Genomic DNA, 55,529 nt, shown 5'->3' on the forward strand with positions numbered 1-55,529 from the left:
AACGCTGAAGGATGACGATAAGCTGGAACAGGAACTGAAGCGCATCGCGCGTCAGACTGCCCAGTCCGAGATCGGCAAAAAGCCCGAAGTGACGGTTGTCGTCAGCCGTATGCGCTGATCGCGGAGGAGGGGGCGCTGCCCCCTCGTGTCCCTTCGGGTCACTTCACCCCCGAGGTATTTATCAAAAGATGAAGGAGGCACAGGCCTCTGAAACGGAAAACGCCCGGACCGCTCTGGTCCGGGCGTTTTTCGCAAGCGCGCCGGTCGGCACAGGGCCGCAGCCCTGATCAGGCGTGGCGCGGGCGGCTCAGCAGCAGGGCCGGGGCCTTGATCACGCGCTGAAGACCGGCACCGATGGCCAGCAACATGCTGCGGAAGGCTTCGGCGCGCATCTTGCGGGCCCGCAGTTCGATTTCTTTCAGGTCGTCGCTCAGAAGCGGTGCGGTTGTCATCAAGTCCATAACATCACCTTGGGGGTATCGTGTTGATACCGCCGATGTAGAGGATGTCGGGCCTGATGACATCGCATAGCTCGGCAATCCCGCTATGCCGCTGCTGCAATGCAGCACCAATTGGGGGCGCGTGTGGCCACAAAAAACCGCCCATGCCTGGGGCAGGGCGGTTTTCCGATAAAGCGATCCGATCAAGGGTCAGCTGGCGCGGCGCTCGTCGAAACTCAGCGCGATGAAGCTGGGCATATGGTCGCCCATGCCCACGACCTTGTCGTCGCGGCGATCATCCTTGCGGCCGCGCCCACGGGACTTGCCGGATTTCTGGCTGTCCTGCTTGTCTGCACGGTCGGATTTGTTTGCTGCCTTGGTGGTCGGCTGTTCAGCCGCCTGTTCGGGGGCGGGTGCAGGCGTCGGTGCGGCGGTCTGGGCCTCCGCAGCGGCCTCGCTGTTGCCACCACGGCTGCGGCTGCGACGGCTGGGTTTGGGCTTGTCGGTGGTCTCGGGCGCATCCGCTGCGTCCTTGGCGGCGGCTTTGCGCGGCGCCGGTTTGACCGGGTTGTCCAGCCGGTTGATCTGCTTCTGCACCAGACCTTCGACCGCATCCAGCGCCTTCTCGTCGCGCGGGGTGCAGATGGTGATCGCCTTGCCGTCGCGACCCGCTCGCCCGGTGCGGCCGATGCGGTGCACGTAGTCCTCGGCATGGCCGGGCACGTCGAAGTTGAACACATGGCTCACCGACGGAACATCCAGACCGCGTGCGGCCACGTCAGAGGCCACGAGGATCTTCAGCGCGCCATCGCGGAACCCGTCCAGTGTTTTTGTGCGCTGGCTCTGATCCAGATCGCCATGGATCGGCGCCGCGTCATAGCCGTATTTCTTCAGCGATTTGGCGACGATATCCACGTCGGTTTTGCGGTTGCAGAAGATGATGGCGTTTTTGACCGCCTCGCCTTCTTGATTGATCAGCTCGCGCAGAACGCGGCGTTTCTCGCTGCCTTCGCGATCCTTGCGGGAGGCTTTGAACATCACCACCGCCTGTTCGATCGTCTCGGAGGTGGTCGCTTGCCGCGCGATCTCCACCCGTTCGGGGCCGGAGAGGAACGTATTGGTGATGCGCTCGATCTCCGGTGCCATAGTGGCGGAGAAGAACAGCGTCTGGCGGGTGAAGGGCGTCAGCGAGAAGATGCGTTCGATATCGGGAATAAAGCCCATATCAAGCATCCGGTCGGCCTCATCCACCACCATGATCTCGATGCCGGTCAAGAGCAGCTTGCCGCGCTCGAAATGGTCCAGCAGGCGGCCCGGTGTGGCGATCAGCACGTCAACGCCACGGTCGATGGCTGCATCCTGTTCCTTGAAGGAGACGCCGCCGATCAGCAGGGCCTTCGTCAGTTTGACGTGTTTGGCGTAGGTGTCGAAGTTTTCCGCCACCTGTGCGGCCAATTCGCGCGTCGGGCAGAGCACCAGCGAGCGCGGCATGCGCGCCCGGGCGCGGCCACGGGCAAGGCGGGTGATCATCGGCAGGGTGAAAGAGGCAGTCTTGCCGGTGCCGGTCTGAGCGATCCCGAGGACATCGCGTCCTTCCAGGGCGGCGGGAATCGCGCCTGCCTGGATCGGGGTCGGGCTTTCATATCCTGCTTCCTCAATGGCTTTGAGGACCTTCGGATTAAGGTTCAGATCGGTGAATTTTGTCATATGCGTCCGTTTTTGCGGACACTGACCTGGCCCGCGCGTGTGTCTCTATGCCGGTATCAGTCGGACGCCTGAACAGACAGGAGTCCCCGGTTGAGGCGGCACATAGCAAAATTGCGTGATATGGTCAAATGATCGCGAATTTCCGCCGAGAATTCGCCGGAGGTTCTGGGCATTTGCAGTATTTTGGGAACAGTTCAGCGGAAGTCGGGGAAATGTTTCTGCCGCGCCTGCGTTGGGTCCAGCGGGCGGGTGCGCAACAGGCCCTCCGCCTGAAGCCGCCGGCGCAATTCGGGACCATCGGCGCAGACCTCGTCAAAAAAGGCGCGCAGCCCAGATTCGCCCTGTTCGGCCTCGAGCGCGGACAGCACCTCGTGCAGCGTGACACCGCCGGCCGCGCGCGGTTTCGCCGGGCGCAGATCTGATCGGTAGGAACCTTTTTGCAGGCGGTAGCGGTAGTGGTGCAGCCAATGATCCCAGTCGGTCGCATGCCGGTGGCACAGGTCGACCGCGTCCAGCTCCGTCTGGGCGGGATTCTCCGCCCCGCCGACAAAGACGTTGTGGATGCGCAGATCGACATCGTCGAGGCCGGTGCGCACGAACAGCTTGCCCTGCACGTGACTGATGAACCCGCCCCTCAGGTAGCTGCCGAACCGGGGATAGAGACGGGTGCCCGTCGCCTCGGCGTCCTTACCGGCAGGGAGGCGTGCCTTGTAGTGATCCGCACTGCCGGCCAGCAGTTCCAAGGGGCGCACGCGGGCGCAGAGCGTGCCGGGCGCGAGGTTTGCCAGGTGCGCCGAGATTGGCGTGTCCGACCAGAGGAATTCATCCACGTCGATGTGGATCAGCCAATCCAGGTCGCGGGCCTGACGGCGATAGGCGCGGGTGGCGTTAAGGCTCTGACGGACCTGATGTTTCTGTGGCACCCGGCCCCGGCGTTTTTGCCAATGGGCCTCGGTGGTCTCGATCACCCGGATACGCGGATGCGCCTTGAGATGCGGCAGGGCCGCGGGGCAGGGCGCATCCAGGTAGAGAAATAGCCGATGGGCCCCCTGTTCAAGGTGCCAGGCGGCAAAGTTCAGGATCGCGCGTGCCTCTGCCTTGAGCGTCGCGACGAGGCCCCATGTCCCCGGGGCTGCGGGATCTTGCATCTCAACACCTGCCTGCGTGATGGAAAACGGGCGCCCGGTGAAGGGCGCCCGCGGTCTCAGACCATCATTTCCTTGGTGGAGGAGAGTTTCAAGTCGGGATAATCCCGTTCCACCCTATCGATGTCCCACTGAAGACGCGTCAGGTAAACGATGTCGCCATCGTTATCATGGGCGATGTGCTGTTTGTTGGCGTTGGTGAATTTGTCCACCGCGGCCTTGTCGCCATGCACCCAGCGCGCCGAGGTGAACTGGCTGGCCTCAAAACGCACCGGCAGGCCGTATTCCATCTCGATCCGGCTGGCGAGCACTTCGAACTGCAACTGGCCGACGACGCCGACAATGAAGCCCGAGCCGATCGAGGGTTTGAACACCTTGGCGGCGCCTTCTTCGGCGAATTGCATCAGCGCCTTTTCCAAATGCTTGGCTTTCATCGGGTCGCCCGCCCGCACGCCTTGCAACAGTTCCGGCGCAAAGGACGGAATACCTGTGACGCGCAAGGCCTCGCCCTCGGTCAACGTGTCGCCGATGCGCAGCTGGCCGTGGTTGGGGATGCCGATGATGTCACCGCCCCACGCCTCTTCGGCAAGCTCGCGGTCGGAGGCGAGGAACAACACCGGGTTGGAAATCGCCATCGGTTTCTTGGTGCGCACATGGGTGAGTTTCATGCCGCGTTTGAAATGCCCCGAGGCCAGTCGCACAAAGGCGACGCGGTCGCGGTGCTTGGGGTCCATGTTGGCCTGCACCTTGAAGACAAAGCCCGCGACCTTCTTTTCCTCGGGGGCGATCTGGCGGGGCTCGGCGGACTGGACCTGCGGCAAGGGGCCGTAGGCGCCGATGCCGTCCATCAGCTCGCGCACGCCAAAGGAGTTGATCGCAGAGCCGAACCAGATCGGGGTCATATGCCCCTCAAGCACCGCTTGCGGGTCGAGTGCGGGCAGCAGCTCGCGCGCCATTTCGACCTCTTCGAGCAGCTTTTCCAAGAGGTGTTCGGGCACGTGTTCGGCCAGTTTGGGATCATCTAGCCCGTTGATGGAGATGCTCTCGGCAACCTTGTTGCGGTCGGCGCGGTCCATCAACTCCAACCGGTCACGCAAGAGGTCATAACAGCCGATGAAATCGCGCCCCACACCGATGGGCCAGCTGGCCGGGGTGACGTCGATGGCGAGATTTTCCTGAATCTCGTCAATGATTTCAAAGGTGTCGCGGCTTTCGCGGTCCATCTTGTTACAGAAGGTCAGGATCGGCAGATCGCGCAGGCGGCAAACCTCAAAGAGCTTCTGGGTCTGGCTCTCGACGCCCTTGGCGCCGTCGATCACCATGACGGCTGCATCTACGGCCGTGAGCGTGCGATAGGTGTCCTCGGAAAAATCCGAGTGGCCGGGGGTGTCGACAAGATTGTAGCGGAAATTGCCGTAATCAAAGGACATCGCTGAGGCCGAGACGGAGATGCCGCGGTCTTTTTCCATCTGCATGAAGTCAGAGCGCGTGCGCCGTGCTTCGCCCTTGGCGCGCACCTGTCCGGCCATCTGGATGGCGCCACCATAGAGGAGGAACTTCTCGGTCAGGGTGGTCTTGCCCGCATCCGGGTGCGAGATGATCGCAAAGGTGCGGCGCCGCGCGATTTCCGGCGGCAGATCGGGGCGGTTATGAGCGGTGTCCAACATGGGGCTGGCCTTAGCCAGAAAGCGGGTGCGAGGCAAGGAAAAGCGGTGTCTGTGCCATGATCGGAGGGGGCGCAGGACCGGGGGCGCTCCCGCCCATCCGTCGGTGCGCCCCATACGGGGCACCCCGCGTCCGGTTGGGCCGGGCGCCGGGCCATTCGGCCCGGCGAGGCTCACAGCCCCGCACCGGGGCTGTGAGCCATGCCCAACGCCGGACTGGGCGTCTTGTCGTCAGACGAGACACCAGACCGGAGGCGGGAGGAATTGCGACCCCCGTGAATTTTCGCGGAACAAAATCCTGCGGCGTCACGTTTCCTCTTCGAACGCGAAACAAAACGGAAAGGAATTTCCCATGCCGAAGGATCAAGCCGCCCCGTCCACCGAAGACATTGCAACCCAGATGGACGTGCTGCGCTCCGACATTTCCGCGCTCAGCAAATCCGTCTCCGACCTCGCCAAGGATCGCGCAGGCAAGGCGCGGGACGCCGCGCGGGACACTGCACGCGAACAGAGCCAGGCCGTGGCCGATGGCGCAGCCCAGATGACCCGTCAGGCCGAAGACGCGGTGCGCGCGCAGCCCCTGACCGCCACCGCAATTGCGGCCGGGCTGGGCTTTGCGCTGGGGTATCTGAGCAATCGCCGCTGATCCGATGCTGGGTCACATCAAATCCAAGGCCCGGCGTGGCGCGCGCCGGGTCCAGTTCTCCCTGCTGAGTGCGGGGTGTGCCGCGGTTGGTGCCGGGTTTGGCTCTGCCTCGCTCTATGTCGCATTGCTGCAGGCGGGGCAGGGGCACGCGATGGCCGCCTTTGTGCTGACCTGCATCTGGTTCGGCCTGTCAGGGGTGTTCCTGCTGCTGAAGGGGATGGTCGGTGACCGGACGTCTGACCGCGAGGATGCCCCGGTCGCAACCGCGCCGCCGGTGGCGCATCCCAATGGTCATGCGGCGACCGCGCCAGGGGTTGCCGATGCGTTTCTCGCTGGCATGAGCGAAGGTGCGGGCTTTGCCCGGATGCAGCAGCGGCGCGGTGACTGACCGCGGCCCGCTCGTCAGCGGGCCGGGGCCTGCGTGCCGCGAAAGGTGCCGACGTTGCGGGGGCTGAGTGTACGCGCAGCTCCGCTGCCCATGGGCGCAGATCAGCGCAGCGAGGCCCGCCGCAGCAGGTCCACCGCATCCGGCCGCTCTTCCAGAAGCGGCCGCTTGACGTCCAGCCCATGATCGGCCCGCGCGCCATGGCGTCGCGTGGTGCGCATGCGCCATTGCACGTCTGCCGGCAGGGTCGGCTGCGAGATCGGGTCCACGAGGAGCGACTCCGCCGCGATGCCCTCGGCATAGATGATGTAATGCCGGTCAAACAGGATCTGGAAATAGTCGACAAAGCCGCCATCCTGCACCACCACGGTATCGCCATTGACCAGATCACGGGCGCGCAGCAACAGTTCCAGCCGACCCGCCTGCAGGGCATCGGAGCGCTGATAGACCATCAGCCGATGATCCGGGCTGACCAGCAGGTCGCGCGCGTTGTTCAACGCTCCCTTGCGGATCAGGATCGGCGCCATTTCCCCCACCGCCCGCAGCGTTGTCTGGCCGATCCAGGTGATGGGCTGCGCGCCGCTGTCGCGCGTCAGGATGCGATCACCGGGGCGCAGATCCTCGATGGCGCGCTGCGCGCCGGTGGCCAGCGTGATGCGGGTGCCGCGCGCAAAGGCGACGCAGGACATTTGCGCCAGCCGGTGCTGCAGGCCCTGCCGCGTGCCGTTCACCAGACGATAGCCTGTAAACGGGACCATTGGGGCCTGTGGCAGCAGGTAGATCGCCGCGATCATGCCCTCCGGATCGGTTTCGACGATCAACAGCGCCTCCACCGCAGCGCCGAGCTCCGGCATCAGCGTCACGACGCCATCCAGGAACAAGGGCGCCCCCGGCGTGCCGAGCGCACTGTCGCGATGCACGGAAAACCCGCCATCCAGCTGCGCGCAAATGCCCAGCCGCGCCGGGCTGGCACTGCTGCGCAATTCATAGACATCATCCATCACCAGCTCGTCCAGGATGCTGATCGGATCGCCTGCGTTCACACCGAAACTGGCGCGGAACAGGTCCGCCGGATAGGCCGGCAGCGACTGGATGGAATGGGCGGTGCGGCTCACGTTGATCATGCGCGGTGGTCCAGGCTTTGGGTTTCAGGGGGCGCGGCGCCTCGAACAGGACACCCGATATTGCGCGGGTCTTGGTAAACACTAGGTTCACACTTGGGCGAGAACCGGGCGCTGGCGGGAAAAATTCTGGTCCGGGCGCTCTGTGCCGGCTGGTCAATCCCCTGCGCGGCTGGCAGGGTCTGGCAAACCACACGCATGGGGAGAAGTGTCATGGATCTGGGTATTCGCGGAAAGCGCGCATTGGTATGTGCATCGAGCAAAGGGTTGGGTCTGGGCTGTGCAGAAGCATTGGCAGAGGCCGGTGTCGACCTGGTGATGAATGCCCGTGGTGCCGAGGCACTGGAAGCCTCGGCGCAGGATCTCCGGGATCGGTTTGGCGTTCGCGTGGATACGGCCGCCTGCGACGTGACCGATGAAGGCGCGCGCGCAGAGCTGATCGAACGCGCCAAAGGCGTCGACATTCTGGTGACCAACGCCGGTGGCCCGCCTCCGGGCGTCTGGAGCGATTGGGACCGCGACGATTTCATCACCGCGCTTGACGCCAACATGCTGACGCCGATCGCGCTGATGAAAGCGCTACTGCCGGAAATGATGGACAAGGGCTGGGGCCGGGTGGTCAATATCACCTCGCAATCCGTCAAGGCGCCGATCGCAGCGCTGGGCCTGTCCAATTCCGCCCGCGCCGGGCTGACCGGCTATGTGGCGGGCACCGCGCGCCAGGTGGCCGGGGCGGGCGTGACGATCAACAATCTGCTGCCGGGGATCCATGCCACCGACCGGGCCGTGTCGCTTGATACCGGGGTGGCGCAGTCCCAGGGGATCAGTCTCGACGAGGCCCGCGACCAACGCGCCGCCACCATCCCAGCGGGGCGCTACGGCACCCGGCAGGAGTTCGGCGCAACCTGCGCCTTCCTTTGTTCGCAGCACGCAGGGTTCATCGTGGGCCAGAATATCCTTCTGGACGGTGGCGCCACCAATATGACGATCTGATCCATGGCTGAGAAATTCTCCTTGAAGGACCAATTGTTCAATCTTCAGAAGACCCGCTACCTCGCTGGTCTGTTTGCGAGCGCGACCTCCGATTTCGACGCTGCGGGGTTCGAGGCGTCGGTGATGGCGCGGCTGCTGGATCTGGAACTGAAGGACCGTATCAACTGGATTGCCGAGCAGCTTGCGGTGTATGTGCCGGGCCCCTTGTCGCAGGTGGCGCCGGTGATTGTGGCGGCCCTGCCGCCGCCGCTTGATCCAAGCTTGCGCGATGATGATTTCGGCGATTTCATCTTTGCCCCGCTGGGCGAATGGGTCACGGCGCTGACCACGCAGGAGGCTGATCTGCCGCTGGCGCTCGACACGCTCGAAGCGCTCACCCAGCGCTTTTCGATGGAGTTTGCCCTGCGCCCCCTGCTGAAACGCTGGCCCGATCCGGTGCTCTCCCGCATGATGCAGTGGACGGATCATGACCATTACCACGTGCGCCGGCTGGCCAGCGAGGGCAGCCGGCCGCGTCTGCCCTGGGGGCTAGCGGTGAACCTGCCGCTGGAGGCGCCGCTGCCGATCCTCGACCGGCTGCATCGGGACCCGGCGCGCTTTGTGACCCGATCGGTTGCCAACCACCTCAACGACATTGCCAAGAAGGAGCCGCAGATCGTCATCGACCGGCTGACCGATTGGCAAGGGCAGGGGATGCAGGCGCAGAAAGAGCTGGACTGGATCACCGCACACGCGCTGCGCGGGTTGGTGAAGGCGGGCGATCCACGGGCCTTGCGGCTGTTGGGCTATGACCCGGATCTGGAGCTGACCGCGCGGTTGCAACTGCCCGCCAGCGTGCGCATCGGCGACAAGCTGGCCCTCGGGGCCGATGTGCAGGGCGTGCGGGGCGCGCGGGTGCTCGTGGATTATGCGCTGACCTTTCAGCGCGCCGGTGGCAAGACCGCCACCAAGGTCTTCAAGTGGAAGACCGGCAGCCTCGGCGCCGACGGGCTCAGCCTGCAGAAATCGCATCCGCTGAAGGCGCAGGCCTCCACCTTTACCTTGCTGCCGGGGGCGCATCGGGTGACGCTGCTGGTCAATGGGGTGCCGCGGGCCGAAGGCGAGGTGGAGCTCCTTGCCTGACCTGCGCCGGCTTGGTATCAGCCCGCGATGCCCCAATGTGCACCCGACACAGGATAGAAGGCCCCGCAATGTCCGAGCAGATGACCCAATCCGCGCTGCCGCCCGCCCAGGCTGACGGCCATGAGGTGACGCCGCGGCTGGAGATCCGCAACCTGCGCCGTTTCTTTGACGGGCGCGCGGTGGTGGATGACGTGTCCCTCCGGGTCCTGCCGGGGCAGGTCACCTGTCTCCTCGGCCCGTCGGGCTGTGGCAAGTCCACAACCCTGCGCATGGTCGCAGGCGTGGAGATGCAGGACGCTGGCGAAATCTATGTCGACGGCAGCCTGATCTGCGACACCGTGTTCCGGGTGCCGCCGGAGCGGCGCGAGATCGGACTGATGTTTCAGGATTTTGCGCTGTTTCCGCATCTGAGCGTGGGGGACAACGTGGCCTTTGGCCTGAAGGGCGCGAAGGAGAAGAAACGCGCCCGCGCCCGCGAGCTGCTGGATCGGGTCTCGCTTGGCCAGTATATCGACGAGTATCCGCATCAGCTGTCTGGCGGCGAACAGCAGCGGGTGGCGCTGGCCCGGGCGCTGGCGCCGCGCCCCAAGATCATGCTGATGGATGAGCCCTTCTCCGGGCTCGACAACCGGCTGCGCGACGGTATTCGCGATGAGACACTGAGTCTGCTGAAAGAAGAGGACACCGCGGTCCTGCTGGTCACCCATGAACCGGAGGAAGCCATGCGCATGGCCGACGAGATCGCGCTGATGCGCGACGGCCGGATCGTGCAGCAGGGGGCGCCCTACAATGTCTACACCCGCCCGGTGGACAAGGCGGCGGTGGCCTTCTTTTCCGATGTGAACACGCTGCCGGCGCGGGTCAACGGCGCCCTGGCGGATACGCCCTTCGGGCAGTTCCTGGCGCCCGGGGTGCCGGATGGCACGGACGTGGAGATCGTCTTTCGCCCGCAACACATCCGTATCGATTTCGACCGCAACGGCCGCGGACCGGAGGCTACCCACACGCAGGGTGTGCCCGCCCGTGGCGTGGTCCAGCGGGCGCGGTTTCTCGGCAATGAGAGCCTGGTCGAGTTCCGGATGGATTTCGACGGGTCGATTCTGAAGGCGACGGTGCCCAATGTCTTTCTGCCGGCGGTGGGGCGCGCGATGTGGCTGACCGTCCCGCGTGATCGGTGTTTCGTCTTTCCACGGTGATCTTCCTCCGTCATGGTGGCCGCGGAATCGACGGAGGTCGCCATGTTGGAACACTATGAAATCCGCCCGCTGTCGCGGGATGAAATCGACACCGCCGTGGATTGGGCCGCGCGCGTGGGCTGGAACCCGGGCGCCCAGGATGCCGCCTGTTTCGCCGTGCAGGACGGTCAGGGGTTCTGGGGCGGTTTCCTCGACGGCGAGATGATTGCCTGTATTTCGGTCGTGACCTATGGCGCGGCGTTTGCCTTTCTCGGTTTTTATATCGTTGACCCGGTGCACCGGGGGCAGGGCTACGGCTATGCGTTGTGGCAAAAGGCGCTGGAGCATGCCGGTCGGCGCACGGTCGGGCTCGACGGGGTGGTGGCGCAGCAGGAGGCCTATCGCCGTTCCGGGTTCGAGTTTGCCTGGCGCAATATCCGGTTCGGCGGGGTGCCCGAGGGGCGGCTCAAGGTGTCGGATGCCTTTACGCTGACCTGGCTCGACGGGCTGTCGCCCGAGGTGGCGGGGCTGGATGCGCGGGTGTTTCCCGCGCCGCGACCGAGTTTCTGGCAGGCCTGGCTCAGCGCGCCGGGGCATGTGAGCATCGCGGTCCATGCCGACGGCGAGATGCAGGGGTTCGGCACCTTGCGCCGCTGTCGCACCGGGGCCAAGATCGGCCCGCTGGTGGCCACCCATCGGGCGGCGGCGCTGTCGGTTCTGGCGGGGCTGCTGAAGGACTGGCCGCAGGATCAGGAGATCTTTCTCGACGTGCCCGAGACCAACACCAGCGCGGTAGAGCTGGCGAAATCGCTGGGATTGCAACCGGTGTTCGAGACCGCCCGAATGTATCGCGGCAAGGCGCCCGAAGTGGCACAGGATCTGATCTACGGCGTGACAAGTTTCGAACTGGGGTAAGGGCTACCCGAGGAAGGGGGCGGTTTCCCGGAGATCGGGGACGACCGCCCTTGGGGTAGAAGGCCCGCCGGGGGCGCTCCCGCCCGTTTCCATCGCCGCAGGGCGGCGATCAAAACCGTTGGGCCGGGCGCCGCGCCCCTGCCGGGACGCGGCGGGGACCCGCGCCAATGTCAGCGCAGCGCCACCCCCTTGCGCCCGGCCAGATCGGTGAAGAACTGCCACGCCACCCGGCCCGAGCGGGCGCCACGCGTGGCCTGCCATTCGACGGCCTCGGCCCGCAGCGTCTCGGCATCGACCTCGACGCCATAGGCGGCGCAATAGCCCGCGATCATCGCCAGATAGGCGTCCTGGTTGCAGGGGTGGAACCCAAGCCAAAGACCAAAACGATCCGAGAGCGAGACCTTCTCCTCCACCGCCTCGGAGGGGTTGATCGCCGAGGAGCGCTCATTCTCGATCATGTCGCGGGGCATCAGGTGGCGGCGGTTGGAGGTGGCGTAGAACACCACATTCTCGGGCCGGCCTTCGATGCCGCCATCCAGCACGGCCTTCAGGCTCTTGTAATGCTGGTCGTCATGGCTGAACGACAGGTCATCGCAGAACAGGATGAACCGGTAGGGCGCGCCGCGCAGATGGTTCAGCAGGCGCGCGACCGAGGGCAGGTCCTCCCGTTGCAGCTCCACCAGCTTGAGGTCGGGATGCGTGGCCACCAGGGAACCGTGGATCGCCTTCACCAGCGAGGATTTCCCCATGCCGCGCGCGCCCCACAGCAGCGCATTGTTGGCCGCGTGACCTGCCGCAAACCGGCGGGTGTTGTCCAACAGCGTGTCGCGCGAGCGGTCAATCCCCACCAGGAGATCCAGCTCCACTCGGTTGATCTCGGGCACCGGCTCCAGCCGGTCCGGGCCCACATGCCAGACGAACCCAGAAGCCGCCGCAAAATCCGGTGTCGCCAGCGGGGCCGGGGCCATGCGCTCCAGCGCCTCGGCAATGCGGCTGAGTGTGTCGTGATCCAAATCCTGCGCCATCGCTCGGGGTCCTCCTGTGCGTCTCGGGCGTGACAAACCATGTTCCGCCGCACCCGGCAAGAGGCAGCCGCCAGATCCGGCCCCGGCTGCCGCCCCCCGGAAGCGACTGGGTGGTGGGTCACCGGTCGTGCAGCCCCTTGCCGGCGAGGATGCGCGGCGCGTGTTTGTCGATCCGGGCGTTGCGTGTCTTGGCCTGTTTGGCACCTGACACATGCAGGACATAGCCGCGCTGCCGACCCGGCGTAAGCGCGGCAAATGCCTCGGCCAGTGCGGCATCCGTCTCCAGACGGGCGATCAGCTCTTCCGGCCACTCCAGATCATCCTTCGGGAAGGGGACGGTCAGACCGGCGTCTTCGGCTGCGATGGCCTGCCCGACAAATGCGCGGAGCTGATCGGCGTCGTGCGCCACCTCGGCCGCGGTGGTAAACCGCATCACCCGCATGGACCGGGAATTGGCGCCGGGGGCGACCAGACGCGCATCGGGGTCCTCCAGCAGGACCCCTTTGAAGAACGAGACCGAGCAATAGTCCTTCATCGCCCAGAGCGTGGCGAGATTGCTGCCCTTGTAGGTGTAGCAGGGGGAATTCCATTTGAAATCCTCCGCCAGCGGGCTGTCTTGCAGGATCCTGCGCAGGGCGATGAGCGGTTCTTGCCAGCGGGTCAAGGCGACAAAATACGCCTCCACCCTGGGATCGGACACTGACATGGCTGGGCTCCAATGATGTACTCAAATCGCAACCAGAGTGCCGCGCGCCGGCGCCGCTGTCCAGTTGCGCCCCAAAGCGAGCCCCCCGCCGGCCGGCCCGGGCCGAGACCAAAAAAGGCGCGCCCCGTGGGACGCGCCTTCTGATTGGGTCATTGCAGGGGGCGGAGCTTACTCGCCGTCCAGCTCGTCATCGTAGTAGCCTTCGGCGCGCAGCTGTTCCTCGCGCTTTTTCTCGACACGGGCGACGAGGAAGATCGACACCTCATAAAGCCCGTAGACCACCGTGAAGAGGATCACCTGGGTGATGACATCCGGCGGGGTGACCAGCGCGGCCAGCACCAGAATGGCCACCACGGCATATTTGCGCATACCGCCGAGCCCCTCGGCACTCACCAGACCGGCCTTGCCCATCAGGGTCAGAAGCACCGGCAGCTGGAAGCACAGGCCAAAGGCCATGATGAATTTGAGCGTGATATCAAGGCTCTCGTTCACCTTGCCAAAGAAGGTGATCTTCACCCCTTCCGAGGTTTCCGGCACCACTGCAACATCCGCCGGCACTTCGCCGCCGGTGGCCTGCGACAACAGACCGGCAAAGATCGAACTCACGTCCGCAAAGCCCAGAAAGAACTGCATCGCCAGCGGGGTCACCACAAACTGCGCAAAGCTTGCGCCCAGCAGGAACATGAAGGGCGAGGCAATGAGGAACGGCAGAAACGCGCCCTTTTCGCTCTTGTAGAGACCCGGTGCCACGAACCGCCACAGCTGGAAGCCGATCACCGGGAAGGACAGCGCAAAGCCGAACACCATGGAGATCCGGAACAGCGTGAACAGATATTCCTGTGGCGAGGTATATTGCAGCGTCGGGGAGGGATCGCCCAATTCGCGCAGGGTCTGCTCGATCGGGGCCACCAGGAACTGCAGGATCGGCTCTGCCACCATGAAGGCCAGCACGATGCCGACGGCAAAGGCGATCACCGCCCGGATCAGGCGGCTGCGCAGCTCCGCCAGATGCTCGATCAGCGGCGCTGTGGAATCGTCAAGATCTTCTGTCTGGCTCATGCCTTGGTCTCACTGTCGGAAGACGGCGCGCTGCTGGCTGGTGCAGACAGGGCCGCCTCGGCTTCTTCTGCCTTGGCCATCGCCTCGGCGGCCTCCTTGGCCTTGCGCTCTGCCGCGGCCCGCGCGGTGGCGGCCTGGATCTTCTTGGCGCTTTCGGCCCGTTCCGCGGCCAGCTTGCCGGTCTCGCTGTCGGGGTCGAATTTCGTCGGGTCGATGGAATCGGTCAGGTCACGCGTGGCCTGTTTGACGCTGTCCATCGCCGACCCCATCGGGTTCGTCGCCGTTTTAAAACTCTTCTGGATGTCACTGACGCCCGCCTCATCCGCCGCGTCTTCCATCGCGCGGCTGAATTCGCGGGCCATGCCGCGTGCCTTGCCCACAAACCGGCCCACGTTGCGGAACAACTTGGGCAGATCCTTGGGCCCGACCACGATCAGGGCCACAACGCCAATGACCAGAAGCTCGGTCCAGCCAAGATCGAACATCTAGGGGTTACGCCTTGTCTTTGTCGGCTTCGGGGGTGACGTCCTTGGCCTCTGCGGCGGCGTCGTCTTCCAGTTCCTTGCTGCCCTCGCTGATGCCCTTCTTGAAGGAGGTGATGCCTTTGCCCACTTCGCCCATCAGCGAAGAGATCTTGCCGCGGCCAAAGAGAACCAGAACCACGACAGCGATGAGGAGAATGCCGGGAAGGCCGATGTTGTTCAGCATGGGGTTTGCCTTTCGTTATGCGGGGCGCGGGACCTGGTCCGAAGCGCCGAAATACGGTGTCCTGCCTCGAGTGTTAGGCGCTGCATGGGCCGGAGCAAAGCACAGGCTGGCAATCGCGCCCTCCGATCGGCCCCGGATCTGCGATTTTTTCCGCAGGCCCGCACTCAACTGACAGGTTTATGTCAGTTGCTCTGGTCTAGGACAGGATCATCGAAACCGTCAAGACAAGGATGACGACAGATGACCAAGACCGTGGTGGAAGTGGTAACCTTCAAACTGAACCCGGGCGTCAGCGACGCCGACTATGTGGCCGCAACCCAAAAGACCGACAGCTTCATCGGCGGCATGCGCGGCTTTGTTGACCGGCGCCTGTCCAAGGGCGAGGACGGCACCTGGATGGACTATGTGATCTGGGCCGATCTGGCGGCCGCGCAGGAGGCCAGCGCCAAGTTTCCGCAAGCCGACTGCACCGCCGACATCATGCGCATGATCGACCAGAGCAGCCTGGTGATGCGGCATGAAACGCAGATGTGGACGATGCAACCGGCGCCTGCCATGGGTTGACCTTGAGGTGCGGCGCAGGTGAAAGATCTCTCCATGCGCCGCACCGACCGCCTCTTTGAGATTATCCAGATCCTGCGCGACGGGAAATTGCACCGGGCGCAGGACATTGCCGCACGGCTGGAGGTCTCTACCCGCACCATCTATCGCGATATGGACACGCTGGTGGCCTCGGGCGTGCCGGTCGAGGGCGAGCGCGGTGTCGGCTATCTGGTGCGCGAGGCGATCACCCTGCCGCCGCTGACCCTGACCCCGTCCGAGCTGGAGGCGCTCAACCTCGGCATGGCGATCGTGGCCGAAGCCGCCGATCCGGAGCTGAAGGCCGCGGCAGAGAGCCTCGCCACCAAGGTCGACGCGGTGCTGCCCATTGAGACGGTGACAGAGGCGGATGCCTGGAAGTTCGCGGTCTACCCCTTTGCCGACGCGGCGCGCGGGTTTACCTGGATGCCGACGCTGCGGGCGGCGATCAAGGCCCGCCAGAAACTCGCCCTGCGCTATCGCCGCATTGACGAGACCCTCACCGAGCGGGTGATCCGCCCCTTGCACATGGAGTATTGGGGCCGGGTCTGGACCCTGACCGCATGGTGCGAGACGCGGGGGGATTTTCGGGTGTTCCGCGTCGACCTGATCGAGAGCGCCGAGCCCTTGCCCGAACTGTTTGTCGATGAACCCGGCAAGCGTTTGCAGGACTATGAACCCGACGCGGAAAAACACGGGGCCTCACGCGGCAGCGCCGCACCCTGAGGGCGCGGCGCGCGATCCCCTTGTGGGGCACACTTGTGGGGCACAATGGTCAGGCAGACAGGGCAGCTGGCCCCGCCGTGGCCTTATTGCAGATAGGGCAGCGGATCGACGCTTTCGAAGCCGTCGCGAACCTCGAAATGGACATAGGCCTCTTCGGCCGTGCCGCGCAGCTGGGCGATGGACTGGCCGCGATTGACGCGATCGCCCTTCTTGACCTTGATGCCATCCACATTGGCATAGACCGACAGCAGGTTGCGGTCGTGGCGGATGACGATGATCGGCACCTTGTTGGAATCGGCGGTGATCGCGGCCACCGTGCCGGCCTCTGCGGCCTTTACCGCGCTGCCCGGCGCGGCGGAGATGTCGATACCGTCGTTCTTGCCCTTGGAGTAGGCGCGAATGATCTTGCCGGTCACCGGATAGCCCATCGCCGCCTGCGAGGCGCGGGTGGGCTGTTCGACATCGACCGAAGGTTTGGGCTCGGACGTCACGTTGGCGACGGGGGCGACCTCCTCATCCGGCAGCGGCTTGGTGGCGCTGGGCGGCGTGGGGGTGGCGCTGCCCTGTCCGGGCGCGGTCACCGCGGCCTCGGTGGCCTCCGGCGTGGGGGCCGGGGCGTTGGGGTCCTTCAGCGGGATCAGCAGGTATTGGCCTTCGCGGATGGCAAAGTCACTGCCCAGCCCGTTCCATTCCGCCAGCGATTTGACCGGGATCTGATAGAGCCGGGCAATGGTATAGGCGGTTTCGCCGCGCGTCACCTTGTGGCGCACCGGCTCCGGGCCCTCCTGGACGCGGGTGGGCGCGGGTTTGGCCGGCGTCTCCTGAAGCGTGGTGGTGGTCACCGACCCCGGATTCGGCGAGCTGGCCGGGGCGCTGTCGATGGCGTTGCCCGCCAGCGACGCGATGTCGACGCCGCCGGGGCTGCGGTTGCCGCCGCGCGCCGAGGCGTCGGGGGCACGGCGCGGCAGCACCAGCACCTCGCCCTTGCGCAGCGGATCGCGGGTTTCGACGCCGTTGAACCGGGCGACCTCCACCGCAGGCAGGCCGACCCGCGTGGCCAGATCAGCGACGGTATCGCCATTGCGCGCCACCGCCACCTGATACGACGGATAGGTGATCAGCCCGCGCGAGTCCGGCGCCGGGCGGCTCTCGGTTGCGGTCTGGGCGGCCTTGGTGGTGTTGAAGGCACCGATCTGCCCGCGCAGGTCGTAATCCAGCGGCGCGGTGCAGGCGGCGGCGATCAGCGCCAGCGGCAGCAGGGCGGCGGGGCGCAGGAACTTCGGGCGGAAGACCGTCTGGGGGCGGGTCATGTCTCTTGCTCTCCTCGAATGACGTCTCCTGTTGGGCGGAGACTTGGACGGCAGCGGTTCTGTCTTGCCCGGGCCTGACCGGTGGACCGCTACAGTGCAACGGGGCTGACCCCGGAATAGGACAGCTCAGGTGTCTTTTCCAAGCCCTTCCAGCAGCGGAACAAAGCGCACCGGGCGCAATTCGTCATATTCCAGCCCATTTTCGCTCTTGCGGACGCGAATGAGGGTCTGCACCGCGTCGGATTGGCCGACCGGCACCACCATGATACCGCCGACCTTGAGCTGCGCCAACAGTGGGCCGGGCGGGTCCTCGGCGGCGGCGGTCACGATGATTCGATCAAAGGGCGCCTGTTCCGGCAACCCATGGCTGCCGTCGCCCACCAGCGAGGTGATATTGGCCAGTCCCAGGGTCTGGAACACTTGCCGGGCCTCCTGCACCAAGCGGCCATGGCGGTCGACGGTGTAGACCCGGCGCGCCAGCTTGGCCAGGATCGCAGCCTGATAGCCCGAGCCGGTGCCCACCTCCAGCACGGTGTCGCGGGGCGAGATCTGCAGCGCCTGCGTCATCAGCCCCACCACCGAGGGCTGCGAGATGGTCTGACCGCAGGCGATCGGCAGCGGCACATCCTCATAGGCGCGTTCGGAGAAGAAGCCGCGCAGGAACAGGCCGCGGTCCACCGCTTCCATGGCTTCCAGCACAGAAGCCTCCGTCACCCCGCGCGAGCGCAGGGCAAACAGGAACTGCATTTTGGTTTCCGCGTCCGGGCCAGTCATTCGATCGCCTTCAGGGCCTCCAGCGCGTCATGGGCGGTCAGATCCGCCCGCATCGGCGTGACGGAGACATAGCCCTCCAGATTGACCGCCGCATCGGTGCCCGGCGCGGTGGCCACCTGCTGGTCGCCGCCCTTGACCCACATGTAGCGCCGCCCGTTGGGCGAGAACTGTTCTTCGGCCGAAAACCGGGTGCCGGGACGGGCGCCCTGGGTGCTGACCCGCAGGCCCTTCACATCGGCAGCCGCCACCGGCGGGAAATTGATGTTGTAGAACAGGCCATAGTCATGATCGTTTTCGGGCTGCGCCGCCAACAGCTTGCGCAGCACCTCGGCACCATGCTGGCGGGCGGCCTCGAACGGGTTGTCCAGATCGCGATTGGCAGGCCCGTAATATTGCGACAGCGCCATGGCGGGCAGCCCTTGCAACGCGCCTTCCATCGCCCCGCCCAGGGTGCCGGAATAGAGCGCGTTCTCGGCGGAGTTGTTGCCCCGGTTCACCCCCGACAGCACCAGATCGGGGCGATGATCCTTCATCACCACATGCAGGCCGGCCAACACGCAATCGGCCGGAGAGCCTTCGGCGGCAAAGCGGCGCGGCCCCAGTTCCGAGATCATCGAGGGATGGGTGTAGCTGATGCAGTGACCAACGCCGGATTGCTCAAACGCGGGCGCCACGGTCCAGACCTCGCCGTCGGGACCGGCAAGCTCGGCTGCGATCTCTTCCAGCACCGCCAGCCCCGGGGCGCTGATGCCGTCGTCGTTGGTGACCAGAATGCGCATTTTGCCCCCTTGCCTGCGTGCGGTTTTCTCCGGTGTCGGCGGGAATTCGCCCCCGCGCCGGTTGCTGCCCTGCATAGGCGGCAGGGGCGGGCAGGGCAAGGAATTTGCAGGCCGGTGACCGGGCGGATGCGCCGGGGTGTGGCCAAATCACCCGCCGCCCATGCGCGGGCCAACGGGCGCGGGCCGTTGTGGGGCGCGGTAGCGCGGTTGGCCGGGCGCTAGTCCGACAGGATCTGGGGCAGGAGATCGGCCGCAGCCTCAGCGGGCGAAGTCAGCACGGCCCGGTCCTCGCCGGGGAAAAACCGCGCCCGCAGGGCGGTTGGCATCGGCGGCGGCGTCAGCAGCGTGACCCGTGGGCCGGTGCGCAGGGTTTCCTCCTGCCAGCTGCGGGCCAGGGCGATCTGTGCCGATTTGGTTGCGCCATAAGCGCCAAAGAATTTCTCGCCGGCGCGCGGATCGTCAAAGAACACCGCCTTGCCGTGCTGTCCCAGCAGCGGCGCCACATAGGGGATCAGGACCGAGGTCGCAGTGGCATTGATCTCCATCGACTTCTGCCAGTCCTTCGCGGCCACATGATGCGCCGGGCTCAGCGGGGCGGCGTGGATGGCGCTGTGCACCCAGAGATCCAGCTTGCCCCAGCGGTCAAAGATGCCCCGGCACAGGGTCGCCATGGCCTCCGGCACGGTGATGTCCATCGGGGCCAGCGTGGCAGAACCGCCCGCGGCCTTGATCCGGTCGTCCAGCTCTTCCAGCGCGCCGGTGGTCCGGGCGACGGCAATGATGTGATGGGTGGGCGCAAGCGCCTCGGCCAAAGCGGCGCCAAGGCCCCGCGAGGCCCCGGTGATAAGGGCGAGTCTGTCGGTCATGGCGCCTACATGCGGTGACCTCGCGCCGGGGTCAAGCCCCGCCGGGTGGCCGTGGTGGCGGATGCGACGAGATGCGCCGGTTGCGCGCCTCAGTTGGCGAGGATCGGCAACCGCCCGACGGTGCCGCCGCGCTCCACCAGCAGACCGTCGGGGTCGATGGCGACGATGCGGCCGATCGGCAGGCGCGCGCCGGGTTGCACCGTCTTGATCCGGCCCGACGACAGGCGGACCAGTCCCTGCAAGGCGTCCTGCGGACCAAACAGCCCGATCAGTGTGACGCGGCGATCCGGCAGGGCGTCCTTCTGGGTGGCGATGGATTCTGCGGTGGTCTGTGCTGTGTTGGCCATTGGCATCCGGTTCTCCCGCGGCGACCGGTCCGTCGACCGCGCCGCCACGGGAACTGTCTTGTGTGAGTGGTGAGTGGTGTCTGGTGTATCGGCAGGTCGGTATCAGGCCCGCCGCGGCGGCAAAAGCAGATCCCGCCAACCGCCGACGCAACCGGCCAGAGATGGCCGAGGTGCCCCGGAAAATGCGCGGCAGCTTGCCGGTCAGCCGGCGTGCTCAGGCATCATAGACCAGCGAGGCAAGATCATGCCCATAGGCATGCAGGAAGGTCAGCAGATCCTCCAGGTCGAGGCCGATCTCCTGCATCCGGGCGAGGTCGTGATTCACCTCGGAGACCTGCAACTCCGGATACTGGCCTTCGGGGCGCATATGCAGCATGCAGGCCAGCGGGCCGCCGCTTTCGGGTGGGATCTGGTTCGACAGCCACGCGGGCTGGCTGCCCATGCTCTCGGCCTCGCGCAGCTCGAACAGGTCGAGATACGCGTCGAACACGTCTTCGCTGACACCGGCCCAGGTGCCGAGGATGAACTCCTCGCCGCGCGAATCCGCCAGCGGGATCGCCAGCACCGCCCGCAGGAACCGCAGGCTGCCGAAACGGCAGAAATCCTCGGTCAGCACATCACCTTCGGAGACAAAGATGGCGGTGTTGTCCTGCACCTGCAGATCCGCCGGTACGATGTCGGGCCGGTCGCAGGAGAGGCTGAGGAGCTGGGCAAAGGTCGCGCCGCAACAGCGGCACTGACGCGATGAGCTCAGCATGCGGGCGAGATGCGCGTCCAAGAAGGCGCCCCTTTCGAAAGTCAAATAGAGAATGGCGCCGACCTGTCCGGGTCAGCGCCATCGCGTTACACGCGGCTCCCTTACGCCTGTTGGCGGCAACTTGCAATCACCGCGCCGCAGCACGCGCCAGAACCCGCCGGGCGGCGGCGCGCATCTCGCGCCGGTCGCATGCGGGGCCTGTCGCGCTCAGGTGGCCAGCGTGGCCCCGTTCCAGGACGCCCCCGCATCGGGCATGTCCTTGATTTTCTTGCTCACGCGGCTGCTGCCTTCGAGCGTGTCGAGATATTCCGCGCTCACCGAGCCGGTGACATACTGGCCGTCGAAACAGGAACAATCAAAGGCTTCGATATCCGGGTTGCCGCCCTGCGCCGCCCAGATCAGATCGTCGAGGTTCTGATAGAACAGCTCATCCGCGCCCAGCTCCTCGCGAATCTCCTCGATCGAGCGGCCATTGGCGATCAGCTCATGCTTGGTCGGCATGTCGATGCCATAGACATTGGGGTATTTCACCGGCGGCGAGGCAGAGGCGATATAGACCTTCTTGGCGCCGGCTTCGCGACACATCTGCACGATCTTCTTGATGGTGTTGCCGCGCACGATCGAGTCGTCGATCAGCAGGATGTTGCGGTCCTGCATTTCGCGCGGGATCGCGTTCAGCTTGCGACGCACGGATTTCTGCCGCTCTTCCTGCCCGGGCATGATGAAGGTGCGGCCCACATAGCGGTTCTTGACCAGCGCTTCGCGGTAGCGGATGCCGGTGATGTTGGAGACTTCCAATGCCACGGGCCGGGCGCTGTCCGGGACCGGGATGATGGCGTCGATGTCCAGCCCGGAGGCCTCGATCTGCTTGGCCAGGGTCTGGCCCATGCGGATTTGGGTCTTGTAGACCGAAATCCCGTCGAGCAGGCTGTCGGGCCGCGCGAGGTAGACATATTCAAAGATGCAGGGCGTCAGCTTGCCCTCGACCGCCTGAAACTCATGCTTGTTGCCGTCGAGATCAATCAGGATCGCCTCGCCGGGTTTCAGATCGCGCAGTTTGGTGAACCCGTTGATGCCAAAGGCCACATCTTCCGAGGCAAAGGCGTAGTCGGCCCCGTCGCCCTCGGCGTTGCGTTGGGCGACCGACAGCGGCCGGATGCCATGCGGGTCGCGGAAGGCCAGCATGCCGACACCGGCGATGAGGCAGATCACCGAATAGGCGCCCTGCACCCGCTCCATGGTCATCTTCACCCCGGCAAAGATGTTGCGGATCGGATCGGCGTTGCCGTTGACCTTGATCGCATCGGCCACCTTGTCGGCCAGCACGTTCAGCAGGATCTCGGAATCCGAGGTGGTGCGCAGGTGGCGGCTGTATTTGCCGGTGACCTTGGCGCGCTGCTCTTCGGTATTGGTGATGTTGCCATTGTGGACCAGATAGATGCCATAGGGCGCGTTCACAAAAAACGGCTGCGCCTCGGCGGCCGACAGCGACCCGGCGGTGGGGTAGCGCACGTGGCCCATGCCGACCCGGCCCTGAAGCGTCTCGGCATCCTTGGCGCCAAAGACATCCTTGACCAGACCGTTGGCCTTGCGTTCGCGAAAGAACCCGTCGCCATAGGTCACGATGCCAGAGGCATCCTGGCCGCGATGCTGTAGCATCAACAGCCCGTCATAGAGTTCCGCAAACACTTGTTCGGTTCTGCTTGCGATGCCCAAGATACCGCACATGGCGAGGCTCCAATATAGTCGTTCGTGTGGCTTACAGCCCGCAGGCTGCGGCAGGAGAGACCCGGGCAAGGGTGCCACGAGTCGCGAGCCCGATGCGGGGCACCGGGACAATACTAGGGGAATTTCTCGTGAACGGGGAGGCGGAGCGCAGGCGGTGCAGCGGGCGGCATGCCTTGGCTGCACTGCGGCTGTGGCGGGCCAGAGGGGTAGATCCTGCCGCGCACGACGGGCGGCGCAGGTCAGCTGGGGACTGGGTCAACACAGGGGCTTTGGCTCCGAATCCTGTCGAACAGTGACGGCTCTCACATAGGCGGTCTGGCAGGCAATGTCACCAAAGGATCACATTCAACAGACAGATCGGGGCGGGAATTCACATCTGGCGCGGGCTGCGCCTGTTCCGCAGGCAAGCGGAACGGGGTCCTGGCCTGTCACGGGCCGGAAAACGGCGCGCGATCAGGCGGCGTAGCGGCCAAACAGCAGGTCGATCGGATCGAAGGCCGGTGCCGGTGCCATGTCGCCACCAAAGAAACGCGCATCCTCGGCGTCCTCGTCCTCGATCTGGTCCGCGGCGTCCGCAGCATTCTGTTCCGGCTCCATGCGCCCGGCGTTGACGATCAGGCGGGTCTCGGCGAGGGACAGCACGCTGTAGTAGCTTTCGTCCTCGACCGCACCGGCATTCATCACCATGCCGCCTTCGGTCCAGAGCAGCTCTTCTTCTTCGCAATCGACATGAATACGGGCCAGGCGCTGGGGCAGGGCGGTGCTGATGCCGTTATGGCCGATCAGCGCCACCAGCTTGACCGTGACCACCGGCAGGTCAAAGAGATCCAGCGCCAGATCGCCCTCGATGGCGACAATGGCATCGGAGGGCAGGTCGAGGTCGGCGTCATTGCCTAGCGCGCCGGCGGGCACATGCACCATGGCCGTCAGACGCGGAACAGAGTGGCGGATGTTGACCACTTCGCGCAGGCCGCCGTCAAAGGTCTGAACCATGTCGCCGGGGCGCAGGGCGCGGGCTTGCTTGAAGCCGAATTCGGTCTCGATCAGGGTGCCGGGCAGCACGCCGCCATGTTGCGGACGCAGACGGGTGTTTGCCTGGTCTTCGGCCTCCTGCGAGCGCAGGTCCAGAAGCAGGTCAACCGGCTGATAGTTTGTAAACGCGGTGGTGTGATCCAGCAGCATGTCCAAATGTCCCTTCTGAGAGCGTCGAGGCTTTTTGCCTTCGTTGATCTCAATTGGCCTCTGAATTGGGACAAGAATGGGGCAGGCTTGCGTCGGTTTCGGTACCAGAGCCGCTTTCATGCAGGAAAATCACAGTCAAAGCCAAAGGTTAACGCCCGATCTGGGGGTAATTAAGGGTTTGTTAAGGTAATCGGCGGCGCGTTTGCGAAAACTTTACGGAGTTAAGAATCGATTCTTCATTCTTAACAAAACGTTAATGCCAGGCCCCGTCAGGTTAACGTTACGGCAGCGGTGGGGATAACTCTGTGTATAGTCGCCACTGTCTCCGGCCGTTTTCAAAAATGTAAAAGGGCGCCCCGCAGGAGCGCCCAATCATACGGTAACTGTGATGCGGAGATCAGCCCTCGCAGGAGGAGATCAGATCTTCGTATTTCTGCGTCACCCAGCCCAGTGCCTGTTCGGGGTTCTGTTCCTCGACCTTGCCGATCACCCGGTTGAACACCGCCGCCGAGCGGCTTTCGTCGACCATGGTAAAGCTCTGGCCGGTCATCACCACGTTGTAGACGAAGAACCCGATCACCACGAGCAGGATGCCGCGCAGCACGCCAAAGAAGAACCCGGCCCCCTGATCCAGACCGCCAAGCGCCGACCGTTGCACCAGCCCGGCCAGCAGAGGCGTGAAGAAGGAGACGACGATCAGCGCAATCGCAAAGACCGCAAAGAACGCCGCAATCAGCGACAATTCGCAGCTGTCGGCGATGAATTCGCCGACCACCGGGATTTCCGCCATCAGCGGTTCCGCCTGTGGCGCGAACATATAGGCCAGGATACCGGCGGCGACCCAGCCGATGATGGCCATGACTTCGCGTACGAAGCCGCGTGCATAGGCGAGTAGCGCCGACACTACGATAACCAGCGCCACTGCGCCGTCGATTATGGTGAAACCTTCCATGTCCCTCGCCTGTTTGCCCGCGAAATATCTCTTGAGTGGCCTTTTAGCCTGCTCCGAAATATTCGCCAACAAATCCTGTGAGGTCGGCGGCCGGGCGCAGGGTCAGGCCGGGGACAGAGACAGATTTGCCACCGCTCGGAGCGATCGCTGCCGTGAAACCAAGTTTTTGCGCTTCTTTCAACCGGTTTTCCGTCTGTGGCGCCGGTCTGAGCGCCCCGGACAGGGATATTTCGCCAAATATTGCCGTATCCGCCGGAAGTGCCGTGTCCTCGCGGGCGCTGAGCAGCGCCGCGGCCACCGCCAGGTCGGCGGCAGGTTCGGTGATTTTCATCCCACCCGCGACGTTCAGATAGACATCAAGCCCGGCAAAGGGGATGCCGCAGCGCGCCTCCAGTACCGCGAGGATCATCGCAAGGCGCGAGCTGTCCCAGCCCACCACCGCGCGGCGCGGCTGTGAATGGGGCGAGGGCGCCACCAGCGCCTGCATCTCCACCAGCACCGGCCGGGTGCCCTCGATGCCGGCAAAAACCACCGACCCGGGCGAGGGCTGACCGCGTTCGGACAGAAACAGCGCCGAGGGGTTGAGGACCTGTGCCAGCCCGCCGCCGGTCATCTCAAACACGCCGATCTCGTCGGCGGGGCCAAAGCGGTTCTTGACCGCACGCAGGATGCGGAACTGATGGCCGCGCTCGCCCTCGAAATAGAGCACCGTGTCGACCATATGCTCCACCACGCGGGGGCCTGCGATCTGACCTTCCTTGGTGACATGGCCCACCATGATGATGCTGATGCCGTTGGTCTTGGCGAATGTGGTCAGCTCATGCGCGGCGGCGCGCACCTGGCTCACCGACCCCGGTGCGCTGTCGACGTTGTCGGCCCACATGGTCTGGATGGAATCGATAATGGCCAGCTGCGGCTTTTCCGCCTCCAGCGTGGTCAGGATATCGCGCAGATTGGTTTCTGCTGCGAGCTTGACCGGCGCCTGCTCCAGCCCCAGCCGCTGCGCGCGCATCCGCACCTGGGCAGAGGCTTCCTCGCCCGAAACATAGACCGTCTTCAGCCCTGCATGGGCGAACTGCGCCGCCGCCTGCAACAAGAGCGTCGATTTGCCGATGCCGGGATCGCCCCCCACAAGGATCGCCGAAGCTTCCACCAAACCGCCCCCAAGCACCCGGTCGAGTTCGGCGACCCCGCATAATGTGCGCGGCGGGGGTGTTTCCTGCGTCGCCAGATCGGTGAGCGGCACCCGCTTGCCGCGCATGGCGCCCAGCGACTTCTTGGCCGGACCGGCGGAGGTGAGGCCCTTGTCCTCGGAAATGGTGTTCCATTCGCCGCAGCCCTCGCAGCGACCGGACCATTTGGAATAGGAGGCCCCACAGGCGGAGCAGGAGAATGTTGTCTTTGCCATGGGCGATCAGTGGCAGATGTTTCCGGTTTGTTCAAGGGGGGGGGCCGAGGCCTTGTGCCATTCTGACCCTGGGCGTTTGCGATCCGCACGGGGACGCTCCCGCCAGTCGCACGATCATCACAGATGATCTCCTCCTGTTGGGCCGCGCGCCGCTGGCGCGGCGCGAAAGGGGCTGCTGAGAAGCGGTTCAGGGGCAGGTCTGCCCTGAACGCGCCCTGTCCAGCCTGAATGCGAGTCGCCTGCGCCTCAATGATCTGCGACCGCGCGGGGCGCGGCGGCCCGCTGGGCCGTCATTGACCCGCCGCCGACTCGCGTTTGATCTGGCGGTCCGTCAGAATCGACAGAGTGATGGAGGCCAGGATGCAGGCGGTGAAGAGATACATCCCCCAGGCCACCTCGATCGTGGCGTAGCTGATGCCCTTTGCCAGGGTGATATAAAGCGCAATCAGGAAGACATCGGCCATCGCAAGTTTGCCGAGGATATTCAGCACAGGCAGGCTGCGCGCATCCAGCAGGCGGAACTGCACCAGCGCGAGGCCGATGGTCTTGAGGTAGGGGGCGAAGAGCGCAAATGCGGTGACCACCAGCGCCAGCACGATGTCACTGTCCCAGAGGCTCTGAAGGCCGGTGAGGACGGAGATTTCCGACAGGCCGAAGATCGGCAGCAGGCCCGCCCGCAACAGGGGCGCAAACCACGCGACGGGGTAGAGGATCAGCAGGGAGAGGTTGGCGAGGCGGAGGAGGGGCAAAAGCGAGCGTCCCTAATGTTCGGGTTTTCACAAAGCTAGATGTGAAAACGTCCTAGAGGAAGATTGATCCAAAAATGAGGTAGCCTGCAACGCCGCAGAGGAGGAGGCTACAAATTGCATGCGTGCGGTTGGGGCCAAGAATGGCAAGGCGAAAGGTAATGACTTCGGTTGCAAGGAACAGTGCAAACGGGATCGCGTGTATATGCCACGTGAGGACCTGCCTGACATCAGGGCTGAAGGAAAGCGTAGCAAACAAGAGCACGAAGAAGAAAAACGCAGCAAATGGCAAAAGGACAAGGGATGTACCAGACCGGGTTTGCGTATGCTGCTTTCTGAGTTTCACGCCCAACCAGATGGTGCAGCCGGCTGCGATGAACGGGCTGCACAGGACAAACAGTGCGAATGCGGTCACCGCACCGCCTCGATCGGTCCCTCCGCACTGCCGGAGATGAACTGTTCCACGTAAGGGTCGCCCGACTGATCCATCTCTGCCACGGGACCCGTCCAGCGGATCTTGCCGCCGTGCAGCATGGCAACATTGTCGGCAATGGCACGCACCGAGGTCATGTCGTGGGTGATGGTCATGGCGGTGGCGCCCATCTCCACCACGATCTCGCGGATGAGGTCGTTGATGACGCCGGACATGATCGGATCGAGCCCGGTGGTGGGCTCGTCGAAAAAGATGATCTCCGGGTCGGCGGCAATGGCGCGGGCGAGGCCGACGCGTTTTTGCATACCGCCGGACAGCTCTGCGGGCAGGCGGTCGGCGACATCGGCCTTCAGGCCCACACGGCGGAGTTTCTCGATGGCGATCTCGCGGGCCTCATCACGGGGGCGGGCGAGGCTGCCACGCAACAGGCGAAAGGCCACATTCTGCCAGACCGGCAGGCTGTCAAACAGTGCCGCACCCTGAAACAACATGCCAAAGCGGGCAAGGAAAGCATCGCGGTCGCCCTGGCCCACGGGTTTGCCGTCCACGCGGATTTCGCCGGTGTCGGGCTCAATGAGACCAAGCACACATTTCAGCGCCACCGACTTGCCGGTGCCGGAGCCGCCGATGATGACCAGAGAGGAGCCCTTGGCGACCTCCAGATCGACACCGCGCAGAACTTCGTTGGAGCCGAAGGCCTTGGCGACCTGGCGCATTTCAATCATCGGATGGGTCATAGCGAGAAAAACACCCCGGTCAGCACAAAGTTGGCGGCGAGGATCAGCACGGCGGCGGCCTCGACCGAGCCTTTGGTGGCGCGGCCCACGCCCTGCGCGCCGCGGCCCGACTGCATGCCGTAGTAGCAGCCCATGAGGGCGGCGATGGTGCCGAAGGCCGCGCCCTTGACCAGGCTTGAGACGATATCGCGCAGCTCAAGGAAATCGACGGTGTTTTTCAGATAGGCGGCGGCGTTGAAATCCAGGGTCTCGGTGGCGACCACATAGCCGCCCATGATGCCGATGATGTCACCGACGCCGACCAGCACCGGCACGGTGATCAGGGCCGCCAGCACACGCGGCGCGACGAGGTATTTCATCGGGTTGGTGGAGAGCGTCACCAGCGCGTCGATCTGCTCGGTGACTTTCATGGTGGCGATTTCGGCAGCAATAGACGAGGTCACGCGCGCCGCAATCATCAGGCCTACAAGGACCGGGCCCAACTCGCGCACCATGCCGATGGCGACGATCTGCGGCACCACGGCCTCTGCGTTGAACCGCGCGCCGCCGGCGTAGATCTGCAGCGCCAGCGCGCCGCCGGTGAAAATCGCGGTCAGGGCAACGACAGGCAGGCTGAGCCAGCCGACCTGCAGCAGCGCATTGGCCAGCTCGCGCGGGTAAAACGGCGGGCGCAGCATGTGGCTGAAGGTCGAGGCGGCAAAGCGGGTGATCCGCCCGAGGGCCGCGAGGCGGCCCAGCGAGGTGCGGCCGATCATCCCAAGGGCGGAGATGGGGGTCATGCGCTATAGGTCCTCGCATAGCGATTGCCGAGCGCGGTCAGAACCTCATAGCCGATGGTGTCGGCGGCATTGGCCAGAACATCCACCGTCTGCGCCTCGTTCATCAGGCTCAGATAGGGGGGCACCTCGTCCAGACCGGTGACGTCAACGGTGACCAGATCCATCGAGATCCGCCCCACCACGGGGCAGGGGGTGGAACCCGCATAGGCCATGATGCCCTGCCGCTGAAAGGCGCGGTGCAGACCGTCGGCGTAGCCTGCGGCAATGGTGGCAATGCGGGTGTCGCGCTGTGCGATCCAGGTGTTGCCGTAGCCCACGCTTTCGCCCGGCGCGAGGTCGCGGGTCTGGATCACCGGCACCTCCAGCTCGACCACCGGCAGCGCGTCGCTGTAGGGCGCACCGCCATAAAGACCGATGCCCGGACGGCAGAGATCAAAGTGATAGTCGCGGCCCAGGAGCAGACCGCCGGTGGCGGCGAGCGAGCGGGGCAGGTTCAACCCCTCGGTCATCTCGATGAAGTTCTTGAGCTGATAGGGGTTCATCCCATGGCCGGGTTCATCCGAACAGGCCAGATGCGACATCAGGAGAACCGGGTTCTGATCCAGTGCAATGTCGCGCACCGCCATCCATTCGGCGGCCTCCATCCCGAGCCGGTTCATGCCGCTGTCGAGCTGCACGCCAAAGGGATGTCCCGGAAGGCTCTCAAAATGGCGCAGCATCTGGTCGAGCGAGTTGAGCATCGGCGTCAGCTGGAAGTCGCGCAACAGTTTTGCGTCCCCCTCCATATGACCGGAAAAGACCGAAATCCCGGGTCCCGGTCCCAGCGCGCGCCGGAGCGCGATGCCCTCTTCGGCGATGGCGACAAAGAAGTTGCGTGCGCCTGCCTGGGCCAGCGCCTTGCCGACGCGGCCAGCCTCCAGACCATAGCCATTGGCCTTGACCACCGCTGCGGTCTCGCAGTTGGTCTTGGCATCCAGATTGCGCCAGTTGATCGCCAGCGCATCCAGGTTGATTTTCAAACGTGCCGTACTCATGCGTCGTTCATGACATGGAGGCCACCGGGGTCAAGGGGGAAACCGCAGCGGTGTGGCTTTGGGCAGGCTGTTGCGCTGTGTTTGCGGGCGCGGAGGGGGCGCTGCCCCCGGCCCATGGGGCCTCCCCCGAGATATTTTTGAAAAGATGAAGGGGGCCAGATGAAGAGGGTCAGTGGCCCCGGCGCGGTTTTGCGCTCAATAGCCGTCGGGCTGCTGTTGCCAGGATTTGACCAGGTTGCCAAAGCGGGTGAATTGCGCCTCGAACGCCAGTTCCACCGTCCCGATGGGGCCGTGACGCTGTTTGCCGACGATGACTTCGGCCTTGGCGTGCAGACGCTCCATCGCCTGTTTCCACTCTTCCATCTTGTCGAGCTCATGATCGCCGGGTTTTTCACGTTCCTTGTAGTATTCTTCACGGAACACGAACATCACCACATCGGCGTCCTGTTCGATCGAGCCCGATTCCCTGAGGTCCGACAGCTGCGGGCGTTTGTCCTCACGGCTTTCCACCTGACGCGACAGCTGCGACAGGGCGACCACGGGGATGTTCAATTCCTTGGCGATGGCCTTCATGCCCATGGAAATCTCGGCGATTTCGTTCACCCGGTTGTCGGACATGCCGCGGCAGAGCTGCAAGTAGTCGATCACCAGCAGATCAAGCCCGTGGGTCCGTTTCAGACGTCGCGCGCGCGCCGCAAGCTGCGAGATCGGGATCGCGGGGGTGTCGTCGATAAAGAGCGGGCAGCTCTCCAGATCCTTGGCGGCCTGCACGAAGCGGCGGAATTCCTCCTCGGTCATGTCGCCTTGCCGGATCTTGTGCGAGGAAATCTCGGAGGCTTCGGCCAGGATACGGCCCGCCAGCTGTTCGGCCGACATCTCAAGCGAGAAGAAGCCGACGACGCCGCCGTCCACCGCGCCTTCGCTGCCGTCCTGTTTGATGCCGCGCTTGTAGGCCTTGGCCACGTTGAAGGCGATGTTGGTCGCCAGCGAGGTTTTCCCCATCGAGGGACGCCCGGCGAGGATCAACAGGTCCGATGGGTGCAAACCGCCGAGTTGTTTGTCGAGATCGTCAAGCCCGGTGGAAATCCCGGCCATGCCGCCGCCGCGCTGGTAGGCCTCATTGGTGACGTTGACCGCCTCGGTCACCGCGCGCAGGAAGGATTTGAACCCCTGTTCGGTCTGGCCCTGTTCGGCCAGTTGATAGAGCGACTGTTCCGCCTCGACGATCTGTTCCTTGGGTTCGGAGGCGACATCGACGCGGCGGGCCTTTTCGGCGATGGTCTGACCAAGGGCGATCAACTCGCGCCGGATCGCCAGATCATAGATCATCTGCGCATAGTCGCGCACCGCAAAGGCGGAGATCGAGGCCGAGGCCAGCTTGGCCAGATAGGCGGGGCCACCCAGTTCGCGCAGGCCCTGGTCGTCTTCCATGAAGGCCTTGAGCGTGACCGGCGAGGCCAGCGCATTCTTCGAGATGCGGGCAGCGGCGACCTCGTAGATCCGGGCGTGCACGGGATCATAGAAATGCGAGGAGTTAATGATCGAGGCGACTTTGTCGTAGACGTCGTTGTTGGTGAGAATTGCCCCCAGCAGTTGCTGTTCCGCCTCGACGGAGTGGGGCAATTCCGATGCCTGTGCGTCATCTGCCGTACCGCTGGCGTCCGGGGACGCGGGCGGCTGTGGATCGCCGTTGAAAGAGGTGATCTCGTTCATGTCTGCTCTCTATTAATAGGCTCGTGTTCTACGCCGGAACCGGGCCGGATTTCCATCTGGAAATCCCTGTGGATGGTTTGAGGATAACCGCAGAGACGGGTGTGGGCAATTTTTCGAAAAACCACGCGGGTCCGCCGCCGCTTCTGTATCTGGTGTGTCACCCCTGCTTTGGCCACAGGATATGGGAAAGGCCGCCCCGATTCGGTGCGGCCTTGTCCACAGTATGCAGGGGCTCTGGTGGGAAAGTTTTCCTCAGCCTGTCTTGTTGGCCTCTTGCCAGGCGCGCGGATCGCGCAGGAATTTCTCTACCTCGTCAAGGGTTTCGGTGCTGAATGCCCCCTGGGCGCGGGCCTCTTTCAGCACGTCCCACCAGGTGCACAGGTAGTGCAGCGCGACGCCATGATCGCCCAGCGTCTTGGTGGTTTCGGGGAAGATGTCGTAATAAAAAATCACCGCCGTGTGGCCGCAGGTGGCGCCGGTGTCGCGGATCGCATCCACAAAGGAGAGCTTGGAGCCGCCATCGGTGGTCAGGTCTTCGACCAGAAGCACCCGCTCGCCTTCGGACATGGCGCCCTCGATACGGGCGTTGCGGCCGTAGCCTTTGGGCTTTTTGCGCACATAGGTCATCGGCAGGGCGAGGCGTTCGGCCACCAAGGCGGCAAAGGGAATGCCCGCGGTTTCGCCGCCGGCGATATTGTCAAAGGCCTCAAAGCCAGCATCCCGCATCACGGTGACGGCCATGAAATCCATCAGGGTGGAGCGAATGCGCGGGAAGGAGATCAGCTTGCGGCAGTCGATGTAGCTCGGCGAGGGCAGGCCGGAGGCCAGCGTGTAGGGTTCATCGGTGTTGAAATTCACCGCGCCGATTTCCAACAGCATCCGGGCGGAGAGGCGGGCGATTTCTTCGGGTGAGGGGTAGGAGGAGGGGATCATGGCGTATCCTTCGAGAGCAGAGTGCCAGAGGCGCGGGCGGGAGCCTCCGGCGGGGATATTTATTGAGAAGATGAAGTCAGGCGACGGTCCAATGCACCGGGAATCCGGGGTCAAAGACGGTGACCGGGCCGTCCGGCGTGTCGATCTGTTCCGGGAACGCGACGGGCGCGTCCTGTTTCACCAGCGTGATCTGGCCGGGGTTTTCCGGCAGGCGGTAGAAGGCGGGACCGTTCCTGGAGGCGAAGCCTTCGAGCTGGTCCAGCGCGCCGTCTTCTTCGAACACATGAGCCAGCAGCGCCATGGTGTTGGTGGCGGTGAAACAGCCGGCACAGCCGCAGGCTTGCAGCTTGTTGGCATCCGTATGCGGGGCCGAGTCGGTGCCAAGGAAGAACCGATGATCGCCCGAGGTGGCGGCCGCGCGCAGGGCGATCCGGTGTTCCTCGCGCTTGGCAACCGGCAGGCAGTAGTAATGCGGCTTGATGCCACCGACGAGGATGTGGTTGCGGTTGATGATCAGGTGATGCGTGGTGATGGTCGCGCCCAGATCCTTGTCCTGCGACCGCACGTAGTCGGCAGCGTTTCGGGTGGTGATATGCTCCATCACCACACGCAGGCCCGGGGTCGCCTGACGGATCGGATCCAGAACCCGGTCGATAAACACCGCCTCGCGATCAAAGATGTCGATGTCGGGATCGGTGACCTCGCCATGGGTGCAGAGCGGCAGGCCAATCTCGGCCATCTTCTCCAGCACCGGGCGCACCTTGTCGAAATCGCGCACGCCGGAGGCGGAGTTGGTGGTCGCCCCGGCGGGGTAGAGTTTCACCGCTTTGACCAGACCCGACGCATGGGCGGCGGCGACATCCTCGGGGTCGGTGTCCTCGGTGAGGTAGAGCGTCATCAGCGGCTCGAACGTCATGTCGCCGGGCAGGGCGGACAGGATGCGGTCGCGGTAAGCGCCTGCCTGTTCGCCGGTCACCACCGGCGGCACCAGGTTGGGCATGATGATGGCACGGCCAAAATGGCGGGCGGTCTCCGGCAGCACCGCGCGCAGCATGTCGCCGTCGCGCAGATGCAGATGCCAGTCGTCGGGGCGGGTGATCGTCAGGCTCTGGGTCATGGCGCAGGCGTTAGCACAGCCCCATGAACTTGGGAAGGCGCTCCGAACGCCGGTGTTACCCCTGCTTCTGCGGGCCGGGCGGGGGGGCGCGGAAAGCACCCTGTTCCGCCTGGTCCTCCAGCGCCCGCAGGCGGCGGCGGAACCGTGGCATCCGGCGGCGGTCGTTCACGTTGCGGCACAGCAGCATGGTCAGATAGGGGCGCTCCAGATAATCCAGCCGGTTCAACAGGTTGCGCAGGTAGACATTGTTGTCCCGCCGCGCCCGTGCCAGGCGGTGGAACGCCGGGGCGGACAGCCGCCCGCTGCCGGCCAGCGACATGATCCGATAGAGGATCTCCATTTCGATCAGGCGTGTCTGGATCGCCTCTCCCATGCAGGGCATCCGCAAGCGGGTCACATTGGGCCGGGCAAACAGCGCCGCATGCATCGCATCCAGCGATTGATAGGGATCATAAAGCACAAAGGCCCGCTCGGCCGCATCCAGCATGTCCGGCGCATAGCCGTAGCGGTCGGTAAAGGAGGTTCGGCGCATCTCGACAAAGCGGTCGTCCCACTCGGTCATGCGCGGATCGAGCGTCGCCTGCGGCTGGATCGCCACCACGGTTGCGCCCGGGGCCGCCACCGAATAGGCCGCCGCCGCATAGCCGCAGGGCCCGGCGCCATAGAACACGACATTGTCGAATTCCTCAAAGAACCCGTCGTCGATCAACTGGTCGAAGAACCCGTAGATACGGTTCTCGCGGAACCAGGTGTCGCCGTCGGAAATCAGGCAGAGGTGGGACCAGCCCAGGTTTTTCACCAGGTCAAACCCCAGCGGCTGCGCGGTCTCGGAAAAGCTCTCGATTCCCTGGCGGCTTTCGAAGGTCACCAGCAGCGTGTTGCCCTGATCGATGAAGGTGGCGAAATGGCGCGGGCCCAGCGGCTGATACATGCCGTTTTCCTCGGCCATATCCGCCAGCCGCTGCTGCCATTCGGCGGGCTTCAACCCGGAAAGGTCCTGCTCCAGTATATCTGTGTCGTCCTGCATGCGCGCCACCTGCCACCCGTTATTCGGTGTTGTTCAGATCCAGACCTAGGCGCAGATTGAGGCTAAATTTAGAAAAACCTTGGCCCAATTGTCGACGATCTCCGCCACGCTGCGCTGCTGTGACAGGTGGGGCAGGGGGCGGCCGTGTCAATCCTGACCGGAGGGGGCATCGGGCTTTGGCTTGCGCTCGACCGGCGTCACCGGCGTGCCGCGCCGGCCCAGGGTGGCAAAGCCGGCCAGAGTGCGCCCGGTGACCTCGCTGATGGGGCGCGAGGGGGGCGTCATCATCAGCCGCCCGAACAGGGCGCGATAGGGTTCCTGGCGCATCAGCTCCATGAACCGGTCCTTGCGCCATTGCACCGCGCTGTCGTGCAGTTTGCGCAGCTTGCGATCCTCCAGCAGCATGTCGAGGATGGCGTCGCGGGCCGGGCGGTAGCGGGCGATGGAGGTGTCCTCGGCGGTGTTGAAATTGCGCTCCACCCAATAGTCGATGTCCAGCAGGTCCTCCGAATGCACCGCGCGGCCGCGATCCGCCTTCAGGATATAGCTCTCCATCGCGCCCAGCGGATAATGGTTCAGCTGCGCCAGCTGGTAGTTGTCCTGACCGTAGTTTGAAAACACCCGCTTGGTCTTGAAATCCCCCATCAGTTCGCGACCGACGCAATCGAACCAGCGGTACTGCTCCAGTGCGTCGTCGTCCTTGATGCTGCGGGGGCGGTGGATGCCGATCTTGCGATAGGTGCCGGAGTTGCGAAACAGGGTCTTGAACATCGACGCCCGCCACGGCCAGTGCATCACCGTCGGGGCGGCCCGGGTGAAACGGTCGGTGACGCGCTCGCCCTGATAGCGCACCTGATCGGCATTGCCGAACAGCCGCCAGGTCAGGGTGATCGCATCCGCATCGGGCAGCGCGGCCAGCAGATCCGCGATCTGGCCCTTGCCGGCGTGGATGTTGACAAATTCGTCGATGTCCAGCGCCAGAATCCAGTCGGCGCCCTTGGTCAGCGGATGCTTGTCGGCGCGTTTCATTGCGGTGAACTGGATGCCGCCTTTGTCAAAGGGGCCGGTGTTTTCCTCATGCGTCAGATGGCCCAGCGTATCCAGCCGGTCCAGCATCTGGGTCGTGGGGTCATCGCAATCGTTTGAAAAGACAAGAATATCGGTGAAGCCCACCGCCTTGTGATGGGCCAGCCACTCCAGCAGGAATGCGGCTTCGTTGCGAACGGTCAAAACAGCCAGCGTGCGCATTCTCAGCTCTCCAGATCCAGCGAAAGCGCCCAGGCCACGCGTTCGGTCGCGCTGAGGTCGATCTCCAGCGCCTGTTGGTACAGCTCTTCGAATTCCGCGCGCTGGTGCAACTCGGCAGCCTTGGCCCGATGCCAGTCCAGCCCCGCCGCATGCAGATCGCGCAGGGTCTTGTCCTGCATCAGCCGCGCCAGTTCCGCCTGCATGCGCGGCAGGTTGCGCTGGATGGTGATGTCGCGGTGATCGTTCCAGTCCATCCGGATCCAGTAGTTGAGCCCGATCGAGCGGTCCACATGCAGGGCCCGGCCGCGCTGGCGTTTGACCAGAAAGCTCTCGGCCGAGCGCAGCGCATAGTGGTTCAGCTGCAATAGGTCATAGCCGATGGATTTCTTCGAGCTGCGCCAGCCGTTGTCGACCACCTCCGCCGTCATGTCCTGACCGGAGCCATTGACCCATGTGACCTGCGCGCGTTTGTCCTCCACCAGCTTGTTGGGCCGGTGGCAGGAGATTTTCTGATAGGCGCCAATGGGTTTGAACATGGTCTTGAAGCCCCAGACCGTATGCGGCTTGGGGCAGAACTGCGGCGCGCAGTGGTCGAATTGGGCAATGACCGGCCGGTCGGCCAGTGCGGTGACGCCATTGTGGCCAAACAGTCGCCAGGTCATCGCGACATTGGTGGCCTCCGGCACATGGTCAAAGAAATCCGCCAGCGTGCCATTGCCGCAGCGCACGTTGATGAACTCGTCGACGTCGATATGGATCACCCAGTCGGCCTGTTTGATCACCGGCTCTTTCAGCGCCTGGTTCAGCGCGTATTGCTGCGGCGAGTTGCCCTTCCAGTTGTCGTTGTTGCGATGCTGGAGGAGGCCAAGCTCCTGCAGGCGATCCAGCAGCTCGGCGGTGCCATCGCTGCATCCATTGGTGTAGATCAGGAAATGATCCACCCCGATCATGCGGTGATAGGCCACCCACTCCAGGATATACGGCGCTTCATCCTTCATGCAGCCGACGATCACATTGCCGCTCCGGCCTTTGGGCAGCGTGCGCGCGGGCGTTTCCGCGTAGGGCGGCATCGGGGTGGTCTCGTCGAGGCTGCCGATCCGGTTGTGCGGCTTGAACGAGGAGCCCTGCAACATCTCGAAATTCTTCAACGCCAGCGGTGGCATCAGCCGCTGCGCCCGGGCGCTCGGGGCGGCAGGCGCGTCGGTCTCCTGCGCCGCGCGGGCGCTCCGGTGCGCCTGCAAGTCCCCCTCGCGTGCGGCGCGCTCCTCGCGGGTGGCTTTCTCGATCCGGTGCAGGAAGGCCAGCAGGTATTGCGAGGCGCGAAACCCCATCTGCGGGTCCGCCTCTTCCCAGTCCTCGGAGGAGATCGCCACATCAAACAGCGCCGGTGACAGATCCGCATGCCGGGCACAGAGGCGGGCGTTGTCGGCGGCAAAGAACCGCGTCACCGCCCCCAGCCGGGCTGGGTCGATGGGCGCACCGTCAACCTGGAGATCCTGGATCATCTGCCGCCACAGCTTGCGCGGCAGGATGTGGTTGCCCTGCGCCAGAAGCCGCAACAGAAGCGCGTTGAACTGGCGCCCCCGCGTCAGCCAGGCCGCCGGGATCGGCGCGTCGGGCTGCTGTTCGGCGACCCGCCCGATCTGGCCATCGATGCCAAAGGCGGCGCGGATTTCTTCGGTCACATCGGCGCTGCCGAAGCGTGCCGGATCATAGGGGCGAAAGGTCACTGAGCCGGCGCCAAAGACCTCTTCCCAGAACTCTTGCAGCGCCAGATAATCGAGCCAGAAGGGCGCGCCCTGGCTTTCCTCGAACTGGCCGGCCTGGGGATCCACCGGCGGCAGGGTCTCCAGGGCCGCCTGCCACCAGCTGTCCTCACGGGTCATCTCCACCTCGCGGGCCAGCCCGGCGGCGCGCCCTTCGAGGACCTGCGCGGCAAAGACCTCCGTCAGCATCTGCGCCTGTGCGTCCAGATGCGCCACGATGCGGATATCCTCCGACAGGGGCGCCAGCAGCGCCTTCAGCCGGTCCAATTCGCTGCGGCGCGATAGCTGCGTGCCCAGCTGATGGGCGCTCAGGATCAGCGTGTGCGGGCTGTGCTGGGCCACGTCGCGGCGCAGATCCTCCAGCAGCGTCTCGCGCAGCCGGGCCTGCTTGGCCGCGCCGATGTAGCCGCGATTGTAGCGCAGCGGGTCGACGTGGTCGGGATCGGTGACCGCCATGAACAGGCGGGTGTGGTTCTTGGCCCCCGCCGCGCGGGGCACCAGCACGCCCTTGTCCAGCAGCTGCGCCCGTTTCTCCGCCAGCACCGCCTGCACGCGCGTCGCGCCCGCCACATGAAGCCCGATATGTAGATAGATCCGCATCAGCCCGCCCTGTCCTGCGTTGTGTCCGGCGCTGTGTCCGGCGCCGCGTCGGACGGGGGCTGGCGTTCCCCGTCCGGATTGATGTTGGACTGTCCCCACCAGGGCAGGCGCCGCCCCAGGAACCGCTCCAGCCGCTGCGGCGCGTCCGCTGCGGCCACATCGACCTCCAGATACAGGGGGTCATCGCGGAACCAATGGGCCAGCGCCTCGTAATGGCCATCGATCCAGATCATCTGCTCGTCGATGTCGTGCCCGTATCCGACCGGCAGCCCCGGCACCGTCGACAGCGGCAGGCGCAGCTTGCCGAGGTTGTTCCAGCGCATGATCGAACGCGCCATCTCCTCGGTCGCCCGCCGGGTGGCGACAAAGCGCAGTTTCGGGTGCAGCTTGCGCAGCGCCAGCAGCATCGCATGGTCGCATTGCGGCCAGACCGAATTGCCGCCGTAGATAAAGCTCACCTCGCTCAACGCGGTATAGCCCGACAGCAGCGCCGCCGGGTCGCCGTATTTATAGAGCCCCTCGTACATCAGGTTGCCGACAAACACGCGGTCGCTTGGATCGGCGGGATCTTCCTGGTCCTTGATACGGTGATCGGCCACGCGGTAGCCGGCGCGGATCAGCGCGTTCTTCAGCGTGGTGGTCCCGGATTTCGGCAGCCCGAGGTTGATGACGTCCAGTCCCATCAGCGCGGCCTCACGCCAGTCCCAGCCGCTGCAACATGGCGTCTTCCTGCGGTGGCAGCGGCGCGGCGGCCTGCAACTGCGCCCGCATCTGCTGATAGGCGGGGTCCGCCAGCAGCGCATCGCGCCGCGCCAGATGGCGGGCCACGCAGTCCGCGTGCAGGCGGGCGATTTCCGGATCGGCCTTCAGCTGCGCCAGCGCGTCGTGCAGGGCCGGCAGCATCCGCTGGATCGAGCGATCCTCCCAGGCCGGGTCATTGCGCTCGCGCCAGTAAGTGTCGTCAAAGGCCCGGTTCTCGCGGTTCACATCGCCCCGGTCGGTCTTGACCAGATAGCTGTCCAGCGCCCGCAGCGCATAGTGGTTGAGCGTCGCCAGCGCGCGCGCGCCGCGGGCGGGAAACTTGCGGATGCGGCGGGGGTTCGCCGCCACCAGGAACCGGTGCGGCACCGCCCGTCCGCTGCCGTCGCACCAGCGCGGGCGGGCCTCGGCCGGGGTGTTCTTGCGCAGGAACGGGCGATGCGCGCCGTAATAGCCCAGCGGAAAGTCCCGCCGGGTCAGCGTCTTGACCTCGATCGCCGTCTCGCCGCACCAGACATCCGGGTTGTGGCTGTGGGTGAATTGCTCGATCACCGGACGGTCCTCAAATGCCTCGACCCCGCCATTGGCGAAGAACTGGAAATTGAGCGAAATCGCCTGCGGCTCGGCACAGGCGGCAATCAGCGCCGGGATGCTGTGATCGCCCACATGAATGTTGAGGAACTCGTCCACATCCGCGATCCACAGCCAGTCGGCCTGCTGCACCACCGGCTGGTGGGCGCAATCCTTCAGCGCCTCCATCTGATAGGCGCGCCCCTTCGCCGGGTTGGGCAGATGCGTGACACTGCCCCGCGCCGCCAGCGCATCCAGCAACGCATCGGTGCCATCGCTGCAATCGTTGGAGTAGAACAGGAAATCGGTCACCCCGATCAGGCGGTTATAGGCAATCCACTCCAGCAGGAACGGACCCTCGTTCTTGACGCAGGTCACCGCGGTGATGCGCATGTCGCTGTTCCTTCCCCTCGTCGACCCAGGCCGCGGCGCGGTCCGGTCTGCCCTCTGCGCGTCTGCCCCTGTGCGTCTGCCCCCTGTGTCCGGGGCTGTGCGCGCGTATGACTTGTTGCATCCCCGCGCGCGCGCCGTCAATTGCCCTGACAGGAGAACGCCGCACCTGTTGCATCGCCTCCGCGTGACGCATGTTGACGACGGTTGACGCCTGGGCGCAGAGCGTGTCCTCTGGGCGTCGGAATATGCAAAGCAGGGGCACGCGGGCGGATGACCACAGAGGCGACAGAAGCGATGCCGCAGCAGGCGGCAGGGACGCAGGGATTTGCATCGATCGACGCGGTGCAGGCCCGGCTGGCCGCGGCCGGCTATGTCTGTGGCCGGGCGCTGGCCACCGTGGTCTTCCTCTCCGCGCGCCTCGGTCGGCCCCTGTTCCTGGAGGGCGAGGCCGGCGTCGGCAAGACCGAGATCGCGAGGGCGCTGGCCTCCGTCACCGGCCGCCCCCTGATCCGGCTGCAATGCTACGAGGGGCTGGATGCGGCCAGTGCGGTCTATGAGTGGAACTTTGCCGCTCAGATGGTGGCGATCCGCGCCGCCGAGGCCTCCGGCACCGCCGACCGCAAGACCCTGCAAACCGAGATGTTCTCCGAGGACTTCCTGATCGCGCGGCCCTTGCTGCGGGCGATGCAACCTGACCCGCGCGGCGCGCCGATCCTGCTCATCGACGAGCTGGACCGCACCGACGAGCCGTTCGAGGCCTTCCTGCTGGAGGCGCTCTCGGACTTCCAGGTCACCATTCCGGAGCTGGGCACCATCAAGGCGCCAGAGCCGCCGACGGTAATCCTCACCTCCAACCGCACCCGCGAGGTGCATGACGCGCTGAAGCGGCGTTGCCTCTATCACTGGGTCGATTATCCCGATTTCGACCGCGAGATGGAGATCCTGCGCGCCCGCGTCCCCGAGGCCGCCGAGACCCTCAGTCGCGAGGTGGTCGCCTTTGTGCAGGCGCTGCGTACCGAGGATCTGTTCAAGAAACCCGGCGTGGCCGAAACCATCGATTGGGCCAACTGCCTGCTGGCGCTTGACGTGGTGGCGCTCAGCCCCGAGGTCATCGCCGACACGCTGGGCGCGATCCTGAAATATCAGGACGACATTGCAAAACTCCAGGGGTCCGAGGCCAAGCGCCTGCTGGATCAGGCCCGTGCCGCGCTGCCGGAGGGCTGACATGCGCCTTCATCTTTTTGAAAATACCTTGGGGGTGCGGGGGCAAGGCCCCCGCGACGGCTGATGGCGGACTATGCTCAACTTGCCCTGCCGGATCGCCCGAAACTGGTGGCCAATCTCACCCATTTCGCCCGGGCGCTGCGCAAGGCCGGGCTGAAGGTCGGCACCGGGCGCGTCATTGACGCGGTGGAGGCGGTGGCCGCCGCGGGGTTCACCTCGCGGCGCGATTTCTACTGGACGCTGCACGCCTGTTTTGTGTCGCGCCCCGAGGACCGGGCGGTGTTTGCGCAGGTGTTCCGGCTCTACTGGCGCGATCCGCGCTATCTGGAACACATGATGGCGGCGATGCTGCCCGCGATCCGCGGCGTGCAGGAGGAGCGCGGCGCCAAACCCGCCGAGAAACGCGCCGCCGAGGCGCTACTCGACGGGCAGCTGCCCGATGCGCCCGCCGAAGACGCACCCGACGGCACCGAGATCGAGCTGGACGCAGCCATGACGCTCTCGGCCGAGGAGCGGCTGAAGACGCTGGATTTCGAACAGATGAGCGCGGCGGAGATCGCCGCGGCCAAACGCATGCTTGCAGGTCTGACCCTGCCGGTGAAACCGTTGAAAACGCGCCGCCATCGACCGGATGCGCATGGCGCGCGGGCGGATTGGCGGCGCACGATACGGGACGCCTGCCGCACCGGGGGCGACATCCACCGGATGGCCCGGACCGCCCGGGCAGAGCGCGATCCGACCCTGGTGGTGCTCTGCGACATTTCCGGCTCGATGAGCCAGTACAGCCGCATGGTGCTGCAGTTCCTGCACTCTCTCGCCAATGCGCGTGGCGGCCGCAAGTCACAGGGCTGGGCCAATGTGCATGGGTTCACCTTCGGCACCCGCCTGACCAATATCACCCGGCATCTGCGCCAGCGTGACGTGGACGCAGCGCTGGCCGCCGCCGGGGCCGAGGCGCAGGACTGGCAGGGCGGCACCCGGATCGGCGCCTGTCTGCATGCCTTCAACCGCGACTGGTCGCGCCGGGTGATGGGGCAGGGGGCGGTGGTGCTCCTGGTGACCGACGGGCTGGATCGCGAAGCACCGGAGGACCTGGCCCGCGAGATGCAGCGCCTGCGGTTGTCTTCCCGGCGCCTGATCTGGCTCAACCCGCTGTTGCGGTGGGACGGGTTTGCCCCGCGCGCCCAGGGCATCCGCGCCATGCTGCCCCATGTGGACAGCCTGCGCGCCGGTCACAGTATTGCCGCGCTCGAAGATCTGGCCGCCGTGATCTCGCGCCCCGAGGATGCCGGCGAAAAGGCGCGGCTGCTGGCGATGCTGGCGGAGTGAGCACGCAGGCCCCCGCCGCCGCACGCCACCGGCAGGCGCAATTTGGCACGATTTGTCCTTGATCTTCGCGGCGTTAGGGCCAAGCTTTGAGGGGCAACAGGCACCGGGATCCACACCATGACATCTGGCACCGAACAGGCTGACGCCGCCCGCTTTGAAAACGCCCCCGAACTGGCGCTGCACTGGCACCGCGAGGGGATCGGCGCGGTGCTGTGCACGGTGGTGCAGACCTGGGGATCGGCGCCGCGCCGCACCGGCTCGCAACTGGTGGTGGGCGGTGACGGCCGCATCGAGGGCTCGGTCTCCGGCGGCTGCGTCGAGGGGGCGGTGATCCTGGAGGCGCAGGAGGTGCTGGCGCAGGGCGCCCACAAGCTGCTGGAATTCGGCGTCAGCGATGATGATGCCTTTGCCGTCGGGCTGGCCTGCGGCGGCACCATCAAGGTGCTGCTGGAGCCGGTCGGCAAGACGCTCGACGAAGAGACATTGGAGGCGCTGGTGCTGGCCCGTGCCGAACGCCGCCCGCTGGCCTATGAGGTCAACCTGACCAGCGGTCAGGGGCATCTGGTCAATACCGCCTCCTACCCCGACCGCATGCGGATGGATCGCTCCGGTGTCGAGGAGGATGGCGAGACCTTCGTGGCGGTGCACAACCCGCCGCTGCGGCTGATCCTGGTCGGCGCGGTGCATATCGCCAAGGCGCTGGTGCCGATGGCCCGGATCGCCGGCTATGATCCGATCCTGATCGAACCGCGCGCCGCCTTTGGCTCTGCCGAGCGGTTCCCGGGCGAGCGTATACTCGACGACTGGCCGGATGAGGCGGTAGAAAAACTGGGACTGGATGCGCGCACCGCGCTGGTGCTCTTGACCCATGACCCGAAACTGGATGACCCGGCGCTGATGGCGGCACTGCGGGCGGAGTGTTTCTATATCGGCGCGCTGGGCTCCAAACGCACCCACGGCCAGCGCCAGCAGCGGATGATCGCGGCGGGTTTTTCCCAGGATGATCTGGCCCGCGTCCACGGGCCTGTCGGGCTTGACATCGGCGCCGCCAGCCCGGCGGAAATCGCGGTGTCGATCCTCGCTGAGATGACCGGCGTGCTGCGGGGCAAGGTGGCATGAAATTCGGCCCACTCGCGCTGACCGCCGCCGAGGGGGCGCTGCTGGCGCACTCGTTGCAAGGCGCCGGCGGTCGGATCGCCAAGGGCACGCGGCTGACGGCGCAGGACCTCGACGATCTCCGGGCTGCTGGCCATACCGAGGTGATCGCCGCGCGGCTCGACCCCGGCGATCTGCATGAGGACGATGCGGCGTTGCGGCTGGCGCAGGCGATGGCGCCGGATGCGGCGGCACTGGGGCTCCGGATTTCGGGCGCGGGGGCCGGGCGGGTGAACCTCTATGCCACCACGTCGGGGGTGGTACGGGTGCGCGCGGATCAGATCCTGGCGATGAACAGCGTTGACCCGATGATCTCGGTGGCGACGGTGCCGGATTTTCACCGGGTGGATGCAAACAGCATGGTCGCGACGATCAAGATCATTGCCTACGCGGTGCCCGATGCGGATCTGGCGCGCGCCGTGGCGGCGGCCTGGGCGGCGCTTCAGGTGCTGCCACCGGTCTATGGCACCGCCAGCCTGATCGAAACCCGGGTGACCGAGGACACGCCCGCCGACAAGGGCCGCGCCGCGATGGCGGGGCGGCTGGACCGGATGGCAATGACCCTCAGCCCCCGCGTGGTGGTGCCGCACCGCGCCGCGGATATTGCGCAGGCGCTGGGCGACGCCCCGGGCGAGGTGGTGTTCGTCCTCACCGGCTCTGCCACCTCCGACCCCGCCGATGTCGCCCCCGAGGCGGTGCGGCTGGCGGGGGGCACGGTCACGCGCTTTGGCATGCCGGTGGATCCGGGCAACCTGCTGTTCCTCGGCCAGCTGGGGCAAAAGCCGGTGATTGGCCTGCCGGGCTGCGCCCGCTCGCCGGCGCTCAATGGTGCCGACTGGGTGTTGGAGCGGGTGGTCTGCGGCATTGAGGTGACGTCGGCGGATATTGCCGCGATGGGCGTGGGCGGTCTGTTGAAGGAAATCCCGACCCGGCCGCGGCCGCGGCGGGATGGGGAGTAAACACCGAAGCCCGTTCCTGTCGGTCAGAGGGGAAAACCTCACGCCGCGCCCCTTGCCGCAAAAATTCCTCGCGCCATCTCAAGACGCGTGATTAACTGATCTCAGCCAGACAAAGAATTTCAAGCTAGGGAGGAATTTATGACGAAGGTCTCCATGACCGTGAACGGTCGCCCCATGTCCGGGGAGGTCGAAGGTCGTACACTCTTGGTGTCGTTCCTGCGCGACCAGCAGGGGCTCACCGGCACCCATGTGGGTTGCGACACCAGCCAATGCGGTGCCTGCGTTGTCCATGTCGATGGCAAGGCGGTGAAATCCTGCACCATGCTGGCGCTTGAGGCCGAAGGGGCGGAGGTTGCCACCATCGAAGGGCAGGCGGCTCCTGACGGCACACTCAACGCGATTCAGGCGGCGTTTCAGGAACACCACGGGCTGCAATGCGGCTTTTGCACGCCCGGCATGGTGATGTCGGCAGCGGCGCTGCTGAAGGAGAACCCAAAACCCTCCGAGGGAGAGATCCGCCATTATCTGGAGGGCAACCTCTGTCGCTGCACCGGCTACCACAATATCGTCAAGGCGATCATGGCAGCCTCGGGTCAGGACGTGACCTCGATCGCGGCGGAATAACGCCCGCCCCAAGTGACCTGTGCCAGCCCGTTTGCAGACGGGCTGAGGAACGTAGCCCGTATCAATCCAGCGGACCGCTCGGTCAGGCGGCGCGGCGGGAAGAGGAGCCCAAAGCGCAACAGCCCAGAAGGACCCGGCCCGCATTCTGGGAGGAGTTTGGATTATGCCCAAGGATATTGACGCCAAGGAGAGCGGCATCGGCGCCGCCACCAAACGGCGCGAAGACATCAGGTTCCTGACGGGAACCGGCAATTACACCGACGACATCAATGTAAACGGTCAGGCCTATGTGCATTTCCTGCGCTCGGATGTGGCGCATGGGCGGATCACATCGCTTGATACATCCGCGGCGGCGGCGATGCCCGGCGTGCTGCGGGTGTTCACCGGCGCGGATTTCGAAGGGATCGGCGGTCTGCCCTGCGGCTGGCAGGTGACCGACCGCTTTGGCGAGGTGATGCAGGAACCGGCGCATCCCGTTCTGGCGCAGGGTAAGGTGCGCCATGTGGGCGATCCCATCGCCGCCGTGGTGGCCGAGAGCGCCGAATTGGCCCGCGATGCCGCCGAGGCGATTGAACTGGAGATCGACGAGCTGCCTGCCGTGATCGACATGAAGGCGGCGCTGCAGGACGGCGCGCCTAAGGTCCACGACGATCTGACCTCCAACCTCTGCTATGACTGGGGCTTTGTGGAGGAAAACAAGGAGGCGGTCGCCAAGGCCTTTGACGCCGCCGCCCATGTCACCACGCTGGAGCTGGTCAACAACCGTCTGGTCGCCAACCCGATGGAGCCGCGCGTGGCGGTGGGCGATTTCAACCGCGCCACCGGTGAAAGCACGCTTTATACCACCAGCCAGAACCCGCATGTGATCCGGCTTTTGATGGGGGCCTTTGTGCTTGGCATCCCGGAGCATAAATTGCGCGTGGTGGCCCCGGATGTGGGCGGCGGCTTTGGCTCCAAGATTTTCCACTACGCGGAAGAGGCATTCTGCACCTTTGCCGCCAAGGCGCTCAATCGTGCAGTGAAATGGACCTCCTCGCGCTCCGAGGCCTTTATGTCCGACGCCCATGGCCGCGATCATGTGACCAAGATCGAACTGGCGCTGGACGCAGACAATAACTTTACCGCGCTGCGCACGGAAACATACGCCAATATGGGCGCGTATCTGTCGACCTTTGCGCCCTCGGTGCCCACCTGGCTGCATGGCACGCTGATGGCGGGCAATTACAAGACGCCGCTGATCTATGTGAACGTCAAGGCGGTGTTCACCAATACGGTGCCGGTCGATGCCTATCGCGGCGCGGGGCGTCCCGAAGCGACGTTCCAGTTGGAGCGCGTCATCGACAAGGCGGCGCGCGAGTTGGATGTCGACCCGATCGCGCTCCGGCGACAGAACTTTGTCACCGAGTTCCCCTATGCCACGCCTGTCGCCGTGGAATATGACACCGGCGACTATGTGGCGACGATGGATAAGCTCGAAGAGATCGCGGATGTCGCAGGCTTTGCCGCGCGCCGCGCCGAGAGCGAGAAATCCGGCAAGCTGCGCGGTCTGGGTGTGAACTGCTATATCGAGGCCTGCGGCATCGCGCCCTCGAACCTTGTGGGGCAACTCGGCGCCCGCGCGGGGCTTTATGAGAGCGCCACGGTGCGGGTCAACGCCACCGGCGGCATCGTGGTGATGACCGGCAGCCACAGCCACGGGCAGGGGCATGAGACGTCCTTTCCGCAGGTGATTTCCGAGATGATCGGCATCCCCGAAGATATGGTGGAGATCGAACATGGCGACACCAACAACGCGCCGATGGGCATGGGCACCTATGGCTCGCGCTCGCTGGCGGTGGGCGGCTCTGCCATGGTGCGGGCAACCGAGAAGATCATCAACAAGGCCAAGAAGATCGCCGCCCATCTGATGGAGGCCGCAGATGCCGATATCGAGCTGAAGGACGGCAAGTTCTCGGTTGCGGGCACGGATAAATCCGTGGCCTGGGGCGATGTGACCCTCGCCGCCTATGTGCCGCATAACTACCCGCTGGAGGAGATCGAGCCGGGGCTGGAGGAGACAGCGTTCTACGACCCGGCCAATTTCACCTATCCGGCGGGGGCCTATGCCTGCGAGGTGGAGGTCGATCCCGATACCGGCAAGGTCACCATCGAACGCTTTGCCGCCGCCGATGATTTTGGCAATGTGGTCAACCCGATGATCGTCGACGGTCAGGTGCATGGCGGTCTGGGGCAAGGCATCGGTCAGGCGCTCTTGGAGGGCTGTGTCTATGACGAGGACGGGCAGCTCTTGTCGGCGTCGTTCATGGACTACGCCATGCCGCGGGCTGACGATGTGCCGTTCTATCAGGTCGATCATTCCTGTCAGACGCCCTGCACCCACAATCCGCTGGGGGTGAAGGGCTGTGGCGAGGCCGGGGCGATCGGTTCGCCACCGGCAGTGGTCAATGCGGTGGTGGATGCGCTGCGCTCTGCCGGCAAGAATGTGACCCATATCGACATGCCGCTGACGCCAGCGCGAGTCTGGGCGGCGATGCAAGGTTGAGACGGCGGAGCGGGGGCCAGCCCCCGCACCCCCGGGATATTTATGAGAAGATGAAGGAGCCCAAGGGCGATCCTTCGGAAAGGAAGAGCCATGTATGAGTTTGAATTCGCACGTCCCGAAACGGTGGCCGATGCGTTACAGGCGCTGGGCGAAGAGGATGCGCAGGCGCTGGGCGGCGGGCAGACCCTGATCCCGACGCTGAAGCAACGTCTGGCGATGCCCACGACCCTGGTGAGCCTGGGCGGCATTGCCGAGATCAAGGGGGTTTGCCAGACCGACGATGGCAAGCTGGCGATCGGTGGCGGTACAACCCATGCCGACGTAGCAGCGGGCGCGAGCGCCTATCCGGCGCTGGCCGCGCTTGCGGGGCAGATCGGTGATCCGGCGGTGCGCAACCGGGGCACCATCGGTGGATCTTTGGCCAACAACGACCCGGCTGCCTGCTATCCGGCGGCGGCGCTGGCGTCGGGCGCAACCATCGTGACCAATGCCCGCGAGATCGCGGCGGATGACTATTTCCAGGGCATGTTCACCACCGCGCTGGAGGAGGGCGAGATCATCACCGAGGTGCGCTTTCCGGTGCCCGAGGCGGCGAACTATCAGAAGTTCCTGCAACCGGCGTCGCGCTTTGCCATGGTTGGCGTCTTTGTCGCCAAATTTGCGGATGGCGTGCGGGTGGCGGTCACCGGCGCGTCAGAGGAGGGCGTGTTCCGCTGGACCGAGGCCGAAGCGGCGCTGTCGGCCAATTTCAGCGCGGATGCGATCACCGGCCTCAGCGTCGCGGAGGACGGTATGATCGGCGATATCCACGGCACCAAGGCCTATCGCGCGCATCTGGTCGGTGTGATGACCAAACGGGCGGTCACCGCCGCAGGCTGACAGCCCGGTATGGGACACGGGTCGAACGCAGGAAAAGCGCTCTGTCGATGACAGGGCGCTTTTTTACAGCGTAGCGCCACGTGTCGATCAGGTGCGCAGGAAGCCGGCGATGTCGGTCAGCAGCGTCTGGGTGTGATCCGCCAGACCGCGGATCTCGGTTGCGATCACGGCAAACCCCTTGCCCTGATCACCGATCCGCGCCGCCTCGATCGAGGCGTTGAAGGCGATCAGGCGAATGTTGCGGCCCACGGCCTCGGCATTCTTGATCGCGTCAAGCATGTCGCCGGAGCGCTGCGCGTCCCGGCTGCGTTGTGCCGCGCTCAGCTGCTCCACCAGCGCATCGAGGAAACCGGAAATAGCGGGCTCCAGCCGGTGCAGGCAGAGTTCCTCCACCTGGGGGAGGGCACGGATCCGCTCCATCATCGAGGCGCCGCCACCGGTGGTCACCGCATGGAGCGGTTCCAGCACATCGAGGCAGGCGACGCGGCGCTCCTCCAGATGTTCGGGCAGCTCATAGCTGCTGTCCTGCAAACGGGCGACCAGATCCTCCGACAGCATCTGATGGGCGGTCGCGATCCGCTTTGCCGAGAGGGTCAGCGCGCGCTCGCTCTCCGGGTCGCCGCTGACCTTTGTGTCCTGATGCAACAGGGCGACGAGCGACAGCGCTGCGATGCGACACGGGCCGATCGCCATCACGGCGTCGCTTTGAATATCGGTGAGAGTCATATGGCCCGTCCCTGGTTAAACTGCGGCAATGCTACGCCGGGTTAGATTAAGGCTCCGCTAATAAATGCAAGAATTTCACGACAGATTTGCGCGTGCCGCCGGACGCGGGCGGGGGATTGCGGTGATATATGAAGTGTATATATTTCATATTCGAATCAGAAATGGAGCGTAAAATGGGGCTTGTCAAAATCGGGGACGATCTGCACGAGGATATCCGGCGTGCCAGCGGTGTCATGTGCCGCTCCATCAATGCCCAGGCGGAGTTCTGGATGAAGATCGGCATGCTGGCGGAGGCCAACCCGACCCTGACCTTCAGCGAGATCCTGCACCAGCAATTGCAGGCCGCCGCGGTGGCGCTGTCGGACGAGACGGCCGCCTGACATGGTCAAGTCGCCTCAGGAGCTGACCTTGATGCGGCAGTCCGGGCGTCTGCTTGCCTCGGTGTTTGACATGCTGGACCAGTTGCCCTTGCTGGGGCGCAGCACGCTGGAGATCAACGATTGCGTCGAACGCTTTATCGAGCAGGAGCTTCAGGCCCGCCCGGCGAGCAAGGGCCAATACGGGTTTGACTATGTGCTGAACTGTTCTCGCAACCATGTGGTCTGTCACGGGGTGCCGAGCGCGTCGGAGGTGATCGCCGACGGCGACATCATCAATCTGGATATCACCCTGGAAAAGAACGGCTATATCGCCGATTCCAGCAAGACCTACCTGGTGGGCAATGTGTCCGGCGCCGCCCGGCGGCTGGTCCGCATCGCCTATGGTGCGATGTGGCAGGGCATTGCCCAGGTGCGCCCCGGGGGGCGGATGGGGGACGTCGGCCATGCGATCGAGCGGTACGCACGCAGACATGCCTGCTCGGTGGTGCGGGAGTATTGCGGTCACGGGATCGGACGGCAGATGCACGAGGCGCCACAGGTGCTGAACTTCGGCCGCCCCGGCACCGGCGAACGGCTGCGCGCAGGCATGGTCTTTACCGTGGAGCCGATGGTGAACCTCGGCAGTCGCCGGGTGGAAACGGAGCCGGACGGCTGGACCATCGTTACACGGGACCGCCGGTTGTCGGCGCAGTTCGAACATACGGTGGCGGTGACCGATGCCGGGGTCGAGGTTCTGACGTTGCGCCGGGGCGAGCGGCCCGCAGGACAGCCGCTCCGCGCGTGACCACGGCCCCGCCACAACAGTCCCGCCAACACAGCCCCGGCAACGCGGCCCGTGGCGCTGGACGGGCGGCGGCGCGGCATGAAAAAACCTCCCGGCACCAGGTGCGGGGAGGTCGCGGGCGCAGGGAGACCCCGCGCCGGATCGCCATAAGGGCGTTACTTGCTCGGAAGCGGGCCGATCATCATGATCATCTGACGGCCTTCCATCTTCGGCATGTTTTCGACCTTGCCGAGTTCCTTGATGTCCTCGGCCACCCGTTGCAGCAGCTCGCGGCCCAGGTTCTGGTGCGCCATCTCGCGGCCACGGAAACGCAGGGTGACCTTCACCTTGTCGCCGTTTTCCAGAAACTTGACCACGTTGCGCATCTTCACGTCATAGTCGTGGGTGTCCGTGTTGGGACGGAACTTGACCTCTTTGACCTCGATGATCTTCTGCTTCTTGCGCGCTTCGCTTTCGCGTTTCTGCTGTTCATACTTGAACTTGCCGTAGTCCATGATCTTGCAGACCGGCGGATTGGCGTTGGGCGAGATCTCCACCAGGTCCAGACCGGCCTCTTCGGCCATCTGCATGGCCTTGGCGGGATGCACAACACCGACGTTATCGCCATCTGCACCGATCAGGCGGATTTCGGGAGCGCGGATTTTGTCGTTGACGCGCGGGCCGGTATCACGGGTCGGCGGCGCGTTATGAGGTCTGCGAGCTATGGGTTCTATCCTTTGATAATTGCAGAAATTTGAGCCGGGAATTTAATCGGTGTCCGGCGGTCTTGCAAGCCGGAAACACGGTGCTTTTCATCATTGAGGGGAGTTTTCACGATAGAGCGCCCCCCGGCGGCGGAGCATGGCCGAGGGGAGCAGTATTTACCACTTCCCCCTTGTTGTCGACGCCTAAGACGCACATGAACATGCGCAATCCGTCCCGCGTCGGGACGTCAGCATGGAAGGACTATGCCATGAAAATCGCAGGAGTGGGCGCCGCTGTCGGCGTCGTGGTCGTCGCAGGGGCGTTCTGGTATCTGAACCAATCCGAGGAACCGCTTGCCACGGAGGCCCCGGCAGAGGTGGCAAACGAAGTCGCCCCGGCGGACACCGAAACCGCGGCTGAGACCGAAGCCGAGACCGACACCGCCGCCGAGGCGGCCGCAGAGGCCGCAGCCGAGGCCGAAGCCACCGCCGAGGATCTGCAACAGCAGGTCGAGGATGGCGTTGCCGCGGCGGAGGACGCCGCCGAAGAATTGGCCGATCAGGCCGCTGACGCGGTCTCGGATGCCGCCGACGCCGCCTCCGAGGCGGCCGCCGACCTCGGTGAAGGCGCCAGCGCCGCAGCCGATGCCGCGCAGGAGCAGGCCGCCGAGGCCGTGGACGCCGCCGAGGACACCGCCGCCGCCGTGGCAGAGACCGCAAGCGAGGCGGTCGACAGCGTGACCGAAGGCGCGGCTGATCTGGCCGAGGGCGCTCAGGAGGCTGCCGAGACCGCAGCGCAGGAGGTCCAGGACAGCCTGACGCAGGATGTGGGCGACGCGCTGCCGGATGAGAACACCGTGGCAGAGCAGGCCGAGACCGGCGCGGAGGTCGATACCGAGGCAGCGGCAGAGGCTGAGGCAGACGCCGCAGACACCGATGTCACCACAGAGACCTCGACTGAGTCTTCGACTGAGACCGCGACGGAGACCACAACCGAAGCCGACGCCGGCACTGACGCCGATGTGGCGGCGGACACCCCGGCCACGCTGCTCACGCCCGAAGGTTTTGACTATGACCGGGTGATCGAGCTGATCGACGGCTCGCAACTGGACCCGCTGAAAAAGACCGCGGTGAAATCCGCGATCACCCAGGCGCGCGACAACCCCGATTTGCTGAAAGCGGCGCTGGAGCAGGCCCGCACTGCGCTCGGGCTCTAACGCCCCCTCGGCAAACGCCAGACATCAGACAGGGGCGGCGCATCAGCGTCGCCCTTTTTGTTGCGCCTCCCGATGCGCAAATAATTCTGCTGGAGCGCTGCGGTCACAAGCCCGGGCAGAAGGTTCACGCGCGGGAGGCCTTCTATCGCGGTCTCAGGGCCGCGCTGCTGAGACGAAAAATGCGGACCTCGCTGACGAGATCCGCAGTGTTTCTGTTTGATGCGATGTGCCCGAGGGCTCAGTCGAGGAAGGCCTTTTCCACCACAAAATGTGCGGGCTTGGAATTGGCGCCTTCTTCCAGACCATAGGTGTTTTCAAACAGGTCCTTCAGTTCCAGGTTGAACGCCAGGTTGCCGCAGATCATCGCGCGGTCGCTTTCCGGGTTCAGCGGCGGCACGCCCAGATCCTCAAACGCCTCGCCCGAGCGCATCAGGTCGGTGATCCGGCCCATCTTGGCGCTCTCTTCGCGGGTGGTGGTGGGGTAGTATTTGATCTTCTTCCAGAAGCCCTCGCCGATCACCTCGTTCAGAAGCTCGTCGTCCTTGAGGCTCTCGATCAACTCGCGGCCATAGGTCAGCTCTCCGGCCTCGCGGCAGGTGTGGGTGATGATGACCTCGTCGAATTTCTCGTAGGTTTCCGGCTCGCGCAGCAGCGAGGCAAAAGGCGCAAAGCCGGTGCCGGTGGCAAAGAACCAGATCCGCTTCCCGGGGACCAGCGCGTCATGCACCAGGGTGCCGACGGGTTTCGGGCGCAAGATGATCTCGTCGCCGACCTTGATGTGTTGCAGCTTGGAGGTCAGCGGGCCGTCCTGCACCTTGATGGAGTAGAACTCCATTTCCTCGTCCCAGCTTGGGGACGCGATGGAATAGGCGCGCAACAGCGGTTTCTGCTTGCCGGTCTTTGGGTCCGGATCGCCCATCAGGCCGATCATCACGAACTCGCCCGAGCGGAACCGCAGGGACGCAGGCCGCGTGCAGCGGAAGGAAAACAGCCGGTCGGTCCAGTGCTTGACCTCTGTCACGGTCTGGGCGTCGGGCAGGGTCGGTTTGGCCTTTGCAGGCGCGGCGGCTTCGGTCACAGGCTCACTCACAGTCTCGGTCACGGCGGCAATCTCGTTCATCATGTCTCTGCCAGCGGGGATAGGCCGGCACCTCTGATTAAGCATTGATCCAGGTCAGGGGAACCCCTCCTGCGGCAATCTTGCGCAGATCCGGCCCGGCATCGCAGATGCGGGGCCGGGCAGGGGTGGCCTGACGGCGGGGTCTTGGGGCTGGCTTAGCGCGCGGCGTTCGAATGCGCGCGCAGGCGGGCCTGATAGTTGTGGCTTTGCCAATTGGCACGGAATTGCCACTGGTCCTCGGGCTGGCGGGTGGCCAGGTCGTCGGAGATTTCCACCTCGTCGAACCCCACCCGGCGCGCCATGGCATATTGATCCGAGATCACATGCCCCTTGGCCCGCAGGCGCCCCTCGTATCCCATCAGGCGCAGCATGCGCGCAATGGTGAAACCGCGCCCGTCGGCAAAAGAGGGGAAATCAACGCGGATCATCTCCACGCCGTCCAGCTGCCCGGCCAGCGCGGCCGCATCGGTGTCGGAGGCCAGGTCGAGCACATGCTCGCCCTCAAAGCCGCCGGTCCAGTCATCATGGGCAAAGCCCGTATCGGTCACGATAACGCTCATGTCACTCAAGCTCCTGTACGGACGAATTTGCCATCCACCACGTGGATGCCGCATTCTTCCTTGTTCTGGTTGCGCCAGCGGCCGGCGCGGGGGTCTTCGCCTTCGGCCACCGGGCTGGTGCAGGGGGCACAGCCGATCGACGGATAGCCCTTGGCCACCAGCGGGTGCCGGGGCAGGCGGTTTTCATCCATATAGGCGCGCACATCCTCTGGCGCCCAATGGGCCAGCGGATTGATCTTCATCCGCCCCGTTCCGTCCTCGACCTCAAAGAAGTCGAGCGCGGCGCGGGTGCCGGACTGGAACCGCTTGCGGCCGGTGATCCAGCCGTCATAGCCCGCCAGCGCCTTTTGCAGCGGGATGGTCTTGCGCAGGGCGCAGCAGGCATCGGTGTCGGAAAACCGCAGCGCGCCATAGGGGTCCTTGTCGGCGATGTCATCGGCCTTGATGACATGCACGTTCCGCAGCCCCAGACGCTCGCTCACCTCCTGCTGGTAGACCAGCGTTTCGGTGAACAGCAGTTCGGTATCGACAAACAGCACCGGCACCATCGGGTCGATGATGGCGGCCATGTGCAGCAGCACCACCGACTCCGCGCCGAAAGACGAGACCAGCGCGATATTGCCGGCATCGCGAAGCGCCCCCTCCATCACGGAGGTCGCCGAATGGTGCTTGAACCGCGCATTGAGCGCCGCCACCTGTTCGGCCAGGGCCACCGCGCTGCGCGAGGCAGCGGGCTGTCCCTGTATTTCCTGGTCTATGCGGGTCATGGCTCAGGCCACCTTTTTGTCTGCCGCCGGGTAGAGCGCCGCCTTGAAGGGCTCCATGCCAACGCGGCGATAGGTCTGGAGGAATTCCTCCTCCGCACTCTCGCGCTGCTCCAGATAGGTCTCCACGATGCGCTCCACCGCGGGGACGATCTCGTCATAGGCAAAGCCGGGCCCGGTGCGGGTGCCGATCGCTGCCGTTTCGGTCGCGTCACCGCCGAGGGTGATCTGGTAGTTTTCGACCCCTGCGCGATCCAGACCAAGGATGCCGATATGGCCAACGTGGTGGTGGCCACAGGCGTTGATGCAGCCGGAGATCTTGATCTGCAGATGGCCCACGTCGTGCTCCATCTTCAGATCCTCGAACCGGGTGGCGATCTCCTGCGCGACCGGGATCGACCGCGCGGTGGCCAGGGCGCAGTAATCCATGCCGGGGCAGGCGATGATGTCCGAGATCAGCCCGATGTTGGCGGTGGCCAGATCGGCGGCCTTCAGACGCGCGTGGATCG

58 protein-coding genes (2 of these 58 cut by a window edge) are annotated in these 55,529 nt (G+C 64.9%); 19 read left to right on the forward strand and 39 right to left on the reverse strand.

Annotated features, from left to right (window positions below):
- Nucleotides 1–118 carry the final stretch of a ribonuclease J gene (locus MHM97_RS16025; RefSeq protein WP_239323365.1) on the forward strand. Its footprint begins 1,550 nt before the window's first position, so the window shows 118 of its 1,668 coding nt (coding positions 1,551–1,668); its start codon lies off the left edge, out of view; the stop codon is at nt 116–118.
- Between the two features lie 169 nt (nt 119–287).
- On the opposite strand, the gene MHM97_RS16030 is transcribed toward MHM97_RS16025, so the two are convergent.
- From MHM97_RS16030 to MHM97_RS16045, 4 genes are all read right to left on the reverse strand, one after another.
- Nucleotides 288–461, reverse strand: a complete 174-nt coding sequence (locus tag MHM97_RS16030; protein ID WP_239323366.1) for an RSP_7527 family protein — start codon at nt 459–461, stop codon at nt 288–290.
- A gap of 189 nt (nt 462–650) precedes the next feature.
- Complete coding sequence (locus MHM97_RS16035; protein ID WP_239323367.1) at nt 651–2,147, reverse strand: DEAD/DEAH box helicase; 1,497 nt, start codon at nt 2,145–2,147, stop codon at nt 651–653.
- A 194-nt stretch (nt 2,148–2,341) separates the two neighbouring features.
- Nucleotides 2,342–3,295, reverse strand: coding sequence for a glycosyltransferase family 2 protein (locus MHM97_RS16040; protein WP_239323368.1), 954 nt, complete (start codon nt 3,293–3,295; stop codon nt 2,342–2,344).
- A 56-nt stretch (nt 3,296–3,351) separates the two neighbouring features.
- Complete coding sequence (locus MHM97_RS16045) at nt 3,352–4,959, reverse strand: peptide chain release factor 3 (protein WP_239323369.1); 1,608 nt, start codon at nt 4,957–4,959, stop codon at nt 3,352–3,354.
- Nucleotides 4,960–5,308: 349 nt separating this feature from the next.
- Here MHM97_RS16045 and MHM97_RS16050 point away from each other — a divergent pair, with 349 nt between their 5' ends.
- Together MHM97_RS16050 and MHM97_RS16055 are read left to right on the forward strand one after the other, a co-directional pair.
- Entirely contained in the window at nt 5,309–5,602 is a 294-nt protein-coding gene (locus MHM97_RS16050) for a DUF883 family protein (RefSeq protein ID WP_239323370.1), read from the forward strand.
- 4 nt (nt 5,603–5,606) lie between these two features.
- A complete protein-coding gene (locus tag MHM97_RS16055; protein WP_239323371.1) occupies nt 5,607–5,990 on the forward strand; it encodes a hypothetical protein in 384 nt (127 codons plus the stop codon).
- Between the two features lie 101 nt (nt 5,991–6,091).
- Here MHM97_RS16055 and MHM97_RS16060 read toward each other — a convergent pair whose 3' ends face one another.
- On the reverse strand, nt 6,092–7,111 hold the full coding sequence (locus MHM97_RS16060; protein WP_239323372.1) for a Hint domain-containing protein: 1,020 nt from the start codon (nt 7,109–7,111) through the stop codon (nt 6,092–6,094).
- A 210-nt stretch (nt 7,112–7,321) separates the two neighbouring features.
- Between MHM97_RS16060 and MHM97_RS16065 the strand changes: the two genes are divergently transcribed.
- The 4 genes from MHM97_RS16065 to MHM97_RS16080 all read left to right on the forward strand — a co-directional run bounded on the left by MHM97_RS16065 (nt 7,322) and on the right by MHM97_RS16080 (nt 11,313).
- A complete protein-coding gene (locus tag MHM97_RS16065) occupies nt 7,322–8,101 on the forward strand; it encodes an SDR family oxidoreductase (protein ID WP_239323373.1) in 780 nt (259 codons plus the stop codon).
- Nucleotides 8,102–8,104: 3 nt separating this feature from the next.
- A complete protein-coding gene (locus MHM97_RS16070) occupies nt 8,105–9,223 on the forward strand; it encodes a hypothetical protein (protein ID WP_239323374.1) in 1,119 nt (372 codons plus the stop codon).
- A gap of 80 nt (nt 9,224–9,303) precedes the next feature.
- Nucleotides 9,304–10,419: an ABC transporter ATP-binding protein gene (locus MHM97_RS16075; RefSeq protein ID WP_239323513.1), complete on the forward strand. Its 1,116-nt coding sequence runs from the start codon at nt 9,304–9,306 to the stop codon at nt 10,417–10,419.
- Nucleotides 10,420–10,461: 42 nt separating this feature from the next.
- On the forward strand, nt 10,462–11,313 hold the full coding sequence (locus tag MHM97_RS16080) for a GNAT family N-acetyltransferase (RefSeq protein ID WP_239323375.1): 852 nt from the start codon (nt 10,462–10,464) through the stop codon (nt 11,311–11,313).
- 170 nt (nt 11,314–11,483) lie between these two features.
- On the opposite strand, the gene MHM97_RS16085 is transcribed toward MHM97_RS16080, so the two are convergent.
- The 5 genes from MHM97_RS16085 to MHM97_RS16105 form a co-directional block, all read right to left on the reverse strand.
- Nucleotides 11,484–12,338, reverse strand: coding sequence for an ATP-binding protein (locus tag MHM97_RS16085; RefSeq protein WP_324634618.1), 855 nt, complete (start codon nt 12,336–12,338; stop codon nt 11,484–11,486).
- Between the two features lie 118 nt (nt 12,339–12,456).
- On the reverse strand, nt 12,457–13,044 hold the full coding sequence (locus MHM97_RS16090) for a YdeI/OmpD-associated family protein (protein WP_239323376.1): 588 nt from the start codon (nt 13,042–13,044) through the stop codon (nt 12,457–12,459).
- A 168-nt stretch (nt 13,045–13,212) separates the two neighbouring features.
- On the reverse strand, nt 13,213–14,103 hold the full coding sequence (gene tatC, locus MHM97_RS16095) for a twin-arginine translocase subunit TatC (RefSeq protein ID WP_239323377.1): 891 nt from the start codon (nt 14,101–14,103) through the stop codon (nt 13,213–13,215).
- Nucleotides 14,100–14,588, reverse strand: coding sequence for a Sec-independent protein translocase protein TatB (tatB, locus tag MHM97_RS16100; RefSeq protein ID WP_239323378.1), 489 nt, complete (start codon nt 14,586–14,588; stop codon nt 14,100–14,102). Before tatB ends, tatC begins: the two co-directional genes overlap by 4 nt.
- A 7-nt stretch (nt 14,589–14,595) precedes the next feature.
- Nucleotides 14,596–14,811 carry a twin-arginine translocase TatA/TatE family subunit gene (locus MHM97_RS16105; protein ID WP_239323379.1) on the reverse strand — a complete coding sequence of 72 codons (216 nt, stop codon included), beginning with the start codon at nt 14,809–14,811 and terminating at the stop codon, nt 14,596–14,598.
- A gap of 240 nt (nt 14,812–15,051) precedes the next feature.
- Here MHM97_RS16105 and MHM97_RS16110 point away from each other — a divergent pair, with 240 nt between their 5' ends.
- On the forward strand, nt 15,052–15,375 hold the full coding sequence (locus tag MHM97_RS16110; protein ID WP_239323380.1) for a hypothetical protein: 324 nt from the start codon (nt 15,052–15,054) through the stop codon (nt 15,373–15,375).
- 33 nt (nt 15,376–15,408) lie between these two features.
- A complete protein-coding gene (locus tag MHM97_RS16115; protein WP_239323381.1) occupies nt 15,409–16,116 on the forward strand; it encodes a helix-turn-helix transcriptional regulator in 708 nt (235 codons plus the stop codon).
- Nucleotides 16,117–16,199: 83 nt separating this feature from the next.
- Here MHM97_RS16115 and MHM97_RS16120 read toward each other — a convergent pair whose 3' ends face one another.
- From MHM97_RS16120 to MHM97_RS16230, 23 genes are all read right to left on the reverse strand, one after another.
- Entirely contained in the window at nt 16,200–17,426 is a 1,227-nt protein-coding gene (locus MHM97_RS16120) for a M23 family metallopeptidase (protein ID WP_239323382.1), read from the reverse strand.
- A 126-nt stretch (nt 17,427–17,552) separates the two neighbouring features.
- On the reverse strand, nt 17,553–18,200 hold the full coding sequence (locus tag MHM97_RS16125) for a protein-L-isoaspartate(D-aspartate) O-methyltransferase (protein WP_239323383.1): 648 nt from the start codon (nt 18,198–18,200) through the stop codon (nt 17,553–17,555).
- Nucleotides 18,197–18,979, reverse strand: coding sequence for a 5'/3'-nucleotidase SurE (gene surE / locus MHM97_RS16130; RefSeq protein ID WP_239323384.1), 783 nt, complete (start codon nt 18,977–18,979; stop codon nt 18,197–18,199). Before surE ends, MHM97_RS16125 begins: the two co-directional genes overlap by 4 nt.
- A 218-nt stretch (nt 18,980–19,197) precedes the next feature.
- The gene (locus MHM97_RS16135) at nt 19,198–19,845 is read right to left on the reverse strand and encodes an SDR family NAD(P)-dependent oxidoreductase (protein WP_239323385.1); all 648 of its coding nucleotides are present in this window, start codon (nt 19,843–19,845) and stop codon (nt 19,198–19,200) included.
- A gap of 89 nt (nt 19,846–19,934) precedes the next feature.
- A complete protein-coding gene (locus tag MHM97_RS16140; protein ID WP_239323386.1) occupies nt 19,935–20,192 on the reverse strand; it encodes a hypothetical protein in 258 nt (85 codons plus the stop codon).
- 214 nt (nt 20,193–20,406) lie between these two features.
- Nucleotides 20,407–20,970 (reverse strand): DUF2199 domain-containing protein, encoded by a 564-nt coding sequence (locus MHM97_RS16145; protein ID WP_239323387.1) that lies wholly within the window; start codon nt 20,968–20,970, stop codon nt 20,407–20,409.
- A gap of 186 nt (nt 20,971–21,156) precedes the next feature.
- Nucleotides 21,157–22,677, reverse strand: a complete 1,521-nt coding sequence (gene purF, locus MHM97_RS16150; RefSeq protein WP_239323388.1) for an amidophosphoribosyltransferase — start codon at nt 22,675–22,677, stop codon at nt 21,157–21,159.
- A 453-nt stretch (nt 22,678–23,130) separates the two neighbouring features.
- Nucleotides 23,131–23,859, reverse strand: coding sequence for a Hint domain-containing protein (locus tag MHM97_RS16155; protein ID WP_239323389.1), 729 nt, complete (start codon nt 23,857–23,859; stop codon nt 23,131–23,133).
- Between the two features lie 397 nt (nt 23,860–24,256).
- Nucleotides 24,257–24,811 carry a CvpA family protein gene (locus tag MHM97_RS16160; protein ID WP_239323390.1) on the reverse strand — a complete coding sequence of 185 codons (555 nt, stop codon included), beginning with the start codon at nt 24,809–24,811 and terminating at the stop codon, nt 24,257–24,259.
- 43 nt (nt 24,812–24,854) lie between these two features.
- On the reverse strand, nt 24,855–26,219 hold the full coding sequence (gene radA, locus MHM97_RS16165; protein WP_239323391.1) for a DNA repair protein RadA: 1,365 nt from the start codon (nt 26,217–26,219) through the stop codon (nt 24,855–24,857).
- A 290-nt stretch (nt 26,220–26,509) separates the two neighbouring features.
- Nucleotides 26,510–26,968 (reverse strand): paraquat-inducible protein A, encoded by a 459-nt coding sequence (locus MHM97_RS16170; RefSeq protein WP_239323392.1) that lies wholly within the window; start codon nt 26,966–26,968, stop codon nt 26,510–26,512.
- A gap of 52 nt (nt 26,969–27,020) precedes the next feature.
- Nucleotides 27,021–27,380, reverse strand: coding sequence for a hypothetical protein (locus MHM97_RS16175; protein WP_239323393.1), 360 nt, complete (start codon nt 27,378–27,380; stop codon nt 27,021–27,023).
- Nucleotides 27,377–28,123 carry an ABC transporter ATP-binding protein gene (locus MHM97_RS16180; protein ID WP_065322158.1) on the reverse strand — a complete coding sequence of 249 codons (747 nt, stop codon included), beginning with the start codon at nt 28,121–28,123 and terminating at the stop codon, nt 27,377–27,379. Before MHM97_RS16180 ends, MHM97_RS16175 begins: the two co-directional genes overlap by 4 nt.
- An 8-nt stretch (nt 28,124–28,131) precedes the next feature.
- A complete protein-coding gene (locus tag MHM97_RS16185) occupies nt 28,132–28,914 on the reverse strand; it encodes an MlaE family ABC transporter permease (protein ID WP_126136774.1) in 783 nt (260 codons plus the stop codon).
- Nucleotides 28,911–29,948: an alanine racemase gene (alr, locus tag MHM97_RS16190; RefSeq protein WP_239323394.1), complete on the reverse strand. Its 1,038-nt coding sequence runs from the start codon at nt 29,946–29,948 to the stop codon at nt 28,911–28,913. The genes MHM97_RS16185 and alr overlap by 4 nt, the downstream gene beginning before the upstream one ends.
- A 195-nt stretch (nt 29,949–30,143) precedes the next feature.
- On the reverse strand, nt 30,144–31,661 hold the full coding sequence (locus tag MHM97_RS16195) for a replicative DNA helicase (protein WP_239323395.1): 1,518 nt from the start codon (nt 31,659–31,661) through the stop codon (nt 30,144–30,146).
- Nucleotides 31,662–31,913: 252 nt separating this feature from the next.
- The gene (locus MHM97_RS16200; RefSeq protein ID WP_239323396.1) at nt 31,914–32,594 is read right to left on the reverse strand and encodes an orotate phosphoribosyltransferase; all 681 of its coding nucleotides are present in this window, start codon (nt 32,592–32,594) and stop codon (nt 31,914–31,916) included.
- 76 nt (nt 32,595–32,670) lie between these two features.
- Entirely contained in the window at nt 32,671–33,711 is a 1,041-nt protein-coding gene (pyrC, locus tag MHM97_RS16205; RefSeq protein ID WP_239323397.1) for a dihydroorotase, read from the reverse strand.
- A 55-nt stretch (nt 33,712–33,766) separates the two neighbouring features.
- The gene (locus MHM97_RS16210) at nt 33,767–34,738 is read right to left on the reverse strand and encodes a phosphoadenosine phosphosulfate reductase (RefSeq protein ID WP_239323398.1); all 972 of its coding nucleotides are present in this window, start codon (nt 34,736–34,738) and stop codon (nt 33,767–33,769) included.
- Nucleotides 34,739–34,885: 147 nt separating this feature from the next.
- Nucleotides 34,886–35,986, reverse strand: coding sequence for a glycosyltransferase family 2 protein (locus MHM97_RS16215; protein WP_239323399.1), 1,101 nt, complete (start codon nt 35,984–35,986; stop codon nt 34,886–34,888).
- 2 nt (nt 35,987–35,988) lie between these two features.
- Nucleotides 35,989–38,352, reverse strand: coding sequence for a glycosyltransferase family 2 protein (locus MHM97_RS16220; RefSeq protein ID WP_239323400.1), 2,364 nt, complete (start codon nt 38,350–38,352; stop codon nt 35,989–35,991).
- The gene (locus MHM97_RS16225; protein WP_239323401.1) at nt 38,352–39,035 is read right to left on the reverse strand and encodes a sulfotransferase; all 684 of its coding nucleotides are present in this window, start codon (nt 39,033–39,035) and stop codon (nt 38,352–38,354) included. Before MHM97_RS16225 ends, MHM97_RS16220 begins: the two co-directional genes overlap by 1 nt.
- A gap of 10 nt (nt 39,036–39,045) precedes the next feature.
- Entirely contained in the window at nt 39,046–40,074 is a 1,029-nt protein-coding gene (locus tag MHM97_RS16230) for a glycosyltransferase family 2 protein (RefSeq protein WP_239323402.1), read from the reverse strand.
- Nucleotides 40,075–40,344: 270 nt separating this feature from the next.
- On the opposite strand from MHM97_RS16230, the gene MHM97_RS16235 reads away from it, so the two are divergent.
- From MHM97_RS16235 to MHM97_RS16265, 7 genes are all read left to right on the forward strand, one after another.
- Nucleotides 40,345–41,298 carry an AAA family ATPase gene (locus MHM97_RS16235; protein ID WP_239323403.1) on the forward strand — a complete coding sequence of 318 codons (954 nt, stop codon included), beginning with the start codon at nt 40,345–40,347 and terminating at the stop codon, nt 41,296–41,298.
- Between the two features lie 63 nt (nt 41,299–41,361).
- On the forward strand, nt 41,362–42,627 hold the full coding sequence (locus tag MHM97_RS16240; protein WP_239323404.1) for a vWA domain-containing protein: 1,266 nt from the start codon (nt 41,362–41,364) through the stop codon (nt 42,625–42,627).
- A gap of 117 nt (nt 42,628–42,744) precedes the next feature.
- Entirely contained in the window at nt 42,745–43,746 is a 1,002-nt protein-coding gene (locus tag MHM97_RS16245; protein WP_239323405.1) for an XdhC family protein, read from the forward strand.
- Entirely contained in the window at nt 43,743–44,741 is a 999-nt protein-coding gene (locus MHM97_RS16250; protein WP_239323406.1) for a molybdopterin-binding protein, read from the forward strand. Before MHM97_RS16245 ends, MHM97_RS16250 begins: the two co-directional genes overlap by 4 nt.
- A gap of 138 nt (nt 44,742–44,879) precedes the next feature.
- Complete coding sequence (locus MHM97_RS16255; protein ID WP_239323407.1) at nt 44,880–45,365, forward strand: (2Fe-2S)-binding protein; 486 nt, start codon at nt 44,880–44,882, stop codon at nt 45,363–45,365.
- Nucleotides 45,366–45,528: 163 nt separating this feature from the next.
- On the forward strand, nt 45,529–47,907 hold the full coding sequence (locus MHM97_RS16260) for a xanthine dehydrogenase family protein molybdopterin-binding subunit (RefSeq protein ID WP_239323408.1): 2,379 nt from the start codon (nt 45,529–45,531) through the stop codon (nt 47,905–47,907).
- Nucleotides 47,908–47,997: 90 nt separating this feature from the next.
- Nucleotides 47,998–48,786: an FAD binding domain-containing protein gene (locus MHM97_RS16265; RefSeq protein WP_239323409.1), complete on the forward strand. Its 789-nt coding sequence runs from the start codon at nt 47,998–48,000 to the stop codon at nt 48,784–48,786.
- 87 nt (nt 48,787–48,873) lie between these two features.
- Here the strand turns inward: MHM97_RS16265 and MHM97_RS22830 are convergent, their stop codons facing one another.
- Nucleotides 48,874–49,512: a methyl-accepting chemotaxis protein gene (locus MHM97_RS22830; protein WP_305037473.1), complete on the reverse strand. Its 639-nt coding sequence runs from the start codon at nt 49,510–49,512 to the stop codon at nt 48,874–48,876.
- Nucleotides 49,513–49,685: 173 nt separating this feature from the next.
- Here MHM97_RS22830 and MHM97_RS16275 point away from each other — a divergent pair, with 173 nt between their 5' ends.
- Together MHM97_RS16275 and map are read left to right on the forward strand one after the other, a co-directional pair.
- Nucleotides 49,686–49,892 carry a ParD-like family protein gene (locus MHM97_RS16275; protein WP_239323410.1) on the forward strand — a complete coding sequence of 69 codons (207 nt, stop codon included), beginning with the start codon at nt 49,686–49,688 and terminating at the stop codon, nt 49,890–49,892.
- Nucleotide 49,893: 1 nt separating this feature from the next.
- Nucleotides 49,894–50,676, forward strand: coding sequence for a type I methionyl aminopeptidase (gene map / locus MHM97_RS16280; protein ID WP_239323411.1), 783 nt, complete (start codon nt 49,894–49,896; stop codon nt 50,674–50,676).
- Nucleotides 50,677–50,831: 155 nt separating this feature from the next.
- On the opposite strand, the gene infC is transcribed toward map, so the two are convergent.
- The gene (gene infC / locus MHM97_RS16285; RefSeq protein ID WP_441316274.1) at nt 50,832–51,422 is read right to left on the reverse strand and encodes a translation initiation factor IF-3; all 591 of its coding nucleotides are present in this window, start codon (nt 51,420–51,422) and stop codon (nt 50,832–50,834) included.
- Nucleotides 51,423–51,628: 206 nt separating this feature from the next.
- Between infC and MHM97_RS16290 the strand changes: the two genes are divergently transcribed.
- Nucleotides 51,629–52,576 (forward strand): hypothetical protein, encoded by a 948-nt coding sequence (locus MHM97_RS16290; RefSeq protein ID WP_239323412.1) that lies wholly within the window; start codon nt 51,629–51,631, stop codon nt 52,574–52,576.
- 238 nt (nt 52,577–52,814) lie between these two features.
- On the opposite strand, the gene MHM97_RS16295 is transcribed toward MHM97_RS16290, so the two are convergent.
- The 4 genes from MHM97_RS16295 to MHM97_RS16310 all read right to left on the reverse strand — a co-directional run.
- The gene (locus tag MHM97_RS16295) at nt 52,815–53,696 is read right to left on the reverse strand and encodes a ferredoxin--NADP reductase (RefSeq protein WP_239323519.1); all 882 of its coding nucleotides are present in this window, start codon (nt 53,694–53,696) and stop codon (nt 52,815–52,817) included.
- 155 nt (nt 53,697–53,851) lie between these two features.
- Nucleotides 53,852–54,256, reverse strand: coding sequence for a DUF934 domain-containing protein (locus MHM97_RS16300; RefSeq protein WP_239323413.1), 405 nt, complete (start codon nt 54,254–54,256; stop codon nt 53,852–53,854).
- A gap of 5 nt (nt 54,257–54,261) precedes the next feature.
- Complete coding sequence (locus MHM97_RS16305) at nt 54,262–55,023, reverse strand: phosphoadenylyl-sulfate reductase (protein ID WP_239323414.1); 762 nt, start codon at nt 55,021–55,023, stop codon at nt 54,262–54,264.
- A gap of 3 nt (nt 55,024–55,026) precedes the next feature.
- Nucleotides 55,027–55,529, reverse strand: partial view of a nitrite/sulfite reductase gene (locus MHM97_RS16310; RefSeq protein WP_239323415.1) — the 3' portion only. 1,165 nt of this gene lie beyond the right edge of the window; the window shows 503 of its 1,668 coding nt (coding positions 1,166–1,668); its start codon lies off the right edge, out of view; it ends in the stop codon at nt 55,027–55,029.

The sequence above is a fragment of the Epibacterium sp. Ofav1-8 genome (assembly GCF_022348185.1).
Lineage (GTDB): Bacteria > Pseudomonadota > Alphaproteobacteria > Rhodobacterales > Rhodobacteraceae > Epibacterium.

Bases quoted from the DNA above. Each gene is read 5' to 3' on its own strand.
- MHM97_RS16115 (WP_239323381.1), top strand. From the start codon at position 15,409: ATGCGCCGCACCGACCGCCTCTTTGAGATTATCCAGATCCTGCGCGAC.
- MHM97_RS16255 (WP_239323407.1), top strand. From the start codon at position 44,880: ATGACGAAGGTCTCCATGACCGTGAACGGTCGCCCCATGTCCGGGGAG.
- surE (WP_239323384.1), bottom strand. From the start codon at position 18,979: ATGCGCATTCTGGTCACCAACGACGACGGCATCAGCGCCCCGGGGCTG.
- radA (WP_239323391.1), bottom strand. From the start codon at position 26,219: ATGGCAAAGACAACATTCTCCTGCTCCGCCTGTGGGGCCTCCTATTCC.
- MHM97_RS16290 (WP_239323412.1), top strand. From the start codon at position 51,629: ATGAAAATCGCAGGAGTGGGCGCCGCTGTCGGCGTCGTGGTCGTCGCA.
- MHM97_RS16140 (WP_239323386.1), bottom strand. From the start codon at position 20,192: ATGGCCAACACAGCACAGACCACCGCAGAATCCATCGCCACCCAGAAG.
- MHM97_RS16120 (WP_239323382.1), bottom strand. From the start codon at position 17,426: ATGACCCGCCCCCAGACGGTCTTCCGCCCGAAGTTCCTGCGCCCCGCC.
- MHM97_RS16210 (WP_239323398.1), bottom strand. From the start codon at position 34,738: ATGCAGGACGACACAGATATACTGGAGCAGGACCTTTCCGGGTTGAAG.
- MHM97_RS16195 (WP_239323395.1), bottom strand. From the start codon at position 31,661: ATGAACGAGATCACCTCTTTCAACGGCGATCCACAGCCGCCCGCGTCC.
- tatC (WP_239323377.1), bottom strand. From the start codon at position 14,103: ATGAGCCAGACAGAAGATCTTGACGATTCCACAGCGCCGCTGATCGAG.
- MHM97_RS16065 (WP_239323373.1), top strand. From the start codon at position 7,322: ATGGATCTGGGTATTCGCGGAAAGCGCGCATTGGTATGTGCATCGAGC.
- MHM97_RS16155 (WP_239323389.1), bottom strand. From the start codon at position 23,859: ATGCTGCTGGATCACACCACCGCGTTTACAAACTATCAGCCGGTTGAC.
- MHM97_RS16240 (WP_239323404.1), top strand. From the start codon at position 41,362: ATGGCGGACTATGCTCAACTTGCCCTGCCGGATCGCCCGAAACTGGTG.
- MHM97_RS16300 (WP_239323413.1), bottom strand. From the start codon at position 54,256: ATGAGCGTTATCGTGACCGATACGGGCTTTGCCCATGATGACTGGACC.
- MHM97_RS16045 (WP_239323369.1), bottom strand. From the start codon at position 4,959: ATGTTGGACACCGCTCATAACCGCCCCGATCTGCCGCCGGAAATCGCG.
- MHM97_RS16245 (WP_239323405.1), top strand. From the start codon at position 42,745: ATGACATCTGGCACCGAACAGGCTGACGCCGCCCGCTTTGAAAACGCC.
- MHM97_RS16050 (WP_239323370.1), top strand. From the start codon at position 5,309: ATGCCGAAGGATCAAGCCGCCCCGTCCACCGAAGACATTGCAACCCAG.
- MHM97_RS16200 (WP_239323396.1), bottom strand. From the start codon at position 32,594: ATGATCCCCTCCTCCTACCCCTCACCCGAAGAAATCGCCCGCCTCTCC.
- MHM97_RS16225 (WP_239323401.1), bottom strand. From the start codon at position 39,035: ATGGGACTGGACGTCATCAACCTCGGGCTGCCGAAATCCGGGACCACC.
- MHM97_RS16220 (WP_239323400.1), bottom strand. From the start codon at position 38,352: ATGCGGATCTATCTACATATCGGGCTTCATGTGGCGGGCGCGACGCGC.
- MHM97_RS16160 (WP_239323390.1), bottom strand. From the start codon at position 24,811: ATGGAAGGTTTCACCATAATCGACGGCGCAGTGGCGCTGGTTATCGTA.
- MHM97_RS16085 (WP_324634618.1), bottom strand. From the start codon at position 12,338: ATGGCGCAGGATTTGGATCACGACACACTCAGCCGCATTGCCGAGGCG.
- MHM97_RS16030 (WP_239323366.1), bottom strand. From the start codon at position 461: ATGGACTTGATGACAACCGCACCGCTTCTGAGCGACGACCTGAAAGAA.
- purF (WP_239323388.1), bottom strand. From the start codon at position 22,677: ATGTGCGGTATCTTGGGCATCGCAAGCAGAACCGAACAAGTGTTTGCG.
- MHM97_RS16185 (WP_126136774.1), bottom strand. From the start codon at position 28,914: ATGACCCCCATCTCCGCCCTTGGGATGATCGGCCGCACCTCGCTGGGC.
- MHM97_RS16125 (WP_239323383.1), bottom strand. From the start codon at position 18,200: ATGACTGGCCCGGACGCGGAAACCAAAATGCAGTTCCTGTTTGCCCTG.
- MHM97_RS16075 (WP_239323513.1), top strand. From the start codon at position 9,304: ATGACCCAATCCGCGCTGCCGCCCGCCCAGGCTGACGGCCATGAGGTG.
- MHM97_RS16235 (WP_239323403.1), top strand. From the start codon at position 40,345: ATGACCACAGAGGCGACAGAAGCGATGCCGCAGCAGGCGGCAGGGACG.
- MHM97_RS16135 (WP_239323385.1), bottom strand. From the start codon at position 19,845: ATGACCGACAGACTCGCCCTTATCACCGGGGCCTCGCGGGGCCTTGGC.
- MHM97_RS16250 (WP_239323406.1), top strand. From the start codon at position 43,743: ATGAAATTCGGCCCACTCGCGCTGACCGCCGCCGAGGGGGCGCTGCTG.
- MHM97_RS16060 (WP_239323372.1), bottom strand. From the start codon at position 7,111: ATGATCAACGTGAGCCGCACCGCCCATTCCATCCAGTCGCTGCCGGCC.
- MHM97_RS16080 (WP_239323375.1), top strand. From the start codon at position 10,462: ATGTTGGAACACTATGAAATCCGCCCGCTGTCGCGGGATGAAATCGAC.
- MHM97_RS16215 (WP_239323399.1), bottom strand. From the start codon at position 35,986: ATGCGCACGCTGGCTGTTTTGACCGTTCGCAACGAAGCCGCATTCCTG.
- MHM97_RS16035 (WP_239323367.1), bottom strand. From the start codon at position 2,147: ATGACAAAATTCACCGATCTGAACCTTAATCCGAAGGTCCTCAAAGCC.
- MHM97_RS16230 (WP_239323402.1), bottom strand. From the start codon at position 40,074: ATGCGCATCACCGCGGTGACCTGCGTCAAGAACGAGGGTCCGTTCCTG.
- MHM97_RS16090 (WP_239323376.1), bottom strand. From the start codon at position 13,044: ATGTCAGTGTCCGATCCCAGGGTGGAGGCGTATTTTGTCGCCTTGACC.
- MHM97_RS16105 (WP_239323379.1), bottom strand. From the start codon at position 14,811: ATGCTGAACAACATCGGCCTTCCCGGCATTCTCCTCATCGCTGTCGTG.
- MHM97_RS22830 (WP_305037473.1), bottom strand. From the start codon at position 49,512: ATGACTCTCACCGATATTCAAAGCGACGCCGTGATGGCGATCGGCCCG.
- MHM97_RS16275 (WP_239323410.1), top strand. From the start codon at position 49,686: ATGGGGCTTGTCAAAATCGGGGACGATCTGCACGAGGATATCCGGCGT.
- MHM97_RS16265 (WP_239323409.1), top strand. From the start codon at position 47,998: ATGTATGAGTTTGAATTCGCACGTCCCGAAACGGTGGCCGATGCGTTA.
- MHM97_RS16295 (WP_239323519.1), bottom strand. From the start codon at position 53,696: ATGAACGAGATTGCCGCCGTGACCGAGACTGTGAGTGAGCCTGTGACC.
- MHM97_RS16070 (WP_239323374.1), top strand. From the start codon at position 8,105: ATGGCTGAGAAATTCTCCTTGAAGGACCAATTGTTCAATCTTCAGAAG.
- MHM97_RS16110 (WP_239323380.1), top strand. From the start codon at position 15,052: ATGACCAAGACCGTGGTGGAAGTGGTAACCTTCAAACTGAACCCGGGC.
- alr (WP_239323394.1), bottom strand. From the start codon at position 29,948: ATGAGTACGGCACGTTTGAAAATCAACCTGGATGCGCTGGCGATCAAC.
- MHM97_RS16180 (WP_065322158.1), bottom strand. From the start codon at position 28,123: ATGATTGAAATGCGCCAGGTCGCCAAGGCCTTCGGCTCCAACGAAGTT.
- MHM97_RS16055 (WP_239323371.1), top strand. From the start codon at position 5,607: ATGCTGGGTCACATCAAATCCAAGGCCCGGCGTGGCGCGCGCCGGGTC.
- MHM97_RS16305 (WP_239323414.1), bottom strand. From the start codon at position 55,023: ATGACCCGCATAGACCAGGAAATACAGGGACAGCCCGCTGCCTCGCGC.
- MHM97_RS16040 (WP_239323368.1), bottom strand. From the start codon at position 3,295: ATGCAAGATCCCGCAGCCCCGGGGACATGGGGCCTCGTCGCGACGCTC.
- pyrC (WP_239323397.1), bottom strand. From the start codon at position 33,711: ATGACCCAGAGCCTGACGATCACCCGCCCCGACGACTGGCATCTGCAT.
- map (WP_239323411.1), top strand. From the start codon at position 49,894: ATGGTCAAGTCGCCTCAGGAGCTGACCTTGATGCGGCAGTCCGGGCGT.
- tatB (WP_239323378.1), bottom strand. From the start codon at position 14,588: ATGTTCGATCTTGGCTGGACCGAGCTTCTGGTCATTGGCGTTGTGGCC.
- MHM97_RS16260 (WP_239323408.1), top strand. From the start codon at position 45,529: ATGCCCAAGGATATTGACGCCAAGGAGAGCGGCATCGGCGCCGCCACC.